At 68.9% G+C, this 43,437-nt stretch carries 40 protein-coding genes and 1 pseudogene; 23 read left to right on the top strand and 18 right to left on the bottom strand.

The genetic code is table 11. From position 1 onward, the window contains the following. Positions 1-73 precede the first annotated feature (73 nt). The 8 genes from BST14_RS15875 to mqo form a co-directional block, all read right to left on the bottom strand. Complete coding sequence (locus tag BST14_RS15875; RefSeq protein ID WP_083065301.1) at positions 74-1,822, bottom strand: proline--tRNA ligase; 1,749 nt, start codon at positions 1,820-1,822, stop codon at positions 74-76. 48 nt (positions 1,823-1,870) lie between these two features. Next, complete coding sequence (locus tag BST14_RS15870; RefSeq protein ID WP_083065300.1) at positions 1,871-3,478, bottom strand: MFS transporter; 1,608 nt, start codon at positions 3,476-3,478, stop codon at positions 1,871-1,873. A gap of 33 nt (positions 3,479-3,511) precedes the next feature. After that, positions 3,512-4,717: a uroporphyrinogen-III C-methyltransferase gene (cobA, locus tag BST14_RS15865; protein ID WP_083065299.1), complete on the bottom strand. Its 1,206-nt coding sequence runs from the start codon at positions 4,715-4,717 to the stop codon at positions 3,512-3,514. 82 nt (positions 4,718-4,799) lie between these two features. Beyond that, on the bottom strand, positions 4,800-6,191 hold the full coding sequence (locus tag BST14_RS15860; protein WP_083065298.1) for a cobyrinic acid a,c-diamide synthase CobB: 1,392 nt from the start codon (positions 6,189-6,191) through the stop codon (positions 4,800-4,802). After that, the gene (gene cobO / locus BST14_RS15855) at positions 6,185-6,799 is read right to left on the bottom strand and encodes a cob(I)yrinic acid a,c-diamide adenosyltransferase (protein WP_083065297.1); all 615 of its coding nucleotides are present in this window, start codon (positions 6,797-6,799) and stop codon (positions 6,185-6,187) included. The genes BST14_RS15860 and cobO overlap by 7 nt, the downstream gene beginning before the upstream one ends. A gap of 19 nt (positions 6,800-6,818) precedes the next feature. Next, positions 6,819-8,654, bottom strand: coding sequence for a magnesium chelatase subunit D family protein (locus BST14_RS15850; RefSeq protein WP_083065296.1), 1,836 nt, complete (start codon positions 8,652-8,654; stop codon positions 6,819-6,821). Beyond that, complete coding sequence (locus BST14_RS15845) at positions 8,651-9,121, bottom strand: GNAT family N-acetyltransferase (protein ID WP_083065295.1); 471 nt, start codon at positions 9,119-9,121, stop codon at positions 8,651-8,653. Before BST14_RS15845 ends, BST14_RS15850 begins: the two co-directional genes overlap by 4 nt. After that, complete coding sequence (gene mqo / locus BST14_RS15840; protein WP_083065294.1) at positions 9,118-10,635, bottom strand: malate dehydrogenase (quinone); 1,518 nt, start codon at positions 10,633-10,635, stop codon at positions 9,118-9,120. The genes BST14_RS15845 and mqo overlap by 4 nt, the downstream gene beginning before the upstream one ends. Before the next feature lie 157 nt (positions 10,636-10,792). On the opposite strand from mqo, the gene BST14_RS15835 reads away from it, so the two are divergent. Both BST14_RS15835 and mtr read left to right on the top strand, forming a co-directional pair. Beyond that, positions 10,793-11,806 carry an alpha/beta hydrolase gene (locus BST14_RS15835; protein WP_083065293.1) on the top strand — a complete coding sequence of 338 codons (1,014 nt, stop codon included), beginning with the start codon at positions 10,793-10,795 and terminating at the stop codon, positions 11,804-11,806. A 4-nt stretch (positions 11,807-11,810) separates the two neighbouring features. Continuing rightward, positions 11,811-13,190 carry a mycothione reductase gene (gene mtr / locus BST14_RS15830; RefSeq protein ID WP_083065292.1) on the top strand — a complete coding sequence of 460 codons (1,380 nt, stop codon included), beginning with the start codon at positions 11,811-11,813 and terminating at the stop codon, positions 13,188-13,190. 2 nt (positions 13,191-13,192) lie between these two features. Here mtr and BST14_RS15825 read toward each other — a convergent pair whose 3' ends face one another. Next, positions 13,193-13,684, bottom strand: coding sequence for a Fur family transcriptional regulator (locus BST14_RS15825; RefSeq protein ID WP_083065291.1), 492 nt, complete (start codon positions 13,682-13,684; stop codon positions 13,193-13,195). Positions 13,685-13,843: 159 nt separating this feature from the next. On the opposite strand from BST14_RS15825, the gene nicT reads away from it, so the two are divergent. From nicT to BST14_RS15725, 21 genes and pseudogenes are all read left to right on the top strand, one after another. Next, the gene (nicT, locus tag BST14_RS15820; RefSeq protein WP_083065290.1) at positions 13,844-14,956 is read left to right on the top strand and encodes a Nickel transporter NicT; all 1,113 of its coding nucleotides are present in this window, start codon (positions 13,844-13,846) and stop codon (positions 14,954-14,956) included. A 98-nt stretch (positions 14,957-15,054) separates the two neighbouring features. Further along, positions 15,055-15,390, top strand: coding sequence for a hydrogenase maturation nickel metallochaperone HypA (locus BST14_RS15815; RefSeq protein WP_083065304.1), 336 nt, complete (start codon positions 15,055-15,057; stop codon positions 15,388-15,390). Positions 15,391-15,434: 44 nt separating this feature from the next. Beyond that, on the top strand, positions 15,435-16,208 hold the full coding sequence (gene hypB / locus BST14_RS15810; RefSeq protein WP_083065289.1) for a hydrogenase nickel incorporation protein HypB: 774 nt from the start codon (positions 15,435-15,437) through the stop codon (positions 16,206-16,208). A gap of 258 nt (positions 16,209-16,466) precedes the next feature. Next, complete coding sequence (locus BST14_RS15805; protein ID WP_083065288.1) at positions 16,467-17,522, top strand: NADH-quinone oxidoreductase subunit B family protein; 1,056 nt, start codon at positions 16,467-16,469, stop codon at positions 17,520-17,522. 97 nt (positions 17,523-17,619) lie between these two features. Beyond that, positions 17,620-19,419 (top strand): nickel-dependent hydrogenase large subunit, encoded by a 1,800-nt coding sequence (locus tag BST14_RS15800; protein ID WP_083065287.1) that lies wholly within the window; start codon positions 17,620-17,622, stop codon positions 19,417-19,419. A 3-nt stretch (positions 19,420-19,422) separates the two neighbouring features. Beyond that, positions 19,423-20,325, top strand: coding sequence for a NifU-related iron-sulfur-binding protein (locus BST14_RS15795; protein ID WP_083065286.1), 903 nt, complete (start codon positions 19,423-19,425; stop codon positions 20,323-20,325). Further along, the gene (locus BST14_RS15790; RefSeq protein WP_083065285.1) at positions 20,322-20,966 is read left to right on the top strand and encodes a DUF5947 family protein; all 645 of its coding nucleotides are present in this window, start codon (positions 20,322-20,324) and stop codon (positions 20,964-20,966) included. The genes BST14_RS15795 and BST14_RS15790 overlap by 4 nt, the downstream gene beginning before the upstream one ends. Further along, a complete protein-coding gene (locus BST14_RS15785; RefSeq protein WP_083065284.1) occupies positions 20,963-21,604 on the top strand; it encodes a DUF6084 family protein in 642 nt (213 codons plus the stop codon). Before BST14_RS15790 ends, BST14_RS15785 begins: the two co-directional genes overlap by 4 nt. Next, positions 21,601-22,954, top strand: a pseudogene (locus BST14_RS15780) (hypothetical protein); the annotation flags it as partial. The gene BST14_RS15785 and the pseudogene BST14_RS15780, both read left to right, overlap by 4 nt. Continuing rightward, positions 22,945-23,064 (top strand): DUF6893 family small protein, encoded by a 120-nt coding sequence (locus BST14_RS32650; protein ID WP_438502169.1) that lies wholly within the window; start codon positions 22,945-22,947, stop codon positions 23,062-23,064. The pseudogene BST14_RS15780 and the gene BST14_RS32650, both read left to right, overlap by 10 nt. A 17-nt stretch (positions 23,065-23,081) precedes the next feature. Further along, the gene (locus BST14_RS15775; protein ID WP_083065282.1) at positions 23,082-23,573 is read left to right on the top strand and encodes a hydrogenase maturation protease; all 492 of its coding nucleotides are present in this window, start codon (positions 23,082-23,084) and stop codon (positions 23,571-23,573) included. 3 nt (positions 23,574-23,576) lie between these two features. Next, positions 23,577-23,849: a HypC/HybG/HupF family hydrogenase formation chaperone gene (locus tag BST14_RS15770; protein WP_083065281.1), complete on the top strand. Its 273-nt coding sequence runs from the start codon at positions 23,577-23,579 to the stop codon at positions 23,847-23,849. After that, positions 23,846-26,215, top strand: coding sequence for a carbamoyltransferase HypF (gene hypF, locus BST14_RS15765; protein ID WP_083065280.1), 2,370 nt, complete (start codon positions 23,846-23,848; stop codon positions 26,213-26,215). The genes BST14_RS15770 and hypF overlap by 4 nt, the downstream gene beginning before the upstream one ends. Continuing rightward, the gene (locus BST14_RS15760; protein WP_438502168.1) at positions 26,212-27,048 is read left to right on the top strand and encodes a HypC/HybG/HupF family hydrogenase formation chaperone; all 837 of its coding nucleotides are present in this window, start codon (positions 26,212-26,214) and stop codon (positions 27,046-27,048) included. The genes hypF and BST14_RS15760 overlap by 4 nt, the downstream gene beginning before the upstream one ends. Continuing rightward, positions 27,045-27,719 carry a D-sedoheptulose-7-phosphate isomerase gene (locus BST14_RS15755; RefSeq protein WP_083065279.1) on the top strand — a complete coding sequence of 225 codons (675 nt, stop codon included), beginning with the start codon at positions 27,045-27,047 and terminating at the stop codon, positions 27,717-27,719. The genes BST14_RS15760 and BST14_RS15755 overlap by 4 nt, the downstream gene beginning before the upstream one ends. Continuing rightward, on the top strand, positions 27,719-28,831 hold the full coding sequence (gene hypE, locus BST14_RS15750) for a hydrogenase expression/formation protein HypE (RefSeq protein ID WP_083065278.1): 1,113 nt from the start codon (positions 27,719-27,721) through the stop codon (positions 28,829-28,831). The genes BST14_RS15755 and hypE overlap by 1 nt, the downstream gene beginning before the upstream one ends. 21 nt (positions 28,832-28,852) lie before the next feature. After that, positions 28,853-29,125, top strand: coding sequence for a HypC/HybG/HupF family hydrogenase formation chaperone (locus BST14_RS15745; RefSeq protein ID WP_083065277.1), 273 nt, complete (start codon positions 28,853-28,855; stop codon positions 29,123-29,125). Between the two features lie 12 nt (positions 29,126-29,137). After that, entirely contained in the window at positions 29,138-30,268 is a 1,131-nt protein-coding gene (hypD, locus tag BST14_RS15740) for a hydrogenase formation protein HypD (RefSeq protein WP_083065276.1), read from the top strand. Continuing rightward, positions 30,265-30,999, top strand: a complete 735-nt coding sequence (locus tag BST14_RS15735; RefSeq protein WP_281252807.1) for a DUF6390 family protein — start codon at positions 30,265-30,267, stop codon at positions 30,997-30,999. The genes hypD and BST14_RS15735 overlap by 4 nt, the downstream gene beginning before the upstream one ends. Positions 31,000-31,021: 22 nt before the next feature. Continuing rightward, complete coding sequence (locus BST14_RS15730; protein WP_083065274.1) at positions 31,022-32,155, top strand: alkaline phosphatase family protein; 1,134 nt, start codon at positions 31,022-31,024, stop codon at positions 32,153-32,155. A 147-nt stretch (positions 32,156-32,302) separates the two neighbouring features. After that, positions 32,303-33,265 (top strand): PPE family protein, encoded by a 963-nt coding sequence (locus BST14_RS15725; protein ID WP_083065273.1) that lies wholly within the window; start codon positions 32,303-32,305, stop codon positions 33,263-33,265. Here the strand turns inward: BST14_RS15725 and BST14_RS15720 are convergent. From BST14_RS15720 to BST14_RS15680, 9 genes are all read right to left on the bottom strand, one after another. Continuing rightward, positions 33,262-34,041, bottom strand: a complete 780-nt coding sequence (locus tag BST14_RS15720) for a 3-oxoacyl-ACP reductase (RefSeq protein ID WP_083065303.1) — start codon at positions 34,039-34,041, stop codon at positions 33,262-33,264. The two genes, BST14_RS15725 and BST14_RS15720, sit on opposite strands and share 4 nt — an antisense overlap. A gap of 3 nt (positions 34,042-34,044) precedes the next feature. Continuing rightward, a complete protein-coding gene (locus BST14_RS15715) occupies positions 34,045-35,409 on the bottom strand; it encodes an aldehyde dehydrogenase family protein (protein ID WP_083065272.1) in 1,365 nt (454 codons plus the stop codon). 1 nt (position 35,410) lies between these two features. Continuing rightward, positions 35,411-36,166 (bottom strand): gamma-glutamyl-gamma-aminobutyrate hydrolase family protein, encoded by a 756-nt coding sequence (locus BST14_RS15710; RefSeq protein WP_438502167.1) that lies wholly within the window; start codon positions 36,164-36,166, stop codon positions 35,411-35,413. After that, positions 36,153-37,505, bottom strand: coding sequence for a glutamine synthetase family protein (locus BST14_RS15705; RefSeq protein WP_245845424.1), 1,353 nt, complete (start codon positions 37,503-37,505; stop codon positions 36,153-36,155). Before BST14_RS15705 ends, BST14_RS15710 begins: the two co-directional genes overlap by 14 nt. A 62-nt stretch (positions 37,506-37,567) precedes the next feature. Beyond that, positions 37,568-38,119, bottom strand: coding sequence for an alpha/beta hydrolase (locus tag BST14_RS15700; protein ID WP_083065270.1), 552 nt, complete (start codon positions 38,117-38,119; stop codon positions 37,568-37,570). Positions 38,120-38,249: 130 nt separating this feature from the next. Beyond that, a complete protein-coding gene (locus tag BST14_RS15695) occupies positions 38,250-39,755 on the bottom strand; it encodes a cobyric acid synthase (RefSeq protein WP_083065269.1) in 1,506 nt (501 codons plus the stop codon). 10 nt (positions 39,756-39,765) lie between these two features. Further along, positions 39,766-40,623 (bottom strand): type I methionyl aminopeptidase, encoded by an 858-nt coding sequence (gene map, locus BST14_RS15690; RefSeq protein WP_083065268.1) that lies wholly within the window; start codon positions 40,621-40,623, stop codon positions 39,766-39,768. Between the two features lie 32 nt (positions 40,624-40,655). Next, positions 40,656-41,240 (bottom strand): DUF1707 SHOCT-like domain-containing protein, encoded by a 585-nt coding sequence (locus BST14_RS15685; RefSeq protein WP_083065267.1) that lies wholly within the window; start codon positions 41,238-41,240, stop codon positions 40,656-40,658. A gap of 147 nt (positions 41,241-41,387) precedes the next feature. Beyond that, the gene (locus BST14_RS15680; protein WP_083065266.1) at positions 41,388-43,202 is read right to left on the bottom strand and encodes a penicillin-binding transpeptidase domain-containing protein; all 1,815 of its coding nucleotides are present in this window, start codon (positions 43,200-43,202) and stop codon (positions 41,388-41,390) included. Between the last annotated feature and the right edge of the window lie 235 nt (positions 43,203-43,437).

The following is a 43,437-nucleotide window of genomic DNA, read 5'->3' as shown; positions in this document are numbered from 1 at the left end:
CTCAACTACCGGCCTACCCCTACTCGCCACCGACCAAGTCTACAATTAATCAACCAACTTACGGCGCAGGACACTAGCCGAGCAGGACCGCCGCGATGTCGGTGGCCAGCGATGGGCCGATGGCTAGTTCGCGGGTTTGCCCGCCGAAGCGGTCGCGCAGTTCCACCACGCCGTCCGCCCAGCCCCGACCCACCACGACGATCCAGGGCACGCCGAGCAGTTCGGCGTCCTTGAATTTCACGCCGGGTGAGGCCTGGCGGTCGTCGAGCAGCACTTCGACGCCCAGCCGGTCCAGCTCGTCGGCCAGGTTGGTGGCGCCGGTGCGCGCCTCTGCGTCTTTGTTGGCGATCACCAGATGGACGTCGAACGGCGCGACCGCCGACGGCCAGCGCAGGCCCAGTTCGTCGTGGTGCTGCTCGGCGATGACGGCCACCATCCGCGACACCCCGAAGCCGTAGGAGCCCATGGTGAGCCGGACCGGCTTGCCGTCCTCACCGAGCACGTCGACGGTGAAAGCGTCGGTGTATTTGCGGCCGAGCTGGAAGATGTGCGCCACCTCGATGCCGCGCGCCGAGACCAGCGGACCGGCGCCGTCCGGTGAGGGGTCACCGTCGCGCACCTCGGCGGCCTCGATGGTGCCGTCGGCGATGAAGTCCCGGCCGGCGACCAGCCCGACGACGTGACGCCCGGGCTCGTCGGCCCCGGTGATCCAGCTGGTGCCGTCCACCACCCGCGGGTCGACCAGGTAGCGAACACCGTTGTCTTGCAAGGCTTTCGGGCCGATGTAACCCTTCACCAGGAAGGGGTACTTGGCAAAGTCGGCGTCGTCGAGCAACGCGTATTCGGCGGGTTCCAGCGCCGCGCCCAGCCGTTTGTCGTCCACCTCGCGGTCGCCCGGCACCCCGATGGCCAGCAGCTCCCAGTCTCCGCCGGGCTGCCGCACCTTGAGCAGCACGTTCTTCAGCGTGTCGGCCGCGGTGACGGTGCGGCCCAGGTCCGCCTGGTTGGCCCAGTCCACCAGCGTGGCGATGGTCGGAGTGTCGCCGGTGTCGTGCACCACGGCCTCGGGCAGCCCATCGATGGGCTGCGCCTCCGGGCGAGCGGTGACGACGGCCTCGACGTTGGCCGCGTAGCCGGATTCCAGGCAGCGCACGAAGGTGTCCTCGCCAACCGCACTTTCGGCCAGGAACTCCTCGGAGGCGCTGCCACCCATGGCTCCCGATACCGCGGAGACGATCACGTAGCGCACCTGCAGGCGCGCGAAGATGCGTTGATAGGCCTCCCGGTGCGCGTGATAGGCGGCCGCCAGGCCGGCGTCGTCGATGTCGAACGAATAGGAGTCCTTCATCACGAACTCCCGGACCCGCAGGATGCCGGCCCGCGGCCGCGCCTCGTCGCGGTACTTGTTCTGGATCTGATAGAGCAGGACCGGAAAGTCTTTGTAGGAGCTGTATTCGCCCTTGACGGTCAGGGTGAACAGCTCTTCGTGGGTGGGGCCCAGCAAGTAGTCGTTTCCGCGCCGGTCCTGCAGCCGAAACACCGAGTCGCCGTACTCGGTCCACCGGTTCGTCGTCTCATACGGCCCGCGTGGCAGCAGGGCGGGAAACAGGATCTCTTGCCCGCCAATGGCATTCATCTCGTCGCGGACGATGCGCTCGATCCGGCGCAGCACCCGCAACCCCAGGGGCAGCCAGCTGTACAGGCCGGGCGCCACGGGCCGGATGTAGCCCGCCCGGATCAGCAGCTTGTGGCTGGCGACTTCGGCGTCGGCGGGATCGTCGCGCAAGGTGCGCAAAAACAACTGGGACATCCGGGTGATCACAGCGGGCCAGCCTAGCGTGCTGCGAACAACGCTCGCGGTGAGCCAGAGCTACAGCTCCCCGGCGTCCATCGCTTCCTTGACCTCTTGCGCGTGCGCAACCTGGTCGGGGGTGTAGCCGATCAGCAGCGCCGCGCCGCCGACGATGACGGCCACGCCGGCCACCCACAGCAGCCCATAGGTGTAGCCGTGGTCAAGGGCGGACAACTGCGCGTCGTTCATGAACTTCACCGGGCCGGTGGTGCCGCCCAGATACAAAGTCCGCGAGGTGATCACCGCCTGGATGACGGCCAGCACCAGCGGCCCACCCAGGCTCTGCAGCATCAGCGTGACCGCCGACACCGGGCCGATCTGATCGAAGCCCACACCGGCGATGGCCGACAGCGTCAGAGGCACGACCGCCATGCCGATGCCGATCCCGCCGACCACGATGGGCAGCACCAGGTTCGGGAAGTAGGCGACGCCGCGGTGCATGAACGCCCAGCCGTACAGCATCGCCCAGAACAGCAGGATCCCGCCGCCGATGGTCAGCACCCGCGGGGAGAACCGCGACACCAGCTGCGAGGAAATGCCGAGGCCGATGCCCATTGCGATGACGAATGGGATGAAGCCGACGCCGGCGCGCAGCGCGCTGTAGCCCAGGATGTCTTGCACGTACAGGCCGATGCACACGGTCAGGCTGAACATCAGTCCGCCGGCCAAGAAGATCGCGGTGAAGGTGACCAGCCGGTTGCGGTCACGGAACAGGCCGAAGGGGACGACGGGGTTCTCGGCGGTGCGCTCCACGATGACGAAGGCCAGCGCGGCGCCCAGGGCCACCACCCCCGAGCCGATGGTGGTGATGGACACCCAGCCCTTTTCCGGACCCATCGAGAAGGCGAACACCGCGGCGGTGCACGTCAGCGTGGCCAGCATGGCCCCGGTGGCGTCGAGCTTCATCCGCTCGCGGTTGGTCTCCCGCAGCGCCGTGCGGGCCAGGTACATCATCACCAGGCCGATCGGCACGTTCACCAGGAACGCCAGCCGCCACGACACCTCGGTGAGCGCCCCGCCGACGACCAGGCCCATCACCGACCCGACCGCCGTCATCGCGGCGAACACAGCGGTCGCGAAGTTACGGGCGGGGCCCTTGGGGAAGGTGGTCGCCACCAGCGCCAGGCCGGTCGGGGAGGCGATGGCGGAACCGACGCCCTGCGACAGCCGCGCGATCACCATGGTCGCCTCGTCCCAGGCGACCGCGCACAGCACGGAGGAGATGGTGAACAGCGCGACACCGACGATGAATGTCCGCTTGCGGCCGATGGTGTCGCCGAGGCGGCCGCCGAGCAGCATCAGCCCGCCGAACGTCAGCACGTAGGCGGTGATCACCCAGCTGCGGCCGGCGTCGGACAGGCTCAGCTCGTTTTGGATCTTGGGTAGCGCGACGATCGCGACGGTGCTATCCATGGTCGCGAGCAACTGCATCCCGCCGATGGCGATGACGGCCGCAATGAAGCGCCGGGAGGGCAGCCACGCCGGGTAGTACTTGCTGATGCGCGTTGAGGCGGTCTCCGCCGGGGCCTTCGCGGAGGTCTCCGCGGCGCGCACCGGGGCCGGACGATCGGGGCGCGCCGAGGCAAAGTTATGCACCGCGCGCTCTGCATCGTTGAGAGCCGTCATAAAGGGTTACCTTACAGTAATCTTAAGAACTGTTTAAAGCCCGAACGCCGCCACAGCGCCGATCACGATGATCGCGGGAGGTCGGATGCCGTCGGCGCGGATCTTTTCGGGCGTGTCGGCCAGGGTCGCCCGCAAAGTGTGCTGGGCGGCGGTCGTTCCGTGCTGGACGACCAGCACCGGTGTATCCGCAGGTCGGCCGCCCTTGAGGAGCGCTTCGACGAAAAGCTCGATGCGTTCGACGGCCATTAGCAAAACAATCGTGCCGGACAACGCGGCCAGCGCATCCCAATTTACTAACGATTCGGGATGACCGGGCGGCAGATGTCCGCTGACCACCACAAACTCGTGATTTATCGCCCGATGTGTGACGGGAACGCCCGCCGAAGCGGGCACTCCTATGGCGCTCGTCACACCCGGCACCACGATCACCGGAATGCCGGCCTCGGCGCACGCCAGTACCTCTTCGTAGCCGCGGGCGAACACGAACGGGTCCCCGCCCTTGAGGCGCACCACGAAGCTGCCGGCGCGGGCGCGTTCGATCATGACGTCGTTGATGGCGTCCTGGGCCATGGCCCGCCCGTACGGGATCTTGGCGGCGTCGATCACCTCGACGTGCGGGGGCAGCTCGGCGAGGAGTTCCGGCGGCGCGAGACGGTCGGCGACCACGACGTCGGCCTGGGCCAGCAGCCGCCGCCCGCGCACGGTGATGAGTTCGGGGTCACCGGGCCCGCCGCCGACCAGCGCGACGCCGCCCTTGATGACGTCGGAGCCCACCGGGCTCTCGGGGGTGATGAGGCCGGTCTGCAGCGCCTCGCGGATGGCCGAGCGGATCGCCGCCGACCGGCGGTGCTCACCACCGGCCAGCACCCCGACCGACAGCCCCGCGTAGTCGAAAGATGCTGGGGTGACGGCGGTCCCTTCGACGGCGACGTCGGCGCGGACGCAGAAGATGCGGCGGCGTTCGGCCTCGGCGACCACGGCCTGGTTCACTTGCGGGTCGTCGGTGGCCGCGATCGCGTACCAGGCTCCGTCGAGGTCGCCGTCGCGATATTCGCGCAGTGCCAGGGTGATTCCGGTCATCGCCTCGACGGACCGGGTGGCGCTGCGCGAGATGACATGGACGTCGGCGCCGCTGGCGATCAACAAGGGCAACCGGCGCTGGGCAACGGTGCCGCCGCCGACCACGACAACCTTCTTGCCCGTCAGCCGCAGCCCGACAAGGTAGGCGCTCTCGGTCACCCGGCAAGCCTAATGGTTGTCGATGTTGGCACCCGCGAGCGTAAGGGCACTGCGAGTTTCGGCCCGAGTATTCGCCGTGCGGTTACGCTCGCGACCTGGTCGACGCCATCGCGTGGGCCACGAAACGCGCCACCGACTCCGGCGCCGCCGCGGGATGGGTGTGCAGGTATGAGGCGTGCACACCGGCGTGCACGGCGCCGTCCCGCACGGCAGCGCCACCCTGGCCGGCTTCGTGCGCCCGGTACATCCAGGCCGGCTGATAGTCCTCGGTGAATGTGACTGCGGTACGGTGGAATTCGTGCCCGACGGCACGCCGGCCCGCGGTATACAACGACGAATCCGCCACGGCGACGGCATCACGATACGCCAGCGTCAGGTGTGAGGTGAACTGCGCGCGCCCGGCGAGCACACCACACATCGGATGGCCGTCGAGCTCGGAGACCAGGTAGATCAGCCCCGCGCACTCGGCGTGTATCGGCGCCCCGGCGGCGGCCAACTCCTTGATCCCCCGGCGCACCACGTCGTTGGCCGAGAGCTCCGCGGTGAACTGTTCGGGAAAACCGCCGGGCACCAACACCGCATCGGTGCCGTCGGGCAACGGGTCGACGAGCGGGTCGAATTCGACGACGTCGGCGCCGGCGGCCGCCAGCAGCTCCGCGTGTTCCGCGTAACCGAAACTGAATGCCCTGCCGGCCGCCATCGCGACAGTGGCCCTTCCCGCGCGAGTCTCCCCTACCGCCGACGCGGGATCCCAGGGCGGCTGCGCGGCGCGGCTCGCGGCGACCGCGACGATGGCGGACAGGTCGACGCGGCGGGCGATCAACGCGGTCATCGCCTCGACCGCCCGCCGCGCCCGCTGCCCGTATTCCACGGCGGTGACCAAGCCCAAATACCTTGTCGGCAGCTCTAATTCGTCCACCCGGGGGACGGCGCCCAGCACCGGGACGCCGGCGTGCTCGCAGGCCTGCCGCAGCACCTGCTCGTGCCGGACCGATCCGACCCGGTTCAAGATCACCCCGGCGACGCGGGTGGCGGTGTCGAAGGTGGAAAAGCCATGCAGCAGTGCGGCGATGCTCTGGCTCTGCCCGCGCGCATCGACGACCAGGACGACGGGCGCGCCCAGCAGGCCGGCAACGTGGGCCGTCGAACCCGCCGCGGGCGCGGTGGCAGCGGGCCCGATCCGGCCGTCGAACAGCCCCATCACCCCCTCGACCACGGCGATGTCCGCACCGCGTGCGCCGTGAGCGTACAGCGGGCCAATCAGACTCTCCCCCACCAACACCGGATCGAGGTTGCGGCCCGGCCGGCCGGCGGCAAGGCCATGGTAGCCGGGATCGATGAAGTCCGGGCCGACCTTGAAGGGCGCCACCGCGTGGCCCGCCTGCCGCAGGGCGCCGATCAAACCCGTTGCCAGCGTGGTCTTTCCACTGCCCGAGGCGGGAGCGGCGATGACCACCGCGGGGACACTCACCACTCGATGCCCTTCTGCCCCTTGCGCCCTATGTCCATCGGATGCTTGACCTTGACCATCTCGGTCACCAGGTCGGCCGCGTCGATCAGGCGCTGCGGGGCGTCGCGCCCGGTGACGACCACGTGCTGATGGCCGGGTCGCGCCCCCAGCACCTGCACCACCTCGTCGACGTCCACCCATCCCCACTTCAGCGGATAGGTGAATTCGTCCAGCACGTAGAAGTCGTGACGCTGATCGGCCAACCGGCGCACGATCTCCGCCCAGCCGTCGGCGGCCGCCGCCGCGTGATCGACCTCGCTGCCCGCCTTGCGGGTCCAGGACCACCCCGCGCCCATCTTGTGCCATTCCACGGGCCCACCGATCCGATGCTGGTCGTGCAATTGGCCCAAGTGACCGAAGACCGCCTCCTCGCCCACCTTCCACTTCGCGCTCTTGACGAACTGAAACACCGCGACGGACAGTCCGGCGTTCCAGGCCCGCAAGGCCATTCCGAACGCGGCCGTGGACTTGCCCTTGCCGGCGCCCGTGTGCACCGCCAGCACGGGCGTGTGGCGCCGCGCCCGTGTGGTCAGGCCGTCATCGGGAACCTGCAATGGAACACCCTGTGGCATAGGCGTTTAACCCCTTCGCTCAGGCCGCGTCGCGCACCGCACGCGTCAGGGAATCGGCGTGCAGCTGCTCCAGCCGGATGGCCGGTGCGCCCAGCTGGCGGGCCAGTTGCCCGGCCAGGCCCAGCCGCACCAAGGACGTCTCGCAGTCGACCACCACCGCGGCCACGCCCTCGGCGACGAGCCTTGCCGCCGCGATTCGGGTGCGGCCCAACGGGTCCGGCCCGGCCGTGGCCCGGCCGTCGGTCAGCACCACCACCAGGGGTCGCCGCGCCCGGTCGCGGGCCTTCTCCCGCACGATGAGCTCCCGCGCGGCCAGCAGACCCTCGGCCAACGGCGTCTTGCCGCCGGTGTCGAACCGGGCCAGTCGCCGGCCCGCGATGTGCGCCGAAGAGGTCGGCGGCAACAGCAGCCGGGCCTCCTGGTGGCGGAATGTGATTACGGCGACCTTGTCGCGACGCTGATACGCATCGCGCAGCAGCGACAGCGTGGCACCGCCGACCGCGGCCATGCGATCGCGGGCGGCCATCGAACCCGACGCGTCCACGACGAAGATCACCAGGTTGCCCTCCCGGCCTTCGCGCACGGCGCGGCGCAGATCGTCGGGCTGTGGGCGTAACGGCCCGGCACCGGCGCGCTCGGCGGCCGACAGCAGAGTGGCGAACAGGTGCAGCCCGCCGCAGCCCGCGTCGTCCGCGTCGGTGGCGGCGATGACGCTGCCGCTGGCGTTGCGGGCGCGGGACCGCCGCCCTGGCGCGCCCTCCCCGACACCGGGAACCCGCAGCGCACGGGTGGGGAAAGTTTTCGACGGTGGGGCGCTGGGCCTGGTCTTCGGCGCCTGTGACCTACCGTCCTGCGATGAGTTCTGTTGCGGCGCGGTCTCTTGCGTCTCGGTGGACGGACCGCCACCGGGCGGGTCTGGATCGGGGTCGGGGTCGGAACCGGCCCGCGCCAGGGCCTCGTCCAGCTGGTCGCGGTCGATGCCCGGATCGTCGAACGGGTCGCGGCGGCGGCGATGCGGCAACGCCAGTTCGGCGGCCACGCGGATGTCCTCTTGTCCGACGGTGTCCGCGCCGCGCCAGGCGGCATGCGCGACGGCGGTGCGGGCCACCACCAGATCGGCTCGCATCCCGTCCACGTCGAACGCCGCGCACAATGCGGCGATGCGGCGTAACTCGTTGTCGGGCAACGCCACATCGTCGACCAGGGCGCGCGCCACGGCGATGCGCCGGGCCAGCTCGGCGTCGGCGTCGGCGTAGCGCGCGGCGAAACCATCCGGGTCGGCCTCGTAGGCCATCCGGTGCCGGATGACCCGCACCCGTACGTCGACGTCGCGCGAGGCGTGGACATCGACGGTGAGCCCGAACCGGTCCAGCAGCTGCGGGCGCAGTTCGCCCTCTTCGGGATTCATGGTGCCGATCAACACGAACCGGGCCTCGTGCGAGTGCGAGATGCCGTCGCGTTCGATGTGCACGCGGCCCATCGCCGCGGCGTCGAGCAGCACGTCGACCAGGTGGTCGTGCAGCAGGTTGACCTCGTCGACGTACAGCACCCCGCCGTGCGCGCGGGCCAGCAGGCCCGGCGAGAACGCGTGCTCGCCGTCGCGCAGCACCCGCTGCAGGTCCAGCGAGCCGATCACCCGGTCTTCGGTTGCCCCGAGCGGCATTTCGACCAAGCCGGCGTCGCTGCCGGTGGCCTCGGACAGCAACGCCGCGAGGCCGCGCACGGCCGTCGACTTGGCGGTGCCCTTCTCGCCGCGAATCAGCGCGCCGCCGATCTCCGGGCGCACGGCGCACAGCAACAGCGCCAGGCGCAACTGATCGTGCCCGACGATCGCGCTGAACGGGTAGGGCTTCACGGCTGGGCCGCCAATCCCGAACCGGGGCGCACCATGGGCACATGCGGAACGCCGTCGTCAAGGAAATCGTCGCCGTCGCGCACGAATCCGTGCTGGGCGTACATCTCCGCCAGATAGGTCTGCGCGTTGATCCGGCACGGGTAGTCACCCACCTCGGCCAGCGCCGCGCGCAGTAGCCGGGTGGTGTGGCCCTGACCGCGCGCATTGCGTTTGGTGCACAGCCGCCCGATCCGGAACGCCTTTTCGCCCCCGGCGTGCTCCTCCATCAGCCGCAGTGTGGAAATCACCTCGCCGTCCGGGTTTTCCAGCCAGAAGTGCCGGGTTTCGGCCAGCAGGTCACGCCCGTCCAGCTCCGGATACGGGATCGCCTGCTCGACGACGAACACCTCCACCCTCAGCTTGAGTAGTTCGTAGAGTGTTTGAGCGTCAAGGTCTTTGGCCCAAATACGTCGCAGTGTTTCCGTCACTGGCGCCGCTCCTCCTCATCGCTTCGCTCTGCATCGCTCAATCCCAAAACCCGCGTTCCCCAGGAAAACACTTCGTCATACAGCGCCGGCTCATCCGACAGCGTCGCCCCCAGCGACGGCACCATGTCTTTGAGCGCGGGCAGCCACGACTGAAAACGGCTGACAAAGCAGCGCTCCAGCACGCCGAGCATGATCGGCACCGCCGTCGAGGCCCCCGGAGAGCCGCCGAGCAGCCCGGCGATGCTGCCGTCGGCGGCGCCCACCACCGTGGTGTCGAAATCGAGCACCCCGCCCTTGCGTTTGTCCCGCCGGATCACCTGCACCCGCTGACCGGCCACCGTCGGCTCCCAATCCGAACCGGCTGCGCTGGGGGCGAATTCGCGCAGCATGCGCAGCCGATCCGGTGTGGACAGCCGCAGCTGGCCGATCAAATACCTGAGCAGCGTCAGCTGCGTGATGCCGACACCGAGCAGGGAGGCCAGATTGTTCGGCTTGACCGAACGGGGCAGATCGGTGACGTGGCCGTGTTTCAAGAACTTCGGCGACCAGCCGGCGTACGGGCCGAACACCAGCCACGGCTTGCCGTTGACATAACGCAGGTCGAGATGCAGCGCACCCAGCGGCGGGGCGCCCGGCGCGGGCACGCCATAGACCTTGGCGCGGTGCGCGGCGGTCAGCGCCGGGTTGTCGGCGCGCAGGAACCGGCCGCCGATCGGGAATCCCGCGAAGCCTTTCACCTCGTCGATGCCGGACTTCTGCAACAGCGGCAGCGCATCGCCGCCCGCCCCGACGAAGACGAATTTCGCGGTGAGGCGGCGCTTTTCGCCGGTGCGCCGGTTGCGGACCGACAGCGCCCAGGTGCCGTCGGACTGGCGGGACAAATTGCGGACTTCGTGGCCGAACAGGGCGGTCGCGCCACTGCGCACGCAGAATCCGACCAGTTGTCGCGACAGGGCGCCGAAGTCGACGTCGGTGCCGTGGGCGGCCCAATTGAGCGCCGTCGGTTCGGAGAAGTCGCGACCGGCGGACATGAACGGCAACCGGCGGGCGAACTCATCCGCGTCCTCGATCAATTCGATGCCGCCGAACAGCGGGTTGGCTGCCAGCGCCCGTTGCCGTCGCCGGAGATAGTCGACGCGCTGCGCCCCGCGCACGAAGCTCGCGTGCGGGATCGCGGTGAGGAATCCTCGATCGGTCAAAATGCCGTTCTCGACGGCGTAGGCCCAGAACTGACGGGTCACCTGGAATTGCTCGTTGATGCGCACCGCTTTGCCGATGTCGATCGAGCCGTCGGCGCGCTGCGGCGTGTAGTTCAGCTCGCACAGCGCCGAATGCCCGGTCCCGGCGTTGTTCCAGGGGCCGCTGCTCTCTGCGGCGACGGCGTCCAGACGCTCCACGAAGGTCATCGACCAATCCGGCTGCAGCCGGCGCAGCAACGCTCCCAGCGTCGCGCTCATGATGCCCGCGCCCACCAGCACGACGTCCGTCCGCGTGGTTCTGGCTAGCACTGACACCGGCTTGCTGGTCCTTCCCTCGACTGGGCCGATCCTCAGGTTATCCCGAGGCAAACTCGCCCGAACGACGTGCGGCGCCCCTGGCCAGCAAAAGCTCTAAGCTGGCTTGGTGAAAGGCGGGGCGACTGGCAGGGCGACCGGCGAATCAACCGGCTGGGTGCCCGACGTCCTGCCCGGTTATTGGCAACGCAGCATCGCCCTGGGGTCCGATCCGGCCGGCGAGGGCAACATCGCGGCAACCCTGATACGGCGCGGACCCGAGCCTGCACAGTCGGGCCGCGAGACGGCTGCCGCCGGGCATGCGGTGCTGGCGGTGCACGGCTACACCGACTACTTCTTCCACACCGAACTCGCGGATCATTTCGCGGCCCGTGGCTTCGCGTTCTACGCGCTGGACCTGCACAAGTGTGGCCGGTCGCGGCGCGACGGCCAGACGCCGCACTTCATCACCGACCTCACCAACTACGAGACGGAACTCGATCAGGCGCTGGCCGCGGTCGCAGAACACGGCCAGGTGTTGGTGTACGCGCACTCCGCGGGTGGGCTCATCGTGTCGCTGTGGCTGGACCGGCTGCGCCGGCGAGACCAGGCCGCCCACGCCGCCGTTGGCGGCCTGGTGCTCAACAGCCCGTTCTTCGAGCTGCCCGGGCCGCCCATCCTGCGGCATTCCGTGACGGTGGCGCTGATCGCGGGCCTGTCCCGGGTGCGGTCCAAGGGGGTGGCCCGCTCGCCGGGTGAGGGTGGCTACGGCACCACCTTGCATCGTGACTACGGCGGAGAGTTCGACTACGACCTGCAGTGGAAACCGGTCGGCGGCTTCCCCATCACCTTCGGTTGGCTGCACGCCATCCGCCGCGGCCAGGCCCGGCTGCATCGAGGCCTGGACGTCGGTGTGCCCAACCTGATCCTGCGCTCGGATCACAGCGTGGCCGAAAGCACCGACCCGGCGGCCATGCAGCGCGGCGACGCTGTCCTCGACGTCAACCAGATCGCCCGCTGGGCCGGCTGTGTCGGCAACCGGGGCAGCGTCGTCCCGGTGCCCGACGCCAAACACGACGTGTTCTTGTCGCTGCGGGGTCCGCGCGAAGTCGCCTATCGGGAACTGGACCTCTGGCTGGACGGCTACCTGCGCACCGGCAACGAGGCCTCGGCATCGCTGCGAAAGGGGTGACGACTTGGAGACTTACGACGTCGCGATCATCGGAACCGGTTCGGGCAACAGCATTCTCGATGACCGCTTCGCCGAAAAGCGGGTGGCGATCTGCGAAGAGGGCACCTTCGGTGGCACCTGCCTGAATGTCGGGTGCATCCCGACGAAGATGTTCGTCTACGCCGCGGAGGTCGCCCAAACCGTCCGGGACGCGGCGCGTTTCGGCATCGACGCACGCATCGACCGGGTGCGCTGGGACGACATCGTCTCGCGCGTCTTCGGGCGCATCGACCCGATCGGGGTCAGCGGTGAGGATTACCGAAACGCCGCACCCAACATCGACGTCTACAAGCAGCACACCCGATTCGGCGGCGTGCAGGCCGACGGCCGCTACCTGTTGCGCACCAATGCCGGCGACGAATTCGCGGCCGACCAGGTGGTGATCGCCGCCGGCGCACGGGCCGTGGTTCCCCCGGCGATCCTCGAGTGCGGCGCGCGGTACCACACCAGCGACACGATCATGCGAATCTCGGAGTTGCCAGAGCATCTGGTGATCGTCGGGGGCGGCTTCGTGGCGGCAGAATTCGCCCACATCTTCTCCTCGCTGGGCTCGCGAATCACCCTGGTGGTCCGGGGCTCTGCCTTGCTGCGGCATTGCGACGACGTCGTGTGCAAGCGCTTCACCCGCATCGCGTCGAGCAAATGGGAGCTACACACCCACCGCAACGTCGTGGGTGCACAGAACCAGGGCTCGGGCGTCGCGGTGGAACTCGACGACGGTCGCACCGTGCACGCCGACGCACTGCTGGTGGCGACCGGCCGGGTGTCCAACGCCGATCAACTCGACCTCGAGCAGGCCGGCGTCGCAGTCGAGGACGGTCTGGTGGCCGTCGACTGTTACCAGCGCACTTCCGCGCGTGGCGTTTTCGCCCTCGGCGACGTCTCCTCGCCGTATCAGCTCAAGCACGTCGCCAACCACGAGGCGCGCGTAGTACAGCACAACCTGCTCTGCGACTGGGACGACACCCACGCGATGGCCGTCACCGACCATCGCTACGTGCCGTCGGCGGTGTTCACCGATCCACAGATCGCCTACGTCGGCCTGACCGAAAATGAGGCCATCGCACAGGGATTCAAGATCTCGACCACGATTCAGGACTACGCCGACGTCGCCTACGGCTGGGCGTCGGAGGACACCACCGGGATCGTCAAGCTCATCGCCGAGCGCGGCACCGGCCGGCTGCTGGGCGCGCACATCATGGGCACCCAGGCGTCGTCGATCATCCAGCCGTTGGTGCAGGCGATGAGCTTCGGACTCACCGCACCGAAAATGGCCCGGGGGCAATACTGGATCCATCCGGCGCTGCCCGAGGTGGTGGAGAACGCGCTGCTGGGTCTGCGCTGACCTCAGCGGCGACGCGGGCGCGCGTCGGTCCGGCCGTCCTGACACTGCGGACACAGGCCGTGCAGCGTCAGCCCCGCCGCGTCCGACAGCGCGAAGGAGCTACCCGCCATCGCGTGCTCGAGCGCCGAACTCAGCTGGCTGGCGGGCACCTCGATGATGGTGCCGCAGTTGATACATACCGCGTGATGGTGCGGAGCGGTGGCCAGTCCATAGGTCGTCACACCACCCTCGAGCGTCAACGCGTGCAGCACCCCCTGATCGACCAGGGTGGTCACCGTGCGGTAGACGGTCGCCACGTCGGGCGCATGGGTGCCGAGCGGCAGGCACTCGCGTATCCGCTGGTAGATCTCGGCGACCGGCAGGTGCCCGTTGAGCGGTTCCAGCACCGCCAGCACCTGGATCCGCGAGGCCATCCGCCGCAGCCCTCGGGCGCGCAGCAGATCGCCGATCCGCTCGGAGACCGACGCATCCAGTACCGACGGCTTGGATGCCACCGGTTCAGTGTCGCGCCGACGCCGCGGAATCGCCAGTCCTCGGCGCAAATCGAGTGCGCGCGATCCTGCGACTTACTTGCATCTGGCAACGCGTAAAACTTACAGTCGTGCCGGTTGTTCTCAGTCCCATTCCGTAAGGACGCGCCGGAAGGACCCCCCGTGGCCAGCACAGAGACCGACTGGCAGCCGTCACGGACGAGCAGGCTTGTCGGTGCCCTGACGCGACCGGAGTGGTGGCGCTTGGCGGCGATGCTGGCGGTGATCATCGCGCTGCACCTGCTGGGCTGGCTGACCATGGTCCTGTTCGTGGCGCCGGCGCAATACAGTCTGGGCGGCAAGGCGTTTGGCGTCGGGATCGGGTTGACGGCCTACACCCTGGGCATGCGGCACGCGTTCGACGCCGACCATATCGCCGCCATCGACAACACCACCCGCAAGTTGATGAACTCTCGCCAGCGCCCGCTGGCCGTGGGCTTCTTCTTCTCCCTGGGCCACTCCACCGTGGTGTTTGGGCTGGCTCTGCTGCTGGCATGCGGGGTGAAGACGATCGTCGGCCCGGTCGAGGACGACTCCTCGACGCTGCACCACTACACCGGGCTGATCGGCACCGGCGTCTCGGGCGTGTTCCTCTACGCCATCGCCCTGCTCAACTTCGTCGTGCTGGTCGGCATCCTGCGGGTGTTCACCCGACTGCGCCGGGGCGAATACGATCCCGACACCGGCGCGGCCGAGCTGGAACGGCAACTGGGCAACCGCGGACTGATCAACCGGTTGCTCGGCCGCTTCACCAAGTCGATCACCAAGTCCTGGCACTGCTATCCCGTCGGGCTGTTGTTCGGGCTCGGTTTCGACACCGCCACCGAGATCGCCCTCCTGGTGCTGGCCGGCACCAGTGCCGCCGCCGGACTGCCCTGGTACGCCATCATGTGCCTTCCGGTGCTGTTCACCGCGGGCATGTGCCTGCTGGACACCATCGACGGCTCGTTCATGAATTTCGCCTACGGCTGGGCCTTTTCCAACCCCGTGCGCAAGATCTACTACAACATCACCGTCACAGCGCTGTCGGTGGCCGTCGCGTGGGTGATCGGCAGCGTCGAACTGCTCGTCCTGTTCGCCGACCAGTTCGGTTGGCGGGGCGCGTTCTGGAGCTGGATCGGTGGGCTGGACCTCAACGCGATCGGCTACCTCGTCGTCGCCGTGTTCGTCACCACGTGGGCGGTGGCCCTGCTCGTCTGGCGCTACGGACGCATCGAGGAGAAGTGGACCTCGTGAGTCGGCCAAGAGGCTGACCGCAGGGTGCCGTTCGGGTGTAGAACAGTGCTCATGGGCTCGTTGGCCTGCGCCCGGCTCGCGGATCGCCGGTGATCGCGATGCATGAGCTGTCGCTGTGCGAAGCGATCGCCGGTGTGGTCAAAAATCACGCCGACGGCCGCCACGTCGACGTGGTGCGCGTACGGGTCGGTGCGCTGCGCCAGGTGGTGCCCGAGTCGCTGTCCTTCTGCTGGACACTCGTCCGTGACGCCGAGGACATGCCGGACGCCGAACTGGAACTCGAATGCGTCGGCGCCGAAGTCCGGTGCCGCGCGTGCGGCGGGCAGTCCGAGATCACCTCGCCATGGTCGATCTGGTGTCCGCGGTGCGACAGTGCTGACGTCGAGGTGCTGCGCGGCAACGAGTTCCTGGTGACGTCGCTGGATGTCTCGTGAAGGAGATGTCTCGTGAAAGAGATGCGTCATGAAAGGCGTTGACGATGGGTAGATTTCATCGGCACGACGACGGGACCGTGCACACCCACTCCGGCGATGACCTCCCTCACCAGCACGATCGCGGCGACCACAGCCGCTATCGGACCGGCGGGCAGCGCGTCGAGGTGCTGGAGGCGATCTTCGCCGAGAACGACGAGCAAGCCGATGCCAACCGGGCGGCGTTCGAGAGCAACAGGGTACGCACGCTCAACCTGATGAGCTCCCCGGGCTCGGGCAAGACCACCATCCTGCAGGCGACCCTCGACGAACTCGCCGGCGACCTGGCCATCGGGGTGATCGAGGGTGATATCGCCACCGACCTGGACGCGGCCAAGCTTTCGGGTCGCGGCGCCCAGGTCTCACTGCTCAATACCAGCAACGGATTTGGCGGCGAGTGCCACCTCGACGCGCCCATGGTCAACCGGGCACTGCCCGGCCTCGACCTGGCCGCACTGGACCTGGTGGTCATCGAGAACGTCGGCAATCTGGTCTGCCCGGCGGAGTTCGACGTCGGCGAGCACGCGAAGGCCATGGTCTATTCGGTGACCGAGGGTGAGGACAAGCCGCTGAAGTACCCGGTGATGTTCCGGTCGGTCGACGTGGTGCTGCTGAACAAGATCGATCTGGTGCCCCACCTGGACGTGGACGTGGACGCCTACATCGCGCACGTCCGCAAAGTCAATGCGACAGCGACGATTTTGCCGGTCAGTGCCCGCACCGGCGATGGTATGGCCGCGTGGTTCGGCTGGCTGCGGCGCTTCGTCACGGACGGGGCCTGAACGGCGCCACCCTGGCACGCTCTCATGCGAAGCATTCGCAGGAGACCACCGCTGTTCTGGTCCAGCGGTCGCGGCGGATCAGCCAAGCGCGACAAGGGCTTTCATTACCGCCCGGCACCTGCTTACTAATCAATAAGGTCGAACCGTTGACAACGCACGACAGCGGGAGTAGACCCAAAAACTAGCGCCGCGCAAGTGGGCCGACGGTCGACTCCGGCGGCGCTAGGAGCCCCCAGCCCGGCTCCGGAAAGCTGCAGCATGCCAACGGAAGCAGCAGTCAAGGCAGAACAAACATTGATCCATGTTCTATGGATAAACGCGGGCCTCAGTTGTGACGGTGATTCGGTGGCATTGACTGCTGCCACCCAGCCCAGCGTCGAGGAAATCGCCTTGGGGGCGTTGCCCGGACTCCCCCAGGTCGCCGTGCACTGGCCCCTGATCGACTTCGAATGCGGCCCCAACGGAGGCGCGGACGACTTCCTGGAGTGGTTCTTCAAGGCCGACCGGGGCGAGCTGGAACCCTTTGTGCTCGTGGTCGAAGGCTCCATTCCGAACGAGAAGATCAAGGACGAGGGCTACTGGTGCGGCTTCGGCAACGACCCGGCGACCGGGCAGCCGATGACCACCAGCGAGTGGCTCGACCGGTTGGCGCCCAAGGCCACCGCCATCGTGGCGGTGGGAACTTGCGCCACCTACGGGGGTATCCACGCGATGGCCGGCAACCCGACGGGGGCGATGGGCGTGCCGGACTACCTGGGCTGGAACTGGAAGAGCAAGGCGGGCATTCCGATCGTGTGCGTCCCGGGCTGCCCGATCCAGCCGGACAACCTGTCGGAGACGCTGACCTACCTGCTGTACATGGCGACCGGTCAGGCACCGATGATCCCGCTCGACGACGCGCTGCGGCCGCAGTGGCTGTTCGGCAAGACCGTGCACGAGGGCTGCGACCGGGCGGGCTACTACGAGCAGGGCGACTTCGCCACCGAGTACGGTTCGCCGAAATGCATTGTCAAGCTCGGTTGTTGGGGCCCCGTCGTCAAATGCAATGTGCCCAAGCGCGGATGGATCAACGGCGTCGGGGGTTGCCCCAACGTCGGCGGGATCTGCATTGGGTGCACCATGCCGGGGTTCCCGGACAAGTTCATGCCGTTCATGGATGAGCCGCCGGGCGGCAAGATCTCGAGCGCCGCGTCGGGTCTGTACGGGGCCGTGATTCGCAGTCTGAGGGGTATCACGGAACGCACCGTCGACAAAGAGCCGCGGTGGCGCCACACCGGCGACCAACTCACCACTGGAGCGCGCCGCACCTGGTAGGTCACCTACCGGGTCGGTGCGCTGCTTTTCACATTCGTAGCCACCGTCGCCGCATCAGCCAAATGCGCAAGCAGCCAAAGCGGGAAGAAGTAACGCGATGACAACCATCAGCCCTGAAGCCACCCCAGCCAAGCGGGAACCCGGCCAACTGGTCGACATGGCCTGGGACCCCATCACCAGGATCGTGGGCAGCCTGGGCATTTACACCAAGATCGACTTCGAGAACAAGGAAGTCGTCGAGTGCCACAGCACCTCGTCGATCTTTCGTGGCTACTCGATCTTCATGAAGGGCAAGGATCCTCGCGACGCCCACTTCATCACCAGCCGCATCTGCGGCATCTGCGGTGACAACCACGCCACCTGTTCGTGCTACACGCAGAACATGGCGTATGGCGTCAAGCCGCCGCATCTGGGGGAATGGATCGTCAACCTCGGTGAGGCCGCGGAATACATGTTCGACCACAACATCTTCCAGGAGAACCTGGTCGGCGTGGACTTCTGCGAGAAGATGGTCTCCGAGACCAATCCGAGTATCTTGTCGCTGGCCGAGAAGACGCCCGCCCCGCACGCGGACGCCCACGGGTACGCCACGATCGCGGACATCATGCGCTCGCTCAACCCGTTCAGCGGTGAGTTCTACCGCGAGGCGCTGGCGGTCAGCCGCTGGACGCGAGAGATGTTCTGCCTCATGGAAGGCCGCCACGTGCATCCGTCGACGCTCTACCCCGGCGGGGTCGGCACCGTGGCGACCGTCCAGCTGATGACCGACTACATGACGCGCCTGATGCGCTACGTCGAGTTCATGAAGAAGGTCGTGCCCATGCACGACGACCTGTTCGACTTCTTCTACACCGCGCTGCCCGGTTACGAGAAGGTCGGCCTGCGCCGCACCCTGCTGGGCTGCTGGGGCTCCTTCCAGGACCCCGAAGTGTGCAACTTCGAGTACAAGGACATGGAGCGCTGGGGCAACGCCATGTTCGTCACCCCGGGCGTGGTGGTGGACGGCAAGCTGGTCACCCACTCGCTGGTGGACATCAACCTGGGCATCCGAATCCTTTTGGGGAGTTCGTATTACGACGACTGGACCGATCAGGAGATGTTCGTCAAGACCGATCCGCTGGGCAACGCGGTGGACCGGCGCCACCCGTGGAACCAGCACACCAACCCGCACCCGGCCAAGCGGGACATGGAAGGCGGCAAGTACAGCTGGGTGATGTCACCGCGCTGGTTCGACGGCAAGGACCACCTGGCGCTGGACACCGGCGGCGGCCCGCTGGCCCGGCTGTGGTCGACGGCCCTGGCCGGGCTGGTCGACATCGGTTACGTGCAGGCGACCGGCAGCAGCGTCAAGATCAACCTGCCCAAGACGGCGCTGAAGGGGCCCGTGGAATTGGAGTGGAAGATCCCCGCCTACGGCAGCAACACGCTCGAACGCGACCGGGCGCGCACCTACTTCCAGGCCTACGCGGCGGCGTGCGCTTTGCACTTCGCCGAGAAGGCGCTCGAGGAGATCCGGGCCGGGCGCACCAAGACGTGGGAGAAATTCCAGGTGCCCGACGAGGCCATCGGATGCGGCTTCACCGAGGCGGTGCGCGGTGTGCTCAGCCATCACATGGTGATTCGGGACGGCAAGATCGCCAACTATCACCCGTACCCACCGACACCGTGGAACGCCAACCCTCGCGACAGTTTTGGCACACCGGGCCCGTATGAGGACGCGGTGCAGGGGCAGCCGATCTTCGAGGAGAACGGCCGCGACGACTTCAAGGGGATCGACGTCATGCGCACCGTGCGCAGCTTCGATCCGTGCCTGCCCTGCGGTGTGCACATGTACCTGGGAAAGGGCAAGTCCCTGGACAGACTGCACACGCCCACCCAGTCACCCGTCGGGGGGTGAGGCATGGTGGATCGCCCGGATGATTTCGCGAATGACACGCAGTGGCGCGCAGCGGGCGATCGGATCCAGACGCTGCTGGATTCCTGCGCCGCGGGCGGGACCGCCGCGTACGACCGTGCCCAACAACTGGTTCGCGAGGTAGTCGGGCTTTACGGCGCCGGGCTGGAGCGGATCATGCGGGTGGCCGGCGAGCCCGGGCCGGATGGGGGGCTGGTCGAGCGGCTGGCCACCGACGACCTGGTGGCCAGCCTGCTCCTGGTGCACGGCCTGCATCCGCACGACGTGCACCGCAGGGTCGCGGACGCGCTGGATCGGGTGCGCCCCTACCTGGGTTCGCACGGCGGCGACGTCGACCTGCTCGAGGTGGTTCCGGGCGCACACCCGGAAGAATTCACCGCGCGGCTGGCGTTCACCGGCAGCCGCAAGAGCTGCCCGTCGTCGGCGGTGACCTTGGAGCTGGCCGTGCAGGACGCGGTTCGCGCGGCGGCGCCGGAGATCTCCTCGATCGAGGTGGTCACCGCCGAACCCACCCCCAGTGTGATTCCCGCCGAATCGCTGCTGGCGCACGTGCATTCGAACGGTTCATCCTGGCATCCGCTGCCGGAACTGGCGGACTTGGAGCCCGGCGACGTTGCGGGATTCCGGGTTTTAAGCACCCCGCTGCTGGTGTGCCGGGTCGGCGACCTGCCGCTGGCCTACCGCGACCATTGCCCGGTATGTGATGACTCGTTGGCGGGTGCGCAGCTGAGGGAGACGCTGGTGGGCTGCCCGCGCTGCGGCACACAGTTCGACGTCGCGCGCGCGGGCTTGGGCCCCAACGGAAGTCACCTCGAGCCACTGCCCCTGCTCCTGCGCGACGGGGTGCCGTCGGTGGCACTGGCCGAACCGATGGGAGCCGGCGCGTGACAACTCCCTACGACGTCCTGACCCGCATCAAAAGCGACCGACGCGCCCCCGAGCCCGCGGGCGAGCGCTGCGAGATGTGTGCGGAGCCCATCGCCGACGAGCACCAGCACGTGGTCAATCTTGCCGGCCGCCAGCTGATGTGCGTCTGCCGCGCCTGCTATCTGCTGTTCACCGACTCGGCGGCCGACCTGCGGTACCGCGCGGTGCCGGACCGGTACCTGTCGTTTCCCGATTTCGCGCTGGATCGCCTGGTGTGGGAGGCGCTGCAGATCCCGGTGGGGGTCGCCTTCTTCTTCACCAACTCCACCCTTGGCCACACCGTCGCCTTCTACCCCGGACCGGCCGGGGCATGCGAATCCGAGCTGGACATGAAGGTTTGGGAGACGATCCGCGCCGCCGACCCGCGGGTGAGCCTGCTCGCCGACGACGTGGAGGCGCTGCTGGTTCGGGTCGCCGACAGCGCCCAGGATAAGGAATTGCCGCAACCGGAAACGTATTTGGTCCCGATCGACGCCTGCTACGAATTCGTCGGACGCCTGCGCATGGTATGGCGCGGCTTCGACGGCGGCCAGCAGGCCCGCGAGTTCATCGACGGCTTCTTCGATCGGCTCGCCGCCCGCGCCGTAAGGACACCGCAATGAATGTCGGCTTCGAAGTGCTGGACGTGACGGCCGAACCGTATAGCGTCAGCCCGATATTGACCGCCCGCATCGCCGTCACCGCGGGCGGCGACGACCCGGTGCACGCCATCGCCCTGCGGTGCCAGGTTCGCATCGAGCCGCCGCGCCGTTCCTACTCCGATGACGAAGCGGCGGGGCTGTTAGACCTGTTCGGCGGCCGCGAACGCTGGGCCAGCACCCAGCGCACCTTCCTCTGGCAGCATTGCACCGCCATGGTGCCGGGCTTCACCGGGCACACAACCGCCACCCTGTCGCTGGATTGCACCTACGACTTCGAAGTGGCCGCCGCCAAATACCTGCACGCGCTGCGCGACGGGGCGGTCCCCCTGCAATTCCTCTTCAGCGGAACGGTTTTCGTCGACTCCGAGCGTGGCTTCTCGGTGCAGCAGGTGTCGTGGGACTGCGAGGACCACTACGCGATGCCGGTCGCGGTGTGGCGCGACCTGGTCGCACAGCACTATCCGAACAGCGGGTGGATCCGGCTGAGCCACGAAACCATCGCCCAGCTGGCCCGCTACAAGTCTGCCCGCGGGATGCTCGACTTCGACCACGCGGTCGCCTCGCTGCTGGATGAAGTCGATCGCGAGGTGACGCGATGACATCGAGTCAGGATCGGGCCCGCGCCGTTGCCGACGCGGTGCTCTACGAAGGCTACCTGCTCTACCCGTACCGTGGGACGTCCAGCAAGAACCAATCACGTTGGCAGTTCGGCGTTTTGGGGCCACGCGGTGCGGCCGAGGCCGGCCTGGGCGAAGGCGACACCCTGGCCGCGGAGTTCCTGGTCGACGGTGCCCAGGCGCTGACGCTGGTGGTGCGATTCCTGCAGTTGCAGCACCGGCGGGCCGAACGCGCCGTCGGCAACGGCGTTTTCGAACGTGTCGACGAGCTGAGGACCGCGACCGGATCGTGGTTGACTTGGGACGAAGCGCTGGAGTGCGAGATCTCTTTCGGCCCCGTCATGTTTGACGATCAACCCCGCTCGCTGCCGGTGACGGCCCTCGCGGCAACCGACCTCGAGGCTGTCGACGGTGGCCGGCTGGTCCGCGAACGCCACGACATTCGGGGCGTATTGACCGTCACGAGCCGGCCCGACGGCGACCTGCGACGCGTTTCGGTGCGGGTCAGAAACACAGGTGCACCCGCGCGCGACAAGGCCGACGCCGCCGCACGATCCATGATCGGAACCCACGTCATGGCCGAAGTCGTTGGCGGCCGGTTCATCTCGCTGCTCGAGCCGCCGCCTACCGCGACCGATGCGGTGTCCCGATGCGCCCAGCATCGCTGCTTCCCCGTGCTGGCCGGCCCCCCCGGCACCGACGACATCCTGCTGATCTCGCCGATCATCCTCTACGACCACCCCGAGGTCGCCGAACAGAGCGACACCGCCCTGTACGACTGCACCGAGATCGACGAGATCCTCACCCTGCGCGTCATGACGATGACCGACGACGAGAAGGCGCAGGCCCGGGCCACCGACCCGCGGGCCGCGCGGATCATCGACGAATGCGACGCCATGTCGCCCGAGGCGATGGCCCGGCTGCACGGCGTGCTGCGTGACCCGCACGCGCTCGACGCCTCCGCCGGCCTGGTGCCCGAGATTCCCGACGGCATGGATTGGTGGGACCCACTGGCCGACAACGCGGTCCGCCCCGAGATTGACGCGGTGCTGGTGAACGGGGTCCGGATAGCGCGCGGCAGCAAGGTCCGGTTGCGACCGCGGCGCAACGCCGACGCGCAGGACATCTTCGTCGCCGGCAAGACCGCCCGCGTCACGTCGGTGCACTCAGACGTCGAGGGCAACAAGCACGTCGGCGTCGTCGTCGAGGAAGACCCGGCCGCCGAGCTGCACGACTGGTACGGCCGCTACCTGTATTTCTCACCCGACGAAGTCGAGCCGCTGCAATCGCAGCACAGCACAAACCCCTGAAAGGAGCTCCTCATGGAAGTCCTCGGTTGGATCTTCATCGCCATGGTCGCGCTGGTGGTCGCGGTCGCATTGGTGCTCGGCGCGATATCCGTGCCGGATGCCCGCCGCTATCTGAAGTTGAGGCGGATGTAGCCGATGCGGGAGCCACCATGACTGCGCGCATCTTGGTAGCCGGGATCGGCAACATCTTTCTGGGCGACGACGGGTTCGGCTCCGAAGTGGTCCGCAACGCCGCACTGCCCCAGGACGATCCGACGGTTCAGGTCATCGACTACGGCATCCGTGGCATGCACCTGGCCTATGACCTGCTCGAGGAGTGGGACACGCTGGTTCTCGTCGACGCCGTGCCCAGCCGGGGCCATCCCGGCACATTGCACGTCTTTCAGGCCGACCACGACTGTTCGGCCGAGACGAACGGCCTGGACGGTCACAGCATGGATCCGGCCGCCGTCTTCGCCAGCCTGCGGGCGCTGGGCGGCCGCCCGCCCTACACCGTGGTGGTCGGGTGCGAGGCGGGCAGCGTCCAGGAGGGCATCGGCCTGACCGAGCCGGTCGCCCAGGCCGTCCCCCGGGCGGCGCGGGCGGTCGAAGAGATCGTCGCCGCGCTAAACCCCTCCGTGTCAACCGAAACGGGGTGCTGAGCCATGTGTTTGGGCATACCGGGGCGGGTCATCGGCATGCTGGACGGTTTCGAGGGTCAGCTCGCACTGGTCGCCGTCACCGGCGAACAGCGCAAGGTCAACGTCGGTATGTTGCCGGACGAGACGTTCGCGCCGGGCGACTGGGTGATCATCCACATGGGCTTCGTCGTCGAAAAGACCGATCAGGCGGGCGCCGAACAGGCCATGGCCGGGCTGGAGCTGATGGGCCGGGGCCGCGCCGACCCCGCGCTGCGCCCGGAGGCGAACTTGACATGACCGAGACGGCCGAAACCATCCTGCTGTCACCCGCCCGGACTCAGGTGCGGCAACGCATCGTGGTGACCGGCGTGGTTCAAGGGGTCGGCTTCCGCCCGTTCGTGCACCGGATCGCGACCGAACTGGGGCTGGCCGGGTTCGTCGGCAACGACTCGGGTGCGGTCTTTCTGGAGGTGCAGGGCCGGCCGGCCCGGGTGGCGGAGTTCGGGCGCCGGCTGCGAGCGCAGGCGCCGCCCCTGGCCCGGATCACCGGCGTCCGCGTCGCCGACGTCGCGGTTGACCCCGCTTGCCCGGCTGAATTTCGGATCGTGCCAAGCCGATTCGCCGCCGGCACGACCACGCCGATCCCGCCCGACATCGCCGTGTGCGACGACTGCCTCGCCGAACTGTTCGACCCGCGAGACCGGCGCTACCGGCACCCGTTCGTGACCTGTACCAATTGCGGTCCGCGGTTCACCATCATCGAGGAATTGCCGTACGACCGGCCCGCCACCACCATGTCGGCGTTCGCCATGTGCGCCCGCTGCGCCGCCGAATACCACGATCCGGCGGACCGTCGCTTCCACGCGCAACCGATCGCCTGTCCGGACTGCGGGCCGACGCTGTGGTTCGCCTCGCCGGCCGGCCGGGTCAACGGCTGCGACGCGGCGCTGAGCGCCACCCAAGCCGCGCTCGCCTGTGGCGCCGTGGTGGCCATCAAGGGAATCGGTGGTTACCACCTGGCCTGCGCCGTCGACGACGCAACGGCGGTCGCCAGGCTGCGAGCGCGGAAAGCGCGCGGCGCCAAGCCCTTTGCCATGCTGGTCCGCGACCTCGACGTGGCGCGCCGTTACGCCTACGTCGACGACACCGAGGCCTCGGTGCTGACCGGCCCGGCCCGCCCGATCGTGCTGCTGCGGCGGCGCCCCGGCGCGGCGGTGGCCGATGCCGTCGCGCCCGGCAGCCCGCTGCTGGGGCTGATGCTGCCGTACTCCCCCATTCACCACCTGCTGCTGTCGGCGGTGCCGGGGGCGGGTGGACCGGTGCCCGACGCGCTGGTGCTGACCAGCGCCAACCGCTCCGATGAGCCGATCTGCTTCACCGATGAGGATGCGGCGCAACGCCTTCCCGCCCTGTGCGAGGCGGTGCTCGACCACGACCGGCCGATCCATGTACCGTGCGACGACTCGGTGGTGCGCGTGGTCCACGGCGAGCAGGGCGCCCACGAGCTGCCCATCCGCCGGTCCCGGGGCTATGCGCCGCTGCCGATCGACCTGCGGCTCGAGGGCCCCGCCGTGCTGGCCGTGGGCGGCGAACTGAAGAACACCTGCTGCCTCACCGACGGCGGCCGGGCATATTTGTCCGGCCACATCGGCGACATGGCCACCTGGGCGACGCTGCGCGCGTTCGAGCGCGCGGTGACCCAGCTCAGCGAGATCCGCGGCCGGCCGGCGCGTTTGGCCGCCGACCTGCATCCGGCCTATCACACCCGCAGCTGGGCCGAGCGCCACGCCGACGAGCGCCCGCTGGACCTGGTGCAGCACCACCACGCCCACGTCGTCTCACTGCTGGCCGAACACGGGCGCCTCGGCGAACCCATCATCGGGGTCTCCTTCGACGGCACCGGTTACGGCTGTGACGAAACGATCTGGGGCGGTGAGATTTTGGTCCTCGGAACGCAAAGCCATCGCTTCGTGCGGGCCGGACACCTGCTGGCGGTGCCGCTGCCCGGCGGTGACGCCGCCGTGCGCAATCCGTGGCGGATGGCGCTGTCCCAGTTGTGGATGGCCGACATCGACTGGACCCCCGACCTGGCGCCGGTGGCCGCGGCGAGCGACGACGAACTGCGCCTCATCCGTTCGCAATTGGACACCGGGACGGGCTGCGTGCCGTGTTCGAGTGTGGGCCGCCTGTTCGACGCGGTCGCCTCCCTGCTCGGGGTGCGACACCGCATCGACTACGAGGGGCAAGCCGCGATCGAACTCGAGGCGCTGGCGCAGTCGGCCGGCATGGAGTCCGCGGGGCCGTCGCTGCCGCTGGTGGTGCGCCCCGACGGGGTGATCGATCCGGCTCCGATGGTGCAGACCATGGTCGCGGCGCTGTACGCCGGGACACCACCGGCGACGCTGGCCGCGGCGTTTCACCGGGCCGTCGCCGACGCCGTCACCGAGGTGGTCACCCGGGTGGCCGGCGGCACCCGGATGGTGGGCCTCACCGGCGGGGTGTTCCAGAACGTGCTGTTGCTCCAGGCCTGCCGGACAAGGTTGCAGCGCAATGGGTTTGAAGTACTCACCCATCATGTCGTGCCGCCGAACGACGGCGGGCTGGCCCTGGGTCAGGCCGCGGTCTCGGTACTGATCGCGCGGGAGGAGGAGTCGACGCGATGATCACCACCGCCATCGATCGCGGCCTGAGTCCCGAACTGGCCGAGGACCTCGCCGCCACCGCCCTGACGCTGGCCAAACGATTCGCCGCCGGCGCCACCATGTGGTCCATCGCGCCGTCCTGGGAACCGCACGCGCTGCACATCGCGGTCGAATTCGTGCATCCGGTGATCGTGGGCAAGCGGGCCCTGCCGGCGGTCGCGCTCACCGGGCCCGATCTGGTTGATCTGGTTCGGGTCTCGGTGCGGCCGGGTGACATCGTGGTCGCGATCTCGGGTGCGGAAAACGCGCAAGTGCGGTCGGTGATGCTGCGCGCACCGGCCTGGGGGGCGACCACGATCTGGATCGGCAGCGGCGATGCACCAGCGGCCGCGATGGCCGATCACGTGCTCTGGCTGGACGATCCCGACCCGCGCGTCCCGGCCACCGGCGGCTTCGTGCTCTTTTACCACCTGCTGTGGGAGCTGACCCACGTGTGCTTCGAGCATCCCGGGTTGCTCAAACCCGGCCGCTGCCAGGACGACGAGATGTGCGTGACGTGTAGCGACGAAGGCCGGCTGGGCGAAGTGGTGAGCGCTTCGGCCGGCGATCAGGCGCGGGTGCGCACCGCCCGGGGAATCGAGAACGTGATCACCACGCTCGTCGGCCCGGTCGCCCCCGGCGAGCTCGTGCTGGTGCACGCCGGCACGGCGATCAGCCGCGTCTGCGACGAGGATGCCGGCGTAGCCGGGACCCGAGGAGCAGCGCCATCAGACCCCGTCTGCGACGAGGATGCCGGCGTAGCCGGGACCCGAGGAGCAGCGCCATCAGACCCCGAAGAGCAGGACGTTTCATGAGCCCCACCGACGAACCCACCAACTTCCTGTACCCGTTCATCGACGCCGAGGAGGACGACCCCACGGCCCTGCTCGCCGACCTGGCCGCGTCCGCCCGCGCGAAAGCGTCCGAAAGCCTGGCGTTGCGGCGTTCCACGCTCGAGGCCAACGCCGACCTGCTGGCGGCGGCCGCCGCCGAGTCGGCCCACCGATTCGCCGCCGGCGGGAGGATGTTCACCTTCGGCAACGGCGGCAGCTGCACCGACTGCACCACGCTGGCGAGATTGTTCGCCCGGCCGCCGCTGGGCAAGCCGCTGCCGGCGTGGTCGCTGACCGCCGACCAGGCGATCCTGACCGCGCTGGGCAACGACGTCGGGTTCGAGCTGGTGTTCGCCCGGCAGCTGATCGCCCGCGCGCACGACGGCGACATCGCGATCGCGATGTCGACCAGCGGCAATTCGCCCAACCTGCTGACCGCGCTGGCCGAGGCCCGCAAGCGCGGCCTGTACACCATCGGGTTCGCCGGCTACGACGGGGGCGCCTTCGTGGACAACCCGAACGTGGACGCCTGCTTCGTCGTTCGTTCGCAGAGCGTGCACCGGATTCAGGAGTCGCAGGCGCTGCTGGGTTATCAGCTGTGGCTGGCCGTCCACGAAAGCCTCGGTAACGACCAGGGTTTGGGGGCGGCATGATGAACAAGCCGGCGAGTGAATACCTCTCGTCGGGGCCGCGGTTCGGCGAAGGCGACGTGATCGAGCGGATCGAGTCGTTCCGCCGGCGCCGCCCCCGACTGCTCGACGATCACGTGACGCTGGCGCACGGCGCGGGCGGCAAGGCATCGGCGGCTCTGGTGGACGCCGTGTTCGTGGAGGCGTTCCGCAACCCGCTGCTCGAGCCGCTGGGCGACGGCGCGGTCCTGGCCTTGCCCGGCGGTGAGCGGGTGGCGATGTCCACGGATTCGTTTGTGGTGCAGCCCCGCCGCTTTCCCGGGGGTTCCATCGGTGCGCTCGCCATCCACGGCACCTGTAACGACCTGGCGGTGGCCGGCGCCGTGCCGTCCTGGATCGCGGCGGCATTCGTGCTCGAAGAGGGCTTCGAAATCGCCGAATTGAAGGAGATCGTCGCCGACATGGCCGCGGCGGCCGCGGGAGCCGGCGTGCGGGTGGTCACCGGCGACACCAAGGTGGTGCCCCGGGGCGCCGTCGACGGACTGTTCATCACCACCACCGGAACCGGGGTCATCCCGGCGGGCCGCACACTGTCGGCGCAGTCGGTGCGCGCCGGAGACAAGGTGCTGTTGTCGGGGTCGATGGGCGACCACGGCATGGCGGTGATGCTGGCCAGGGGCGATCTGGCCATCGAGGCCGACATCGCCTCCGACACCGCGTCGGTCAGCCCGCTGGTGGAACTGTTGATGGCGGCCGCCCCGTCCACCCGATGGATGCGTGATGCGACGCGCGGCGGCGTCGGCACCGTGTGCAACGAGCTGGCCCAGGCCTGCGGCCTAGGGGTGTTGCTCGAAGAGGAGCGAATCCCGGTGGCGCCCACGGTTACCGGCGCCTGTGAGCTGCTCGGCATCGATCCGCTGTACGTCGCCAACGAGGGCAAGTTCGTCGCCGTCGTCGCACCGCAGGAGGCCCAGGCCGGCCTGAACGCGTTGCGCTCGCATCCGCTGGGCGCCGACGCGGCCGAGGTCGGGCAGATCGTCACCGAACCCGCCGAAAGTGTGGTGCTGCGCACCGGATTCGGCGGCACCCGGATCGTCGACATGCTCGTCGGGGACCCGTTGCCGCGGATCTGCTGACTTGAAGGGAGATGACCGAACATGTGCCTTGGAATTCCGGGCCGGATCGTCGAGATCACCGACCCGGCCAACTGTTTGGCGAAGGTGGACGTCAGTGGCGTGCAGCGGACCATCAGCGTCCGGCTGCTGGAAGACGACCTGCCCGCGCCGGACGACTGGGTGCTGGTGCACGTCGGATTCGCGATGGCCAAGATCGACGAGACCGAGGCGCTGCTGACACTGGCCGCCATCAAGAAACTCGGCGACACCTACACGACCGAGATGCAGGCCTTCGATTCGTCGGCCATCGTTTGACGAGGAGCGGCAATGAAATTCGTTGACGAATTCCGCGACCCGGCCGCGGCGCGCAAGCTGCTGGTGGCCATCGAGCACCTGGCCGGCGGCGACGGTGCGCAGTTCAAGTTCATGGAGGTGTGCGGCGGTCACACGCACACCATCTATCGGCACGGCATCGAACACCTGCTGCCCGACAACGTCGAACTGGTGCACGGCCCGGGCTGCCCCGTCTGCGTGATCCCGATGGGACGCATCGACGACGCGATGTGGCTGGCCCGCCAGCCCGGCGTGGTCTTCACCTGCTTCGGCGACATGATGCGGGTGCCCGGTTCGCACGGCAGCCTGCTGGATGCCAAGGCCCGCGGGGCCGACGTCCGGTTCGTCTACTCGCCGCTGGACGCGTGCAAGATCGCCGTCGACAACCCCGACAAGCAGGTAGTGTTCTTCGCCATCGGCTTCGAGACCACCGCACCCTCGACCGCGGTGACGCTGGTGCGGGCGCGCGAGCTGGGCCTGTCCAACTTCAGCGTGTTCTGCAACCACGTCACGATCGTGCCCCCGATCAGGGCCATCCTCGAGTCGCCGGACCTGCGGCTGTCCGGCTTCATCGGGCCCGGGCACGTCTCCACGGTGGTCGGCAACCGGCCCTACCGGTTCGTGCCCGAGGTGTACCGAAAGCCGTTGGTGGTGGCCGGTTTCGAGCCGCTGGACATCCTGGCCTCGGTCGCGATGCTGCTGCGTCAGATCCGCGAGGGTCGTTGCGAGGTGGAAAACCAGTACAAGCGCGTGGTACCCGAGCGCGGCAACCCGGCGGCCCTGGCGCTGATGGGCAGGGTGTTCGCGCTGCGGCCCCACTTCGAATGGCGCGGGCTGGGCTTCATCTCGCAAAGCGCGCTGCGGCTGCACGACGACTTCGCCGAATTCGACGCCGAGCTGCGGTTCTCGATGCCCGGCGTGCGGGTCGCCGACCCGAAGGCGTGTCAGTGCGGCGAGGTGCTCAAGGGTGTGCTCAAGCCTTGGGAGTGCAAGGTTTTCGGCACCGCATGCACACCCGAGACGCCGATCGGGACGTGCATGGTCTCGCCCGAAGGGGCGTGTGCGGCCTACTACAACTTCGGGCGGATGCACCGAGACGCGGTCAAGCTGGTGGGGCGCACTTGACCGATTACCGGGGTGCGGAGATGTTCGCGCGCTACGCCTATGCGCCCAACGCGCTGGGCTATTGCGGTCCGCCGCTGGGAGCCACCCTGCGGGACGGGTCGGTCGCCGACGTTCGCGCGGCGGCGACGAGGTTCTCCGGGGCCTGGCCGTATCTGCGGGTGCTGTCGGAGCTGACCGGGATCGCCGACCCGCTGGATCACCGCCTGGTCGAGGCCTATTGGCTCGGCGGTGGCGTCGCCGCCGACCTCGACCCGCGGCGATTCTTTGACGCGTTGCTCGCGATCATCGGCCCGCAGGCGGGCCACTACTGGTCGCACCTCACCGGGGATCTGGCCCGCGAGGCCGCCGCCAACCACTGCTTCCACGTGTTCGGGGTATACCCGTGGACTCGCTTTTTGGGCCGGGGTACCGACGAACAACCGCTGAGCGTGCTGGACAATTGCCGAATCACCTCCGGCACAGTGCTTTCCCGCGACGCCAACCGCGTGGCGGTGTTGTGCCGCAGCCTGGCTTGGGACGGTGAGGCCCTGACGTTGTCGGCACCGTCGGCGCGCGTGCTAAACGTGTGGGTCGACGGGTACAGCGCGGTGCCCGACGTGGCCGCCGGTGATGTGGTGGCGATGCACTGGGGCCGGCTGTGCGGCCGGCTCTCGCCCGCGCAGCTGTGCGCGCTCACCGACAGCACCAACCGGCAGCTGCGGGTGACCGGCCACCGACTGGCGCGGGTCTGACTTCCCCACCAGACTGGCCCCCGTGCCCGGTTCTCTGTGCGACGTGCTGCCCGCCGCGGCCACCCTGCTCGGGGCCCCGAGCGCCTCGAACAGACCGGACGAACTCGCGGTGGCGCAGTGGGTGGACGCGGACCGGATCGACCGGGTGCTCGTCGTGCTGGTGGATGGACTGGGCTGGCACCTGCTGCCCCAGCTGGCCGACAGCGCCCCACTGCTGGCGACCGTGCTGGCCGGTGGCACCGGGCGGCTGACCCGGCTGGACTGCACGTTCCCGTCGACCACGCCGACCAGCCTGGTGTCGCTGGGCACCGGCGCGCTGCCGGGCGAGCACGGGATCCTCGGCTTCACGCTCCGGGTGCCGCTCACCGGCGGGGTGCTCCACCACGTCCGGTGGCGCGACGACCCGCCGCCGGCCACCTGGCAGCCGGTGCCGACCTGGTTCGAGCGGCTCCAGGCGACGGGCGTGAGCGCCCGCGCGGTGTTGCCGGCGCCGTTCGTGGGCAGCGGGCTGACCGAGGCCGCCTACCGCGGCGCCGAGGTCCACCCGGCGGACCCGGCCGACGACTACGCGCGGCTGGTGGCCGACGTGCTGCGCGCGGCGCCCGGGCTGGTCTACGGCTATACCGCCGAGCTCGACACCGCCGCCCACGTCTTCGGGATCGGTTCGCAGCAGTGGCATGCCGCGGCGACGAACGTCGATGCGCTGCTGACCCGCCTGCTCGAGACGCTGCCGGCGAACGCGGCGATGCTGGTCACCGCCGATCACGGCGGCATCAACGTCCCCCAGCACGCGCGAATCGACCTCGACCGCGACCCCAGGCTGACCGAGGGAATCGAGGTGGTGGCCGGCGAACCGCGGGTGCGGTATCTGCACACCGTGCCGGGTGCGGCCGGCGACGTGCAGGCGGCGTGGGGCGAACTGCTGGACGGCTGCGCCACCGTGTACAGCCGCGAGCAGGCGGTGGCAACCGGCATGTTCGGGACGGTCGCCGCGCGACACCTCGAACGCCTCGGCGACGTGGTCGTCGTCTGTTCCGGCGACGCCGCGGTGCTGGCCAGCGCACACGAGCCCCCGGAGACGGCTCGCCTGGTCGGCTTTCACGGCGGGGCCACCGCCGCCGAAATGGCCATTCCGCTCGTGGTTTTCGGGCCATAACTTTCGCAAACACACACCGGACTCGGATCGAGTTCACAGCTCGTTGAGACCGTTCACCGATTTTTGCGCGGTACATTCGGTGCACTGTGGTTTGACGCTGATGTTTTCGGGCACGACTCGTACCGCCACCCTCGGGCGGAGGCTGTAATGGATTTCGCGACGCTACCTCCGGAGATCAACTCCGGGCTGATGTACTCCGGTCCCGGTGCGGGCTCGATAATCCGGGCCGCGGCGGCATGGGATGCGTTGGCCGCGCGGCTGTTCACCGCGGCGGCCGACTATCGGGCGGTGACGGCGAAACTGGCTGGGGCCGGCGAGGGCCCGGATTGGGCGGCGCTCACCGACGCCGCCGCACCCTACGTCGACTGGCTCGACACGGTCGCGGCCCGCAGTGCGTGCGCGGCCACTGCGCTCACGGCGACGGCCGGCGCGCATCAGTCGGCCTTCACGGCGACGGTCCCGCCGTCGGCGATCGCCGCCAACCGCACCCGACGGCTGTCGCTGGCCGCGACGAATTGTCTGGGCCAGCACAGCACGGTGATCGCGGATGTCGATGCCGAGTACGACGCGATGTGGGCGCAGAACACCGGCGCCATGTACGCCTACGCCCGGGGCGCGGCCCGCGCCGCGGCGATCGCTCCCTTTCCCGAACCACCCGGCGATCCCGCTGTGGCCAACGGCAATTGGGCCCTGCAATCGGCCCCGGACGTCATATCGTCCGGCGGCAAGGTGATGGCGGTGATACCCGACGCTTTGGATCGGCTGTTGTCGTCACCGCCGGCACCGATCGATGCGTCCCTTTCGTCGGTCACCGCGCCGCTGTCGAAGCTGAACTCGATGACCGCGCCGTCGGATTTCGCGATCGCCCACCTGAATTCGGTGAACAAGACCGCGGCCCTGCGATCGCTTTTCCGCAAGCCGGCCGCCATCAGCGGCGTGCGGGCGGGCTTCGATCGCGCGACGCCGGTCGGTGCGCTGTCGGTGCCGCGCGCCTGGGCGCCCGCGGCGCCTGCGCTGGATCGGTCGATCGGGGACCGTACCGGCGAACCCGTCCGCCTGGTCGCGATCAGCCCCTCACCCGGCCCGCATGCGGCCAATGAGCTGGGTTAGAGCGGGGTGACATAGGCCGCGCTGATGCCGCCGTCGACCATGAACGTCGAAGCGGTGATGAACGACGCGTCGTCGCTGGCCAGAAACGCCACCGCCGAGGCGATTTCGCTCGGGTCGGCGAAGCGGCCGACCGGGACGTGCACCAGCCGGCGCGCGGCCCGTTCGGGGTCTTTGGCGAAAAGTTCTTGCAGCAGTGGCGTATTGACCGGCCCCGGGCACAGGGCGTTGACACGGATACCCTGCCGGGCGAACTGCACGCCCAGCTCGCGGGACATGGCCAGCACCCCGCCCTTGGATGCGGTGTAGGAGATCTGCGATGTCGCCGATCCCAGGACGGCGACGAACGACGCCGTGTTGATGATCGAGCCCTTGCGCGCGGGCACCATGTGCCGCAACGCCGCCCGGCAGCACAGGTATACCGACTTCAGGTTGACGTCCTGAACGCGTTGCCACGCCGGCAGTTCGGTGTTCTCGATCAGGTCGTCGTCGGGCGGTGAGATGCCGGCGTTGTTAAACGCGATGTCGATGCGCCCGTGCGCGTGCGCCGCGGCATCGAAAAGCGCGTCGACCGCGCGCTCGTCGGACACGTCGGTGGGCACGAACAAGCCGGACAGTTCCTCGGCCGCCGCGCCACCCGCGTCGGCGTCGATGTCGCCCACCACGATGGTGGCGCCCTCGGCCCGCATCCGCCGTGCCGCGGCCAACCCGATGCCGCCGCCGGCGCCGGTGACGACGGCCACCCGGCCCGCCAGTCGTTGGGTGAGATCGACCGCCACCACCTACTCCTCTCGGATCGCGATGAACACGTTCTTGGTTTCGGTGAAGTGCAGCGGCGCGTCCGGGCCCAGCTCGCGGCCCAGCCCCGACTGCTTGAACCCGCCGAACGGGGTGCTGTACCGCACCGACGAGTGCGAATTCACCGACAGATTCCCGGCTTCCACCGCCCGGGAGACGCGCAGCGCGCGGGACAGGTCGTCGGTCCAGATCGATCCGGACAGGCCGTAGCTGGTGTTGTTGGCCAGCGTGATGGCGTCGTGCTCGTCGTCGAAGGCCAGCACTGTGACGACCGGGCCGAAGATCTCGTCGGTGACGCAGCGGTCGGTGCGGCGCGGCGTCAGAACCGTTGGCGGGAACCAGAATCCGCGGCCGCCCGGCGCGGTTCCGCGAAACGCGACGGGGGCGTCGTCGGGCACGTAGGACGCCACCTTGTCGCGGTGCGCCGCGGACACCAGCGGCCCCATCTCGGTGTCCCGGGACGCCGGGTCGCCGACGACGACGCGCGTGACGGCGGGCTCGAGTAGCTCCATGAACCGGTCATAGACGCTGCGCTGCACCAGGATCCGGCTGCGGGCGCAGCAGTCCTGGCCGGCGTTGTCGAACACCCCGGCCGGCGCGGTCGCGGCAGCGCGCTCGAGGTCGCAGTCGGCGAAGACGATGTTGGCGCTCTTGCCGCCCAGTTCGAGGGTCACCCGCTTCACCTGTGCGGCCGCACCGGTCATCACCGCCTTGCCGACCTCGGTGGACCCGGTGAACACGATCTTGCGGACGTCGGGATGGGTGACCAACCGCTGCCCCACCACCGCGCCCGGCCCCGGCATCACCTGCAGCAGGTCCGCGTCGAGTCCGGCGTAAGCCGCCAGCGCACCGAGCCGCATCGTGGTCAGCGGCGTCACCTCGGCGGGTTTGACCAGCACGGCGTTGCCCGCGGCCAGCGCCGGTGCGAACCCCCACGACGCGATGGGCATCGGGAAGTTCCACGGGGTGATCACACCGATCACGCCCATCGGCTCGTTGAACGTCACATCCAGGCCGCCGGCCACGGGAATCTGCTTGCCGGACAAGCGTTCCGGGCCGGCGGCGTAGAAGTTCAACACGTCACGGACATGACCGGCTTCCCACTCGGCCGACGCGATGGGATGCCCCGAGTTGGCGACCTCAAGGGCGGCCAGCTCGTCGAGGTGGGCGTCCACGACTTCGGCGAAGGCCCGCAGGCCAGCCGCCCGTTCGGCCGGGGCCAACCGCGCCCACCTGCGCTGGGCCGCCCGTGCCCGGGCCACCGCGTCGTCGACCGCCGCGACGTCGGCATGCTCGACCGAGCGCAGCACTTCCTCGGTCGCGGGGTTGATCAGTTGCGCGGCGCTCAACTCAGCTCACGCGTCCCGCGTAGGACCGGGCCGCGTCCACGATCGCGGTGAACAACCGCAGGTCGTCCAGCGATTGTTCCGGATGCCATTGCACCGCAAGCACAAACCTGTCCCCCGGCAGCTCCAGCGCCTCGACCACGCCGTCGCCGTCGCGCGCGCTGACCACCAGACCGTCGCCCACCTTGTCGATGGCCTGATGGTGATAGCTCGGCGCATCGGCGGCCTCCCCGACCAGCGCGGCCAGCCGGGTGCCCGCCACGGTCGATACCGGCAGCCTGGTGAACACCCCGTTGCCCGCCCGGTGTCCGCTGTGCCCGAGCACGTCGGGCAGGTGCTGGTGCAGGGTGCCGCCCAGCGCGACATTGAGTACCTGTGCGCCGCGGCAGATTCCGAGCACCGGCAGGCCCCGCCGCAACGCGCCCCGCAACAGCGCGAACTCCCACGCGTCGCGGTCGGCGCGGGGCTCATCGGTGCACGGGTGGGGTTGCTGGCCGTAGCTGGCGGGGTCCAGGTCGTAGCCGCCCGTGATCACCAGCGCGTGCAGGCCGTCGAGAACCGAATCGACTATCTGGTCGCCCGCCGGCTGCGGTGGCAGCAACACCGCTATCCCGCCGGCCAGGATGACACCTTCGAAGTAGTCGGCGGGCAGATACCCGGCGGGGATGTCCCAGACGCCGGCCTGCACCCGCTCGAGGTATGTGGTCAGGCCGATGACCGGGCGGCGCGGGTCGCCGCCATCAAACTCACAGCCGTTCAAAACCACGCATCCTCTCCCAGTCGGTGACCGCCGCATTGAACGCCGCCAACTCCACCCGCGCGTTGTTCAGGTAGTGGGCGACCACGTCGTCGCCGAACGCGTCCCGCGCGAGCGTCGAGCCTTCGAACGCCGAGGCCGCCGCCGCCAGGGTGGCGGGCAACCGCTCGACGCCGGGAGCCTGGTAGGCGTTTCCCGCGCAGGGCTCCGGTAGCGCCAGGCCCCGTTCGATACCGTACAGCCCGCCGGCGACGGCGGCCGCCACGGCCAGATACGGGTTGACGTCGCCGCCGGGAACCCGGCACTCGACGCGCGTGTTGGGCCCGTGACCGACCACCCGCAGCGCGCAGGTGCGATTGTCCACTCCCCACGCCAGCGCTGTGGGCGCGAAGCTGGCGTCGGCGAATCGCTTGTAGGAGTTGATGTTCGGCGCGTAGAACAATGTGAGCTCGCCCAAGCTGGCCAACAGGCCGGCCAGGAAACTGCAAAACGTCGACGACATGCCGTGCGGGCGACTGGGATCGGCGAACACCGCTCCGCCCGCCACATCGCGCAGCGAGAGGTGCACGTGACAGCTGTTGCCTTCTCGCTCATCGTATTTCGCCATGAAGGTCAGGCTCTTACCATGCCGGTCGGCGATCTCCTTAGCGCCGTTCTTGTAGATGACGTGGTTGTCGCAGGTGACCAGGGCGTCGGCGTACCGGAAGCCGATTTCCTGCTGCCCCCGGTTGCATTCGCCCTTGACGGCCTCGAAGCGCAGGCCGGCGCCGATCATCCCCCGCCGGATGTCGCGCAGCAGCGGCTCCATGCGCGACGACGCCGAGATCGCGTAGTCGATGTTGTAGTCGCTGGCCGGGGTCAGCCCGCGGTAGCCGTTGGCCCATGCCTGACGATAGGGCTCGTCGAACACGATGAATTCCAGCTCGGTGGCGACGTCGGCGACCAGGCCGCGGTCGGCCAACCGGTCCAGCTGGCGGCGCAGGATCGCCCGCGGCGACACGGTGACCGGACTGCCGTCGGACCAGCACACGTCGGCGATCACCAGCGCCGTGCCGGCCAGCCAGGGAATGCGCCGCAGGGTGGACAGGTCGGGCCGCATCACCGTGTCGCCGTATCCGGTGTCCCAGCTCGACACGGCATAGCCGCTCACGGTGTTCATGTCGACGTCGACGGCGAGCAGGTACCCGCAGCACTCGGCGCCGTGCGTGGCCACCTCGTCGACGAACAGCCGGGCGTCGATCCGCTTGCCGACCAGCCGGCCCTGCATGTCGGCGAACGCCACGATGACGGTGTCCACCTCGCCGGCGCCCACCAGCCGCTGCAGCGCGGTCAACGACAGCATCCCGGCATCGGGTTGGGCGGCGGCAGGTTCTTCACTGGCCATGACGGTCAGTCAACCAGCCGTTACCAGGTGCTGGTGCGCAAGATGATCTCGGCGGCCAGTTGCGCGGTCGACTCCTGCACCGTGCGCCGCCCCAGGTGCACCACGCGGTAGTCGGCGTAGACGTAGCGCTGGCTGGCCTGCGCCACCGCCCGGGCGGCCGGCGAGCTGACCAACACGGTGGTGCCGATCTCGACCGGCGGGCAGTGGCCGTCGGTGATGGCGCCCTCGTAATTGGCGACCCGCGGGTGGCCGCGGTCGATCACCACCAGTCCGACGAAGCGGCCCAGCCGGGTGGCGGTCAGTTCCCAGGCGAGCTCGGCGCCGGCGCGATCCCCCATCACCACGGCCCAGCCGATGCCCAGCACGTCGAGGATGCCGATGAGCGACTTGGGGGTCAGGCGCGGGTCGAAGCCGACCACGACCGTTCGGAGCGACGCGGTGTGCAGGCGCTCGCAGACCGCGTCGTACGCCGCCGGAACGCGGTCTGCGTCGCCCAGTATGACGACGACGACGCCGTTCTCCGGGCCGGCCACAACCACCGGCACGGGGAAACCCTCCAGGGTGGTCATCATCGAGGGCACCCCAGCACGCTACAACCAAACGGCATGCGTGCGCGACAAGTGTTGCGCATCTGGTACGCGGATCCCGTTTTTGGACCGTGCCGCCCACCGCGGCGTTCACGCCGCGCTCGGCGCGAATGCTTCAGGGCCGCAAGACAGTTGCCAGATGCGGCCGCCGTGGCGGTGGACCATCAAGCAGGCTGACAATAGCGTCGATGTCGAGATGGGATGCCAGCAAGTCGGCGGCGACGTCGAGTTGCGCGTCGCGGCGGGCGGCGACGTTGACGTCGCCGACCACGAAGCCGCCGCGGCCGGCGGCATCGGCGACCCGGCGCAACCACCCGCGCCGGAAGTCGTCATTATCGAGCAGTCCGTGCCAGTGGGTCCCGAAGACCGCCCCGCGCACCACACCCGGCGGCTGTGGTGCGGTGTCGCAATCGAACCAGCCCGCCTCGGCGCAGCGGGTGACCCGGCCGTGATGGATCTCGTACCCGGTGAGCGGGCGCTGCCAGCGGCACAGGATCTTGTCGGGATCGAAGGCGATGTCGACGTCCAGCAGGCCCAGCCCGGGCACGCCATTGGTCCCGGATTCCACCGGATCGTCTAGGCGACTGCACAGCATTTGAAATCCGCCGCAGATTCCCAGCACCGGCTTGCCGGCGCGGGCGTGCGCGGTGATCGCCTCGGCCAGGCCGTGACCGCGCAGCCACGCCAGGTCGGCGACGGTGGCCTTGCTGCCCGGGATGACGATCAGGTCGGCGTCGGTGACGTCGGCGGGGTCGCTGACCCAGCGCACCAGCACACCCGGCTCGCAGGCCAGGGCCTCGACGTCGGTGGAGTTCGAGATCCGGGGCAACCGGACCGCGGCCACCCGCAGCCACTCGTGTCCGCGCGGGGGTGCGGGCGTGCCGACGACGCGGTGCGCGACCACCGACAGCGAGTCCTCGGCGTCCAACCACAGCTCGTCGGTGTACGGGAGCACACCGTAGGTGGGCCGGCCGGTCATGTCGCGCAGCTGGCGTAACCCGGGTTCGAGCAGCGCGGAATCGCCGCGGAACTTGTTGACGACGAAGCCCGCGATCAGCGCCTGGTCGGCGGGGTCGAGCACCGCGACCGTCCCGAACAGGTGCGCCAGCAGGCCGCCACGATCGATGTCCCCGACTACAAGCACCGGCAAATTCGCCGCGCGGGCCAGTCCCATGTTGGCCAGGTCGGTGGAGCGCAGGTTGATCTCGGCCGGTGAACCGGCACCCTCGCAGATCACCGCGTCGAATTCGGCACGCAGGCAGGTCAATTCGTCGAGGACGGTAGCGGACAGCCGATCACGATGCCCCACATAGCTTTTCGCGCTGACCGTGTCGGCGACCTGACCCTTGATCACCAGTTGCGAGGTGCGGTCGCCGCCCGGCTTGAGCAGGATCGGGTTGAAGCGCACGCTGGGTTCCAGCCCCGCCGCGCGCGCCTGAATCGCCTGGGCGCGGCCGATTTCGCCGCCTTCGACGGTCACCACGGAGTTGTTGGACATGTTCTGCGCCTTGAACGGGGCGACGCGGACCCCGCGGCGTGCCAACAACCGGCACAGGCCCGCCACCAACACCGATTTCCCGGCGTCGGAGCTGGTGCCCGCGACCAGCAGGGCTCCGGTCATCAGGCAAACGTCATGGCAAGGTGAGGATTTCGACGCCGGTGTCGGTGACCAGCAGGGTGTGCTCGAACTGGGCGGTCCACTTGCGATCGCGGGTGACCACCGTCCAGCCGTCGTCCCAGATCTCGTAGTCCAGGCCGCCGAGGTTGATCATCGGTTCGATGGTGAACGTCATCCCCGGTTGCATGATGGTGGACACCGACGGCTGCTCATAGTGCAGCACCACCAGCCCGTTGTGAAACGTGGTACCGATGCCGTGACCGGTGAAGTCGCGAACGACGTTGTAGCCGAACCGGTTTGCGTACGACTCGATGACGCGACCGATGACCGACAACGCCCGCCCGGGCTTGACGGCGTTGATGGCGCGCATCGTCGCCTCCCGGGTCCGCTCCACCAGCAGGCGGTGTTCTTCGGAGACGTCACCGGCCAAAAACGTCGCGTTGGTGTCGCCGTGCACCCCGTCGATGTAGGCCGTGACGTCGATGTTGACGATGTCGCCGTCCTCGATCACCGTCGAGTCGGGGATTCCGTGGCAGATGACCTCGTTGAGCGACGTGCAGCACGACTTCGGGTAGCCCTTGTAGCCCAGCGTGGAGGGGTAGGCGCCGTGGTCGACCATGTACTCGTGGGCGATGCGGTCGAGTTCGTCGGTGGTCACCCCCGGTGCGACGGCCTTGCCGGCCTCCACCAGCGCACCGGCCGCGATCCGGCCGGCGACGCGCATCTTCTCGATCACCTCGGGTATCTGCACCCACGGTTCGCTGCCCTCTTTGGCCGTGGGCTTCCAGGCGTACTCCGGGCGCGGGATACTGCCGGGCACCGGCAGAGTCGGGGACAACTCTCCTGGGGAAAGCGCGGTGCGAGCAGGCATGCGACCAGCTTAACGGCAGCGTGGGTGCACGATCAGAGCCGCCGACGGCGCAGCAGCGAGCGCCGCGGCCCCCGGATGATCACCGAGCCGCACACCACCCGTCCGGTCAACACGACGTGCGGCCTGCCCTCACCAGGTGGATCCTTGCGTCGGTCGCTGGCGCTGCCCACGTAGACCTCGACGTCGTCGATGGACGCGCTGGCTCCGTCGGGCAACCGAATCTCCACCGAGCCGAATCTCATGTCGAGTTCGATCACCACCACGGGCCCGGCGAACCGGGCCTTGGTGAGGTCGAGCTCCACCGAGCCCAGCCGGCGGACCAGCGCCAGGCGGGTGGGCACCTGCCATTCGCCGTGGCGCTTGAGCGAACCCGCCCAGCCCCGCAGCTCCACCCGGTCGGCCGCGGAGGTGACGATGGCGCCCGGTCCCGGCAGATCGCCGACCAGGTGGTCCAGCTCGCCGCGCGTGCGCGCGTAGGACACCTGCGACGAGCGTTGCTCGAACTCGCCGATATCGATCAGGCCGAGCGCCACGGCGTTGTGCAATCGCCGCATCGTGCCGTTGCGGTCGGCGTCGGAGACCCGCAAGGCCACCATGTCGCCGCCGGTATCGGTCATGTTCGCAATTTACCGCTGAGCGACCGGCGCTGGGTCAGATGGCGCCGCCCCGCTGCGCCCGGCGCACGCGCCGCACTTGCGACCGGCGCTAGGTCAGATGGCGCCGCCCCGCTGCGCCCGGCGCACGCGCCGCACTTGCGACCGGCGCTAGGCCAGGAAGTTCGGCGGCAGCGCCTCGAACATGAACTTCGTCATCCGAACCGCCCACTCGGAGCTGCCGCCCCCGACGATCAGCGACGCGAAGGCCAGGTCGCCGCGGTAGCCGGCGAACCAGGAATGCGATCCGCCCGGGAACTCGGCCTCGCCGGTCTTCCCGTAGATCTCGCCGCAGCCGGCGATCTCCTTGGCGGTCCCGTTGGTCACCACCAGCCGCATCATCGGCCGCAGCGCGTCGATCATCTTCGGGCTGATCGGCGTGGTGTCCCCTTGAACCGCCGTCTGGCGGCCCACGATCAGTTGGGGCACGGGTGTCTTGCCGGCGGCGACCGTCGCCGCCACCAAGGCCATGCCGAACGGGCTGGCCAGGACCTTGCCCTGGCCGAAGCCGTCCTCGGTTCGTTCGGCCAGGTCCACAGTCGGTGGCACCGACCCCGTCACGGTGGAGACGCCGTCCACGGTGTAGTCGACGCCGAACCCGTATTGGGCCGCCGTCTGGGTCAGGCCGCGCGGCGGCATCCGGCTGCTCAACTCCGCGAAGGTGGTGTTACACGAGCTGGCGAACGCGCGCGACAGCGACACCACGCCGAGATCGAAGCCGCCGTAGTTGGGCACGGTGCGGTGCCCGATGTCGAGGTGACCCGGGCAGCCGAGCATTGAGTTGGGCGTGGCCATGCCGCGGTCGATGGCAGCGCCGGCGGTGATCATCTTGAACGTCGACCCGGGTGGGAACAGGCCGTTGGTGGCGGGTAAACCGTCCGCGTCGGCCGCGCCGTTCTGCGCGATCGCGAGGATTTCTCCGGTCGACGGCTTGATCACCACGATCATCGCCTTGCCGCCCTTGTTGTCGACGGCGCGCTGGGCGGCGTTCTGCACCGTGCGGTCCAGGGTGAGCGAAACCGACGGCGCCGGTGACCCCTCGACCTCGTGCAGCACCTCCACCTCGACGCCGTTCTGGTTGACGCTGACCACCCGCCAGCCCGCTTCGCCGTCGAGCTGGTCGATCACCGCCTTTTTCACCGCGGAGATGACCGCCGGGGCGAAATGCGGGTCGGTGGGCAGCATCTCGGGCTGGGGCGTGACCACGACGCCGGGCAGGTGCCCGATCAGCGGGAACACCTTGTCGTTGTCGTTGGGGTGCAGCGTCACCGCCAGGTCCACCGGGTGGGGCGTCGCGCTGGCCTGCTCGGCGAGTAGCTGCGGATCGTTGAGGGCGTCGTTGAAGGGGTGCAGCACGTCGACGACGGCGTGCGCCGTGCCGAACAAGGCCGGTCCGGCCTGGGTGGCGTCCAGCGTGTAGTGGTACAGGTAGCCCGGCACCAGCACCTCGCTGCCGCCGACCTCGTTCACCGAGGCGCGGTGCGGCCGGTCGGCGCGCAACGCGAACGTCTGGTGCTCGCCCAGCTTGGCGTGCAGCGCGTTGGCGGTCCAACGGACCGCCCAGTGGCCCTCGTCGCGGGCCATCTTCAGCTGGCCGTCATAGGTCCAGGTGCGGTTTTTGGGCAGGTGCCAGGTGAAGCGGTAGCCGACCGTGCCGCTGTCCTCGGCGTACTTGGCGTTGAGGAGTTGCGCGTCGAGGTGGGTTGCCTGCAGACCCGACCAGGCCGCGTTGAGGGCTTCGCGGGCTTCGTTCGGGCTGTCGCTGAGTTGCGCGGCGGTCGCGGTGTCGCCGACGGCCAGGGCGCGAAAGAACTTCTCCGCGGCCGGGCCCGGGCCGTCGGGCCGCGGCGTGCAGCCGGACAGGGCGACGGCCGCGACCAGCAACACGCCTGAGGCGGATGTGGCAATTGTTGTTCTCGTTACCATCGGTGCTGATGTTAAGAACTGTGGCCTCGACACCGGCGCCGACACACCGAGACCGGATCGTGATGCGGGGCGGGTGATCGCCGAGGCCCGACCAGCCGGGCGGTTTCGGCGAAGGCGGCAGGGGCGCTAGGAGCTTGCTGAATTAGGGGTTTGTGGGCCGGGGCGTCTCGAGCCGTCTCGCGGCGTGTTGGAGTCAGACCCTCGGGTCGACAGAAAAGAGATCGCCCCGCCGGGT

This window comes from Mycobacterium arosiense ATCC BAA-1401 = DSM 45069 (assembly GCF_002086125.1).
Taxonomy (GTDB): domain Bacteria; phylum Actinomycetota; class Actinomycetes; order Mycobacteriales; family Mycobacteriaceae; genus Mycobacterium; species Mycobacterium arosiense.
The sequence above is the reverse complement of the archived record's forward strand: the minus strand, read 5'-3'. Positions and strand labels throughout refer to the sequence as shown.

Bases quoted from the DNA above. Each gene is read 5' to 3' on its own strand.
- BST14_RS15705 (WP_245845424.1), bottom strand. From the start codon at position 37,505: ATGCTGTCGTTGACCGCGCTGCAGCGGCTGGTGGGCGCCGGCGAGGTG.
- BST14_RS15755 (WP_083065279.1), top strand. From the start codon at position 27,045: ATGAGCCCCACCGACGAACCCACCAACTTCCTGTACCCGTTCATCGAC.
- BST14_RS15775 (WP_083065282.1), top strand. From the start codon at position 23,082: ATGACTGCGCGCATCTTGGTAGCCGGGATCGGCAACATCTTTCTGGGC.
- BST14_RS15680 (WP_083065266.1), bottom strand. From the start codon at position 43,202: ATGGTAACGAGAACAACAATTGCCACATCCGCCTCAGGCGTGTTGCTG.
- BST14_RS15700 (WP_083065270.1), bottom strand. From the start codon at position 38,119: ATGATGACCACCCTGGAGGGTTTCCCCGTGCCGGTGGTTGTGGCCGGC.
- cobO (WP_083065297.1), bottom strand. From the start codon at position 6,799: ATGCCACAGGGTGTTCCATTGCAGGTTCCCGATGACGGCCTGACCACA.
- hypE (WP_083065278.1), top strand. From the start codon at position 27,719: ATGAACAAGCCGGCGAGTGAATACCTCTCGTCGGGGCCGCGGTTCGGC.
- BST14_RS15815 (WP_083065304.1), top strand. From the start codon at position 15,055: ATGCATGAGCTGTCGCTGTGCGAAGCGATCGCCGGTGTGGTCAAAAAT.
- hypD (WP_083065276.1), top strand. From the start codon at position 29,138: ATGAAATTCGTTGACGAATTCCGCGACCCGGCCGCGGCGCGCAAGCTG.
- BST14_RS15745 (WP_083065277.1), top strand. From the start codon at position 28,853: ATGTGCCTTGGAATTCCGGGCCGGATCGTCGAGATCACCGACCCGGCC.
- BST14_RS15795 (WP_083065286.1), top strand. From the start codon at position 19,423: ATGGTGGATCGCCCGGATGATTTCGCGAATGACACGCAGTGGCGCGCA.
- BST14_RS15760 (WP_438502168.1), top strand. From the start codon at position 26,212: ATGATCACCACCGCCATCGATCGCGGCCTGAGTCCCGAACTGGCCGAG.
- hypB (WP_083065289.1), top strand. From the start codon at position 15,435: ATGGGTAGATTTCATCGGCACGACGACGGGACCGTGCACACCCACTCC.
- BST14_RS15695 (WP_083065269.1), bottom strand. From the start codon at position 39,755: ATGACCGGAGCCCTGCTGGTCGCGGGCACCAGCTCCGACGCCGGGAAA.
- BST14_RS15685 (WP_083065267.1), bottom strand. From the start codon at position 41,240: ATGACCGATACCGGCGGCGACATGGTGGCCTTGCGGGTCTCCGACGCC.
- BST14_RS15725 (WP_083065273.1), top strand. From the start codon at position 32,303: ATGGATTTCGCGACGCTACCTCCGGAGATCAACTCCGGGCTGATGTAC.
- BST14_RS15770 (WP_083065281.1), top strand. From the start codon at position 23,577: ATGTGTTTGGGCATACCGGGGCGGGTCATCGGCATGCTGGACGGTTTC.
- BST14_RS15800 (WP_083065287.1), top strand. From the start codon at position 17,620: ATGACAACCATCAGCCCTGAAGCCACCCCAGCCAAGCGGGAACCCGGC.
- hypF (WP_083065280.1), top strand. From the start codon at position 23,846: ATGACCGAGACGGCCGAAACCATCCTGCTGTCACCCGCCCGGACTCAG.
- map (WP_083065268.1), bottom strand. From the start codon at position 40,623: ATGCCTGCTCGCACCGCGCTTTCCCCAGGAGAGTTGTCCCCGACTCTG.
- BST14_RS15785 (WP_083065284.1), top strand. From the start codon at position 20,963: ATGAATGTCGGCTTCGAAGTGCTGGACGTGACGGCCGAACCGTATAGC.
- BST14_RS32650 (WP_438502169.1), top strand. From the start codon at position 22,945: ATGGAAGTCCTCGGTTGGATCTTCATCGCCATGGTCGCGCTGGTGGTC.
- BST14_RS15805 (WP_083065288.1), top strand. From the start codon at position 16,467: ATGCCAACGGAAGCAGCAGTCAAGGCAGAACAAACATTGATCCATGTT.
- BST14_RS15870 (WP_083065300.1), bottom strand. From the start codon at position 3,478: ATGACGGCTCTCAACGATGCAGAGCGCGCGGTGCATAACTTTGCCTCG.